Consider the following 56608-nt stretch of genomic DNA (forward strand, 5'->3'; position numbering starts at 1 on the left):
AAAGCCATCTGGGCTTACCCCTGTGAGTGCTTCGTGTAAACGGTCTGCAATCTTTTGTTGTTGTTCGCGCAAAATATCCGGTAAATGTTGCTCTACGACTTGAACATGTTCGCTCATTTGCTCTGCAAGCTGTTGCATGGCTTCGGCCAAGCGTTGTCCCTCGCGTGCTTTGGCGGCTTGAAAATCATGCAAAGCGCTCTCTAGACAACGCAAAATTATCGGTAGCCAGACTTCGTGATCGAGCCCTTGCTCTTGATGATGGAGTGCGATGACTTCACTAAGACGTGGGGCAGGGATATCAGGGATAATGTTACGCGCCGCTTGCAGCTGGGCGGCTAATTGCGCAAGTAGCTCTGGGTGCAATTGATTTTGCTCTGCATTAAAAGCACGCTGAAACTGAACTCGGATTTCTACTTTACCGCGTTGCAAGGTTTGGGTTAGCTGCTCTCTGATAGCGGCTTCGCTAAAACGAAGCTCTTCGGGTAGGCGCAGATGTAAATCTAAAAAACGATTGTTCACGCTACGAATATCAATACTTAGGGTGCCAAACTCAAACTCCGTGCGGGCATTAGCAAAAGCGGTCATGCTGCGAATCATAGTTATCCTCTCGTCAAAAACTAAAGATCTATTGTAGGCGAGAGCGTGGCTCATAGTACACTAGAGCCTTTAGAATAAGGAAAGACTATGTTGCGAAGCGATCACCGAGATACCAAAACATTACGTCCGGTTCAGATAGAAGCCGGTTTTAGTCAATATGCAGAGGGCTCTGTGTTGATTAAAATGGGTAATACCCATGTATTGTGTAATGCAAGCGTTCTAGAAAAAGTGCCTCCTTTTCTTAAAGATAGAGCTCAGGGTTGGGTTACCGCCGAATATGGTATGTTGCCACGCGCAACCCATACGCGCTCTGACCGCGAAGCCGCCCGTGGCAAACAGACTGGGCGCACCCAAGAAATCCAGCGTCTTATTGGGCGTAGTTTGCGTGCGGTATTTGATTTAGCTGCTTTAGGCGAGCGCACCATACATATTGATTGTGATGTACTGCAAGCCGATGGTGGTACGCGGTGCGCTAGTATTACAGGGGCGTGGATTGCGGCCGCTTTAGCAGTCAATCATTTATTAGAAAATGATGTGATTGATACTAATCCACTAAAAGACCATGTGGCTGCGGTTTCAGTAGGGATGAAAGATGGCAATGCGCTATTGGATCTAAACTACGAAGAAGACTCTAGCTGTGATGCCGATGTCAATATTGTGATGAATGGGGCGATGCAGTTTGTAGAGATTCAAGGCACTTCTGAGGGGCGGTGTTTTGATCGTAGCGAACTGAATGTGTTGTTAGATTATGCTCAGCACGGGATTACAGAGCTGATTGCTTTACAAAAACAAGCATTAGCGGATCAAGGTATCCACTACTAACGAGGAAAACATGCAAACAAAAAAAATCGTGTTGGCGTCAAACAACCCCGGCAAACTTAAGGAGTTTCAGGCGTTATTTGAGCCCTTGTCGCTTCACGTCATACCGCAAGGGCAGTTAGGTGTCAGCGAAGCCGATGAGCCCTATGGCACTTTTTTAGAAAATGCACTGACTAAAGCGCGTCACGCGAGTGCTGTTACCGGTATGCCAGCTGTCGCCGATGATTCAGGGTTGTGTGTGATCGCGCTGGACGGCGCCCCCGGCGTTTATTCAGCACGCTATGCGCAGCTACATGAGGCAGGTAAGGGGGATGCGGATAATAACCGTCTGTTATTAGCGCGTATGCAGAATCAAACCCAACGTAAAGCCTGTTTTGTTTCTGTCTTGGTGTATGTGAATCATCCTGAAGACCCGCGGCCCATTGTTGCCGAAGGAGTCTGGTGGGGTGAGATCGCAGATCAGCCCATAGGGGATAACGGTTTTGGCTATGATCCCGTTTTTTATGTGCCAGATTTAGATTGCACAGCAGCACAGTTATCAGCAGAGCAAAAAAATCATTTTAGTCATCGCGCTCAAGCCTTAAAAATTCTAGCACAACGTTTAGCTGAACTGCATAACTAATGGATACTCTACCTGTAGTACGAATACGGCCACAGGCGCAAGCCGAGAGCTCGTTATTAAATAGTTTGCCTCCCTTGGCATTGTATGTGCATGTGCCTTGGTGTGTGCGTAAATGTCCATATTGTGATTTTAACTCTCATCAGGCTCCAGATACGATTCCAGAAGCAGATTATCTGCGCGCGCTACAGGCGGATTTAGAACAGGCCCTGCCATTAGTGTGGGGTCGGTCCATCGTGTCTGTTTTTATTGGGGGGGGGACGCCTAGCTTATTAAGTGCTGCTGCAGTGGATGAGTTAATCAGTTTAATTCGTGCTTATTTGCCGCTGCAACCTTATGCCGAGATTACCCTCGAAGCCAATCCAGGCACAGCAGAGGCGGCTAAATTTGCTGCATATGGTCGTAGCGGTGTTAATCGCTTGTCTTTAGGAATTCAGAGCTTTAATGATCGGGCCTTGCTTGCTTTGGGCCGTGTTCATGATGCCCAACAAGCCAAAGCCGCGATAGGCTTTGCACTGGATGCGGTAGAGCGGGTAAATTTAGATGTGATGTATGCGCTGCCACAGCAGCGAGTAGAAGAAGCGTTACTGGATATAAATACAGCTCTTTCTTTTAATACCTCGCACTTATCGCTATATCACCTGACTTTAGAGCCGAATACGGTGTTTGCTAAATACCCCCCGCCATTGCCTTCCGATGATGAAAGCGCCGCAATGCAAGATGCGTTAATCGAATTAACTGCTGAGCAGGGTTATGAGCACTATGAGGTCTCTGCTTATGCCCAAGCTGGCCACCAAGCGGTACATAATACTAACTATTGGGAATTTGGTGATTATTTAGGTATCGGGCCAGGTGCGCACAGCAAGTTATCTTTTCATGATCGTATTGTGCGTCAGGCGCGGGTACGCAATCCGCAGCGATGGATGGATCAAGCCACTACCCGGGATGGTAGCCATTTGGCCGAGGATAGAACGGTGGACGCACAGGATTTACCCTTCGAGTTTATGTTAAACGCCTTACGTTTGCGCCATGGTGTGCCGGCTACGTATTTTGAAGAGCGCACGGGTCAGCCTTTAACCACCATTTTGCCTACGATTCGTCAAGCTATTGCCAAAGGCTTACTAGACCCTCATCCCACTCGTATCCAAGCCTCTGCATTAGGCTGGCGCTTTTTAAATGATTTACAAGAAATGTTCCTCGAGGTGGGCTAACAATTTTTGATGTTTTTAACGAAAAAATGCCCGAACTCACAACAGAATGCTTTAAGATACTAAATGGGCCATGTCGTAAAAGCCCTTTATTTGCTAATTGATTTGGAGCCTTCATGTCTACCGCCGATGATATCCTAACCCGGATTACTGAAAACGATATTGCCTTTGTGGACCTTCGTTTTACGGATACTTTAGGACGAGAACATCATTTAACTATTCCTGCAACGCGTTTTGACGAAGATCTGATCGAAAGTGGCGTGGCTTTTGATGGGTCGTCCATGCCGGGCTGGAAAGGGATTGAAGCATCCGATATGTTGTTGATGCCCGACTTAGATACTGTGCGCTTTGACCCTTTTCGTGAAGAGCCCACATTGGTTCTAAGCTGTGATGTGGTTGATCCGGCGGATTTAAATGGATATGACCGTGACCCTCGCTCCATTGCTAAACGCGCCGAAATTTACCTGCAAGCAACCGGTATTGGCGATACGGCCTTTTTTGGTCCAGAGCCTGAGTTTTTTATTTTTGATGGGGTACGTTGGGATGATCAGCCCTCGGGTTCCTTTGTAAAAATTGATTCCGATACCGCTCAGTGGGCATCTGGTATCGATCACCCCAATCGTAATAACTCCGGCTACAGAGCTCGTCATCAGGGGGGGTATTCTCCTGTACCGCCTGTGGATCATCATCATGATATTCGCTCAGAAATGTGCTTATTACTGGAACAACAAGGGGTTCCAGTGGAAATTCATCATTCCGAGGTCGGGGCGTCAGGGCAGGTTGAAATCGGTACACGATTCTCTACGCTCGTAAAACGAGCAGATTGGAACCAAATCTTGAAATACACTGTGCATAATGTGGCGCACGTGTATGGAAAAACGGCGACGTTTATGCCTAAACCTGTACTGGGTGACAGTGGTTCTGGCATGCATGTACACCAGTCGATCTGGAAAGACGGTGTTAATATTTTTGCAGGTGACGGGTATGGCGGGCTTTCAGAAACGGCGCTCTATTATATTGGTGGTATCATCCATCATGCTCGTGCTTTAAACGCCATTACTAACCCTACCACTAATTCCTATAAGCGCTTGGTTCCCCATTACGAGGCACCGGTTAAGCTAGCTTACTCTGCGCGTAATCGTTCTGCCTCGATTCGTATTCCTTACGTTAGCAATCCCAAAGCACGGCGCGTAGAAGCCCGCTTCCCCGACCCGATGGCTAACCCTTATCTTGCTTTCGCGGCACTGTTAATGGCGGGTTTGGATGGTATTCAAAATAAGATTCACCCTGGAGACGCCGCAGATAAAAACTTATACGATTTACCTCCCGAAGAGGACGCAAAAATCCCAGCCGTTTGCCATTCTTTAGAAGAAGCTCTGGAGCACTTAGATAAAGATCGCGAGTTTTTAACACGTGGTGGTGTGTTTAGCAATGAAATGATCGATGCTTATATCGACCTGAAAAGGCAAGAAGTCACCCGTATGCGTATGACTCCCCATCCTATTGAGTTCGATATGTACTACACGCTATAGATTGCTACTCTACATTTAAAGTTAAGCCCATGAATTTCATGGGCTTTTTAAATAGACAATTGGTATGGCTTTGTCATAATTACTCAAACATTTTTCTGTTTCTATAGCTACACTCAAGGACATCAATACGTTATAGGAGTCTGTTATGCGTATGGCAAAGGTAGCTTTGGCCTGTGCTTTACTTGGGTTGAGTTATACGGCCAGTGCGGATCATTGGCACAGCAAACATCACCGGCATCATAACCAGAAATATGAATACTGGGATGGGCACTGTAAAGTGAAAAGAGAATACAAGAAAAACGGCCGTTATAAAGAAAAGCGTGATTGTAAGCCCAGAGGCCATCCTCATGCATATCGTAGTAAGCCGCCGCGACATTCTGGTTATGGGGTGAGCATACCTGCAATTATTATTGAGCCGGTGATTCGTATTGGTGGCTAACCACCGGCCAATAAATTGATTTAAGCCGCTTCGCCCCGAGCAAAGGCTTGGGCGCGTTGGCTTAATAAGGCTTCGCGACGAATAAAGTCCGCTACAAAATCATTCACAGGGTGGTGGTGCAAGCCATACGCGGTATCCCACTGTACGATTTGACCGTCTTTCATTACCCCGATTCGATCAGCTATAGCAAAAGCTTCTGCTTGGTTATGTGTCACTAAAATCGCGGTTAACCCCGTTTTTTGTAGTATTTCCCGTACTTCAAATGCTAAACGCTCACGGGTGTCCACATCCAAATTAGAGAAAGGCTCATCCAATAACAGTAGCGAAGGCTCAGGGGCTAAAGCCCGTGCTAAAGCAACACGCTGCTGTTGCCCCCCGGATAGCTCGTGTGGATAACGCTTAGCCAAGTCCTCTAAACCCACCAGCTGTAACATGTCTTCGATACGCTCTTGTCGCTTATGTTTGTCCCATTTGCGTAGTCCAAATCCGATATTTTTTTCAATACTAAGATGTGGGAACAACGCGTAATCTTGGAACATCATACCCACCTGACGTTTTTCGGGGACGATGGTGTACTCTGGGGAAGACAGTAATTGCCCATTTAGATATATATGCCCTTGGCGTAAAGGCTCAAAGCCTGCAATAGCGCGTAAAACGGTCGTTTTACCGCAACCAGATGCACCTAATAAGCAACCAATGTGTCCTTTATCGACTTGTAGATCTAGTTGGTTGACAACAGTTTTTAAGCCTTCTGGCGTTTCATAAGCTAAAGACAATTGTTGTAAATCTAAATAGGCCGTGTTGGATGACGTCATGTCTTATCCTTTAAATGAAGCACGTGTGGTTTTTAGCTGGGAGCGCGCCAGTAATACCACTGGCAATAATCCAGCTACCACAATGGCTAAAGCAGCGACCGCACCTTCTTCATAGGTGCCTCGTGCCGCCTCGGCATATAGCCAAGTCGCCAACGTTTCAAAATTCATTGGACGCAACATTAATGTGGCAGGAAGCTCTTTCATGGCGTCCACAAAAATTAATAGTGCGGCTGCTCCCAAAGCGGGGCGCAATAAGGGTAAATGCACTCGTTTGAGGGTGCCTGCAGGGCTTTCTCCTAATAAGCGAGAAGCCTGCTCAATAGAAGGGGGAATGCGAGCTAAACCGGCTTCAATCCCCCCCGCCGCAATTGCTAAAAAGCGAATCACATAAGCCAATACTAAGGCAGCAGAAGACCCCATTAAAAAAAGCTGGGGTGGGGTGTCTTTAAACCAATTAATGACGGTTTGTAGGCTTTGATCAAAGAAAACCAATGGGCTTAATAAGCCAATGGCTAATACTGTTCCCGGAACAGCGTAACCTATGGAGGCAAACTTAGATAAAGCAATAATGAATCCTTGCTTTTGGCCATAACGAACAGTACGTGCCGTCCACGCCACAATCAGCCCAGCAATAATAGTGACTGCCGTAGCGATAAAAGCAATATGAATGGTGTTCCATGCACTGCTAAGCAGTTGATCTGACACCTCGCCAACTAAATGAAAGTGTTTATAGCTTTCGCTTAGCAGATAAAGCGCTGGAGCAACAAAACCAATGATAACGGGGGTCCAGCCAAGCAACATAGCAATCAGAGCGGGGAGCCCACGTAATGCGATAGGTTGTACAGGGTGAGAGCGTTGATTTTGACTATACCGCTGATGACGCCGCCCATAGCGCTCAACCATAATCAGGGTAGCCACAATGGCAAGCATGGATAGTGCAATTTGTGCCGCACCGGCCAAATCAGAGCGAGTAACCCAGGTCGTATAAATGGATACAGTTAATGTTTGAATCCCTAAAAATTCCGAGGCCCCAATATCATTTAATGTTTCAAGTAGCGCTAAGCTAACGCCTACGGCGACAGCGGGGCGGGCCATAGGCAGGGCGACTCGATAAAAGACACTACGCTGACTTTCGCCTAAGACCCGTGCTGCCTCAAGCAAACTGGCTGCTTGGGTAGCAAACATGGCGCGAGTGCTTAAATACACATAGGGATAGAGCACAAAGCCTAATAAAAAAATCGCACCGGGCAACGAGCGAATATCAGGCAATCGAAATTGACGGGGGCTGGTGTAACCCAGTAACTCTCGAATCCATGTTTGCACCGGGCCAATCGGGTGCAAAATATCTAAGTAGGCGAACGCCACAATGTAGGTGGGCACCGCTAACGGGAGCAACAGCGCCCAGGATAAAAGATGACGTGTTGGGAAAGCATAGGCCGTCATGAGCCAGGCGCTCCCCACACCAAGGGCGGTAACCAGAACCCCCACGCCTATTAATAACAGCACTGTATTACTAAAGGCCACGGGTAACACGTGATTAAGTAGCAACTGCCAGTGCTCTGTGGAGCCCTGAAAAGCATGCCAAACCAGTACGGTGACCGGTGCTAAAACTAAACAGGTAATGCCTAGAGTTAAAAAGAACCAGCTTTTACCTACGCTTTGCTGCGCGCGCATAGAAGACAACATAGTGAAAGGGTGATAAACGCACAGAGGCCGCTGAGCCTGTAACGTAGCTGCAGCGGCCGTAGTCGTAGAGTAGGAAGATTTAGTTATTGAATCCAACTTTATCTACGAGTTCGCTAGCCAGTTTACGGTGCTTGGCGATTTCTGTGAGAGGAAGATTATCGACATGTAGTTCGCCAAAACTAGCGACGGTAGGGTCGAGTTCTACTCCCGCTTTAACCGGGTATTCGTAGTTGGCTTTGGCATAGAGACTTTGTGCTTTATCCGAAACCAAATACTCTAGCAGTTTAACCGCATTCTCTTTGTTCGGGGAGTGTTTAGCTACAGCTGCCCCGGAAATGTTTACGTGTGTGCCACCGCTTTGTTTAAATGTAGGACGTACCACTTTAATGGCTTCGCCCCATTTGTAGGAGTCAGAGCCGGGCTCTGCATTTTTCATGCGACCAACATAATAGGCATTTGCAATGCCCACATCGCAAATACCGCCTAAAATATCACGTGCAACATCACGGTCGCCACCAGCGGCTTTACGCCCGAGATTCGCTTTAACACCTTTGAGCCATTGTTCGGTTGCTTCTGAACCATTATGTGCAATCATGGCCGCAATTAAAGCCGTATTATATGGGTGTTGACCAGAACGGATGCAGACTTTGCCTTTCCAGCGCGGGTCAGCAAAATCCTCATAAGTGAGTTCGGTTACATCGTCCATATCGGCGGCGACATAAGCCACGCGATCACGCATGGATAAGCTAAACCATTGGTTATCCTCGCCACGTAGATGCGCAGGAATGGCTTCGGTTAATGCCTTGGATTCAACCGGTTGTGTTACACCGGCTTCGACTAAATCCAGTAAATTTCCAATGTCCACCGTCATTAAAATATCGGCAGGAGATTGCTCCCCTTCGGTTTTGACGCGCTCAATTAAACCGTCTTTTACAAATACGGTGTTAACCTTAATGTTGGTGTCAGATGTGAACGATTCCAAAATGGGTAAAATCAAACGGGGTTCACGGGTGGTGTAGATATTGATTTCATCAGCAGCCATGGCGGGCGCTGCCGATAGCCCCATCGTAGCAACAGCTAAACTACCCATTAAGGTTCGCAAAGAGGTTTTGAGACGCATTCGTTTACTCCAACGATGACGAAATATGTTTTAAGTATTAACTTTAAATGATAATGATTATCATCATTGAGTGCAACAATAGCAGACTCTGACGCGAGTCTCAAGAGGTTAATACCCACTTATGGGAACTAACTGCTAGAACTTTGATCTGTATTAAAGACCCCTTTAGATCAAGTTTTGTATGGTGACCACTCAAATAATTAGGGTTATCCCCGCATAACGGGGTAAACTTAAGCCAAATTCTTCTCTTTTTCTATTTTTGACTTATGGCAGCATTTAATACAGAAACCGTACTTAGTGTGCATCACTGGAACGATACTTTATTTTCTTTTACAACAACGCGTGATACGGCGTTGCGCTTTACCAATGGTCACTTTGTGATGATTGGGCTAGAGGTCGATGGCAAACCGTTGATGCGCGCTTATAGTGTAGCCAGCCCCAACTATGCAGAACATCTTGAGTTTTTAAGCATTAAAGTACCTGATGGTCCCTTAACTTCGCGCTTACAGCACTTGCAGGTTGGCGATAAAATTCTTATGAGCCGCAAGCCTGTTGGTACGCTTGTTGTGGATGATTTGCGTGCTGGGCGCAATCTTTATCTTTTTGGCACAGGTACTGGGTTAGCCCCCTATATGAGTATTATTCAAGACCCAGAAACGTATGAGCGTTTTGAAAAAGTGGTACTGATTCATGGGGTACGCTACGTCAGCGAGCTGGCTTACAAAGATTTTATCGAAAACGAATTACCCAATAATGAATATTTTGGGGATTTGATCAAAGAAAAGCTCATTTATTATCCTACCGTCACCCGTGAGCCATTTCGTAACGAGGGTCGCATCACGACTTTGATCGAAAGCGGTAAGCTCTTTACGGATATTGGTCTACCTGAAATTGACCCCAAACAAGACCGTGCAATGATTTGCGGTAGCCCCGCCATGCTAGAGGATATTAGTGCATTATTAAATGCGCGCGGCATGGAAATTTCCCCTGGGGTAGGGCAACCTGGTGACTATGTCATTGAGCGTGCTTTTGTAGAAAAGTAAGCACGGGTTTTTGACTTGTTAATTTACGTGGTTGCTGCGTAAAATCAAGGTTGTTCTAACTTTTGCCTAAAGGCCATTTATGAGTAAACAAATTATTCAAACAGAGGCGGCACCGGCCGCAGTTGGTCCCTATTCACAAGCGGTTGCCGTCTCCGGTGGCAAAACAGTTTATGTGTCAGGGCAAATTGGTCTGGATCCTAAAACTGGTGAGCTGGTATCGGATAATTTTGAGGCACAAGTTCGTCAATGTTTTGAAAACATGGCTGCTGTGATTCAGGCGGCAGGCGGATCGTTAGAGCAGGTAGTAAAATTAAATTTATTTCTAACCGATCTTAGTAAGTTCGCCAGTGTCAACGCCATCATGGCAGAAGTCATGCCACAGCCTTATCCTGCACGCTCTACCTTAGGGGTAGCCAGCCTGCCTAAAAACGCTCAATTCGAAGTTGAGGCGATTGTTGTTATTTGATTGAGGTAGGGCATTGGCCGACACCACAAGCAAAAAAAACGCAAAAAAACCAAGCCTAGCAGAGCGCTTAGCCAAGCTGGGCTTGGTAAAACCGATGGATTTTGTGGTGCATTTACCTTTGCGTTACGAGGACCAAACCCAAATCCATCCTATTGCCTCGCTTGCCGTAGGCGAGTATGCCCAAATCGAGGGCACGGTAGTACAACAACATATTTTGCAACGCCCGCGTCGCCAATTACAGGCATTGGTACGAGACTCCAGTGGCGAACTCATGGTTCGCCTTTTGCATTATTATCCGAACCAGATCAAACAGTTCCAAGTTGGACAAACCTTGCGCCTGCGCGGAGAGGTACGTCGAGGCTTTCAAACAGCCATTGAAATGGTACACCCCAAGGTCTCACAGGCTGGAGCTCCCTTAGCGACGACGCTCACTCCCATTTATCCTACTACCGAAGGTTTATCACAGCCCGCTTTACGCAAGGCGATTCTTCAAGCTCTAGAGGACGTTGAGCTTGACGACACGCTCCCCCCTAGTGTGCGACAACAATATGATTTATGGGAGTTTGCGCACGCCGTGCGAGCATTGCATTATCCTGCTGCGGAGCAAAGCCAAGCGTTATTAAATCAAACACATCCCGCATGGAAGCGTATTAAATTCGATGAGTTATTAGCTCAGCAATTATCTTTAGCTGCAGCACGTGCTCGTCGTGCCAAACTCAAAGCCCCTGCAATTGCAGCCTCTCAAGATCTTGCTTCTCAGCTATTACATCAATTGCCATTTCACTTAACCGCTGCGCAACAGCGTGTCATTGCGGAAATCTCTGCGGATATGCAGCGAGCGCAACCCATGCATCGTTTGCTTCAGGGCGATGTAGGAAGCGGTAAAACAGTGGTAGCAGCTTTTGCGGCGGTACAAGCCATTGAACAGGGATATCAAGTGGCGTTAATGGCTCCTACAGAGCTTTTGGCTGAGCAGCATTATCAAAAGCTTCAGGGCTGGTTAGCTCCTTTAGGTATAACCGTAAGCTGGTTAAGTGGGAGTCTGACAATGGTGCAACGACGTCATGCTTACGAAGCCATCACACAGGGCCAAAGCCAACTTATCGTTGGAACCCAAGCTTTAATCCAAGACAAGGTCCATTTTGCACGTCTAGGTTTGGTGATTTTGGATGAGCAGCATCGCTTTGGTGTCACGCAGCGTTTGGATCTGAGCCGTAAAGCCACTGATAGCCTTCGTAATCTTGATGATCAAGGCCAAACCTTATTGCCACATCAGTTAAATATGAGTGCGACGCCTATTCCCCGGACGTTAGCCATGACTTTTTATTCTGATCTGGATGTTTCAATTATCGACGAACTTCCTCCTGGGCGCAGTCCTGTGCAAACAAAGCTTGTCGTCGCAGACCGGCGTGATGAGATGATGCAACGCATACAGGCTGCTGTACAAGCAGGGCAGCAAGTTTATTGGGTTTGCCCCTTAATCGAGGAAAGCGAAGCGCTACAGCTGCAAACGGCCGAGGATACCTATGAGCAAATGACCCAAGCTTTGCCTGGTTTACGCATTGGCTTATTACATGGGCGTATGAGTAGCGCAGAAAAAAATGTCGTCATGGAAACATTTAGACAAGCCCAATTAGATATATTGGTTGCGACAACAGTGATTGAGGTTGGCGTAGATGTGCCCAATGCCACCATTATGGTCATTGAGCATGCAGAGCGATTTGGGCTAGCTCAATTGCACCAACTGCGAGGCCGTGTTGGGCGTGGGGCCAAACAATCTTATTGCATTTTGCTGTATCAGCATCCTTTATCTGCTATAGCACGACAACGTTTACGTGCTATGTATGAAACCACAGATGGTTTTGAGATAGCAGAGCGTGATCTTGCTTTGCGTGGGCCTGGCGAGTTTCTTGGTATACGACAATCTGGGCAAATGTTATTACGATTTGCTAACCTAGAACAAGATGCTGATTTGATCGAGCAGGCTAAAGCCTGTGCGTCTTATCTTTATGAAAAACACCCTACTGTGGCAACGCGTCATGTGAAGCGATGGTTGGGGGCAAAAGAAGAGTTTTTACGTAGTTAAATGACATTAACGGAATTAAAATATATTGTTGCCGTAGCACGAGAGCGCCATTTTGGTCGTGCGGCAGAAGCCTGCTTTGTAAGTCAACCCACCTTGTCTGTAGCAATTCGTAAACTAGAAGAAGAGCTGGATGTGGTGATTTTTGAGCGGGGTGGCGCCGAGGTCGGTATTACACCCATTGGTTTGCGCATTATTGAACAAGCACAAAAAGTGCTAGAAGAGGGCGCGAATCTTAAAGAGATTGCTCGTCAGGGACAAAACCCGCTATCTGGTCCGCTGCGAGTGGGGATCATTTATACCGTCGCACCTTATTTGTTGCCTTTGTTAGTACCTCAACAGATTCAGCTCACGCCAGATATGCCGTTAGTACTCCAAGAAAACTACACGGTGCGTTTATTAGAGCTATTACGCCAGGGTGAAATTGATGCCGCCATTGTTGCGTTGCCTCTACCCGAGACAGGGTTTATGGTCAAACCCTTATACGATGAGCCTTTTGTAGTGGCTGTGCCGCATGACCATCCTTGGCAGGGGCGTTCACATATTGATGCCCAAGAATTAAAAAATGAGACCATGCTGCTTCTGGGATCGGGACATTGTTTTAGAGATCAAGTGCTTGATGTGTGCCCTGAATTGTCTCGTTTTTCAGCTAGCAGCGAAGGCATACAACGAACTTTTGAGGGATCATCATTAGAAACCATTCGGCATATGGTTGCAACAGGGATTGGGGTAACAGTATTGCCAGCTACCGCACTCACTACTCCAGCACAAGACAATGCCTTATTAGAGTACATTCCGTTTAGTGAGCCGGTGCCGGATCGCCGGATTGCATTGATATGGCGTAAAAGTTTTCCACGCACCGCAGCAGTAGAGGCTTTGGCCGATGCGGTGTTGCAGTGCGGCTTACAAAACGTGCATTACTTATAGTTTTTATTAATAGGGGCGATAGATAAATAATCGCCCCTAGTTATTTAAGCGTGGTAATCTTAATACATAGCCTTTTTACTATTAAAGGAGTTCAACATGGCGAAAAAAATGAAAACTAACGTAGCACATACCGATCAGGTACCCGTAAATATCGGCATTAGTGCAGATGACCGTGCTAAAGTCGCCACGGAGCTATCCAAGGTTTTAGCCGATTCTTATACCTTGTATTTGATGACGCACAACTTTCATTGGAACGTCACTGGCCCCATGTTCAACACCTTGCACACCATGTTCATGGACCAATACACTGAACTATGGCAGGCTTTAGATGATATTGCAGAGCGTATCCGCGCTTTGGGTCACTTTGCTCCTGGTACTTATGCCGAGTTCGCTAAACTGTCTTCTATTGCCGAGCCAACCTCTGTACCAAGCGCCGAAGAAATGATCAATCTGCTCTTACAGGCAAATGAAGCCGTCGCTCGCACTGCACGGAGCGCATTTGAGTGTGCGGATGCGGTTAATGATCAACCGACAGCGGATATTTTGACGCAACGTTTGGATGTACATGAAAAGACAGCGTGGATGCTACGCAGCTTGCTCGCCTAATAGCTCTTCCCCATGAGCCAAATCTAGTCGTAAACCCTAGATTTGGCTTAGAATTTGCAACAAAGATTAAAAAACGGTGTATGCTGGCAGCACTTATGGGAGGTTCTTTTATGAAAATTCGTATTACCCCTTTAGCGGCAGCATTAGGTTTAGCTGCTGGTATGCTTGCAAGCTCTGCGGCTTTTGCTGACACCATTAAATTTGCGGTTGCCGGTCCTTTTACCGGTGCGCTCACCCAATATGGTGAGATGGTCAAACAGGGTGTAGACACAGCGGTAGAGCAAATTAACGCCAAAGGCGGTGTGTTAGGTAAACAAATTGAAGTGGTCGTCATGGACGATGCGTGTGAGCCTAAACAGGGGCCTGTTGTGGCAAACCGTGTTGTCAACGAGGGCATTGGCTATGTCGTTGGCCATGTTTGCTCTGGCGCTACGATTGCCGCCACGGATATTTATAATGACGAGGGTGTCATCATGATTTCACCTTCGGCCACAGCACCAGCGGTTACCGAAGGTAAAAATTACGAAACCATTTTCCGCACTATCGGTCGTGATGATCAACAAGGTCCCGCCGCAGCTAAAGTCATCATTGAACAAATTAAACCCAAAAAAGTCGCTGTTTTGCACGATAAGCAGTCGTATGGCCAAGGGATTGCCACCGCCGTTAAAAACGATCTAGAAAAAGCCAACATTGATGTGGTGCTTTTCGAGGGGATTAATGCGGGCGATAGCGATTACTCTGCTGTTATCACCAAACTAAAAGGCTCTGGTGCCGAGTTTGTGTACTACGGTGGTTATCACCCAGAAATGGGTTTGTTGCTACGTCAGGGTGCAGAGCAGAATTTGGGTATTACTTTTATGGGCCCAGAGGGTGCGGGGAACCCGGATATTAATGCTATCGCTGGTGATGCAGTAGAAGGCATGCTCGTAACCTTGCCAGCAGATTTCACTAAAGACGAGGCCAACGAAGCACTAGTTAAAGCCTTTAAAGACAAAGGTCGTGATCCAGGTGGTGCTTTCCAGATGACAGCCTATTCTGCGGTGCAAGCATTGGTAGCGGGATTAGAGGGGGCTGGTAAAGACGACCCCATCGCCGTGGCAGAATATCTCCATGCAAACTCTGTTGATACCCCCATTGGTACCATTTCTTGGAATGAGCAGGGTGATTTAAAAGAGTTTAAATTTGATGTGTTTACTTGGCATAAAGACGGCTCTAAATCCGTTTTTGCTCAATAAGCGCTCTATATTTAAAGCAAAAACCCGCTGTTCTCAGCGGGTTTTTTCATTAACGGGGTAAATAAGCAGGGTGTAAAATCCCCCGAAGCTCAGGATAAGGAATGAGTAGCTCTGGCTGCCCAGATGAGTAGGGCGCGATTTCGTAAGAGTTGTATTTCACAACAACGCCGGCATCGGTCAGGGCGATATTATCACTTGGCTGAAATGGCCATAAGCGATTATATTCCGTAGGGTTTTCTTGTGCGGCTTCTTGCGTGGCAAGCCAACGCTGGTGTGCTTGTTGTAGTTTTTCAATAAAAGCGGGTACTTGATTCGGTTTGACGATATCTTTTAGAGTGAGCGCCTGCTTTTTTTGATTATCCCAATTAATAAAGCGTATCTCTCCCATACCATGAGCTGCACCGGTTAAATATTGCCAAGCCCCTAGCTCTAACACAGTGAGGTGCTGATTACGATATCGCACTTTTGAACTAAGAATGACCTCGTCTCTTGGACCTGCATGGACCCAATAATAATCAGTAAAATCAGAGACGCTAGCTTGTGCTGTATAAGTCCCATCAAACTGAGTCATATCGGCGAGCTGCTGATCCACATAGTCAGTTAAGGCTTTATTCCCAGGGAAAATCAAAGAATCGACTTTTAAACGAGGGCAGTCACCCTTACAACCAGGTTTTTGACGCTCATACTGCAGAGGTTGAGTAAATACACCATCCTTGCTCGTTACATCTGCTGTCTGTGTAGGGATAAGCGATATATCTTTTTGCGGAGCCGCACAAGCGCTTAAGACTAAAGCGCATAATGCGGTAAGCCCTGCGCGATAGGGTGACTGTAATATCATAAATATTCCTTATTTAATAATTGAAGCATCTTGGCCAAATAGATGCTTACGGGACTCTTCGTCAGAAACAGAAGGTTGCGTATTGATTGTTTCTGCTTTGGCGTAAGCACGTTGTGTTGCAGGCCGTGCCGCAATACGCTCAAACCACGCTTTTAAATGTGGAAAATCGTCTAAGTTCTGGCTTTGCGCTTGATGAGGCACAATCCAAGGATAACACGCCATATCGGCAATGCTGTATTCCCCAACAATATAATCACGATCAGCAAGCTGCTTGTTTAAGACCCCATAGAGACGATTGGTTTCTTTGATATAACGCTCTTGGGCATAAGCAATTTTTTCTGGAGCATATATGTTAAAGTGGTGGTTTTGACCAGCCATAGGCCCAAGCCCACCCATTTGCCAATTTAGCCATTCTAGAGTTTGGGTGCGTTGACGTAGATCTTTAGGTAAAAACAAGCCTGTTTTTTCTGCTAAGTATTGTAGAATCGCCCCGGATTCGAAAACAGAAATAGGGGACCCTCCATCCTGGGGGGTGTGATCTACAATGGCAGGGATACGGTTATTTGGCGCAATGGCTAAAAAATCCGGTTGAAACTGCTCCCCTTTACCGATATTAATAGGAATGATTTGATATTCCAGACCGGCTTCCTCTAAAAAAAGCGTGATTTTATGACCATTAGGCGTGGTCCAGTAGTATAAATCAATCATGTTTTTTCCTTTGTGTGTGTAGTTAGGATTTTATGTTAATCCTTTTTATTCGAGTAGAGAGTAAATGACAAAAATTTATCATAACCCACGTTGTAGCAAATCGCGTGCTGCATTAGCCTATCTACAAGAGCAGGGGCTAGAGCCAGAGGTAATTGAGTACCTCAAAACCCCGTTATCGGTTGAACAACTTAACGCGTTGGTAGCACAGTGCGACCTTTCTGTTAGAGAGCTAGTGCGTACGAATGAAGCGCCTTATACGGATTTACAATTAGATCAGGCCGATGAGCAACAGTTGATTGAAGCGATTGCCAAGCATCCGATCCTATTAAATCGCCCTTTGGTGCAAACAAAAAAAGGCGTGCGCTTAGGGCGCCCCTTAGAGGCGATTTACGATATTTTATAACCCTAACCCATATAAAAAAGACCTTCATAAAGAAGGTCTTTTTTATTTTTAGTTGGCAATCGCTTCGAGTGCGATATTGATGGTGACCTCATCGCTTACTGCGGGTGCAAATTTATCCGCGTTAAAGTCAGAGCGTTTGATCTTGACTTCTGCGTCAGCACCAATAGCAGGTTTTTTCAGCATTGGATGGGGTTTGGCCGCAAACGAAGTTACTGTTAAGGTTACGGGCTTGGTTACGCCTTTGATGGTTAAGTCACCCTCGACCGCAGTAGGGGTATCGCCTTCAAAGATGATTTTGCTGGATTTAAAGGTAGCAGTGGGGTATTTGGCTGTATCCAGAAAATCCTCGCCCTGAATATGCTCATTAAACGCTTCATGGCCAGTATCTACAGAGGTAGTATCGATTTCGATTTGCACATCCCCTGTTTTGGCTTCTAAGTCTAGGGCAACAGTACCGCTGGTTTTATTAAAGCGATTCAGCTGCTGGCTTAACCCCATATGATTATAAGAAAAACGGGCAAAGGTATGGGAGGAATCCACGTTGTATGTGACCGTTTCTGCCATAGCGGTGGGCAGGGTAAATAAGGCGGTTAAAGCACCTGTTAGTGCAAGACGGCGCCATGTGGTTTTCATAAAACTCTCCAAATAGATAAATTAAGGGGTGGCAATGATAGTGAAATCAATGCGTACATCGTTTGCAACAATGTCAAACTTGGACCACGCACCTTCGCCAATCGCGTAATCCCCACGCAATAGAGAAAAACTACCACTAAATGTGGCTTGTTCATCGGTGGTTTCTACCTTGGCAGGAAAACGAATGGTTTGCTCGTGACCTTTGATACTTAATAAGCCAGTCACTTCGTATTCATTATCTGCTTTAGGCGTAATGCTTTGTGCTTTGAATGTTGCGGTAGGGAAATCAGAGGCATTAAACCATTCTTTTTTCACAACCTCGCTATCGGCTTCTTCTGATCCAGTATCAACGCTTTGCATTTGGACTTCGAGTGTCACCTGTGCTTTTTCGGGAGCATCGGTATCGAAATGCAGTGAACCATCGATGCCTTTAAAAAAGCCATCCATATTTACGCCCATTTGCTCATAGTGAAATTGGATTTCACTTTTTTCAGGAACAAGGGTGGTAAACGTAGCCGCATTGACTACCAAAGGCAGACTAAGTAATGCGGCAGAAAGAGTGCGTAATAACATAATAAATCCTTACTTATTTCATGCGGGCAAGTAGGTTATCTTTATCCAAAAACTGGTGTTTTAATGCCGCTAGAACATGACCAATTACCGTAGCAATAAACGCCCAATTGAGATAGGCATGGACTTGGGCTAAAAGTTCCCCTAGGGCTTTGTCTTTGCTGAGCAAGTCAGGAAGCGGCACAACACCAAACCATACCGTTTGAAACCCCATAGCGGAACTCATGAGCCAACCAGAAAGCGGCACCGCAAACATAAAAAAATATAAAGCCCAGTGACCTAAATGCGCTAAGTATTGCGCTGATTGGCTCATACTCTGGGGTAATGCAGGAGGCCGATGTGTAATCCGCCATGTTAAACGCCATATGGCTAAGAAAAATAAGCTCACTCCAGCCCATTTATGCCAAGAGTAGACCTGAAGTTTTGTTGGAGAAAAGGGCATGCTTTGCATATAAAAGCCAAGCGTAAACAATCCAATAAAACCAACGGCCATTAGCCAGTGCAGGGCGATAGCGGTTTTTGTATAACGAGCGCTCATATTTCCTCGTGAAGAATGCAGGCAATAGGTATACTGTACCTGTTTTGATTGGTGCAAAAAAGAGTTATTTAGGCAATTAACTATTGTTTAGGGAGCAACAATGAATCAGTTTGAGGTCATGAAATTATTTGTGGAGGTTGCAGAGCTAGGTAGCTTTGCTGCGGCAGCCGCACAAAAAGGGGTTGCTCGTTCCGTGGTCACCCGTCAAATCGCTGCCCTAGAAAAACACTTAGGTGTCCAATTAATTGCTCGCAGTACTCGGCGCCAAGCTTTAACTTCGGCAGGGAAAAAGTATTTGGAACAGTGCAAAGCAATTCTGGATCTTGTTGAGCGGAGTGAGTCTGAGTTAATAGAAGAACAAGTACGCCCTAAAGGACAGATCCGTGTTAGTTTGCCATTAAGTTTTGGATTGCGCCACCTTACTGATATGTTGATGGAATTTGCTCAAAAGTACCCAGACATCCATTTAGAGCTCGATTATAACGATCGCATGGTAGATGTGGCAGCCGAAGGTTATGACATAGCGATTCGTATTGCTGGGGAATTAGCGCTGAGTGATATTGTGCGCAAAATAGGGGAGTGCGAGCTTTTATTTGTGGCGGCGCCTTCTTATATACAAGCCCATGGCGAGCCGCAGCAGCCGGAGGATTTATTAGAACACCAGTGCTTACAGTATTCGCATCATAGTCGTTGGTTATTTTCGGATGGAACGCGTAATTTCAGTATCAGCACCAATGGTCGTATTAAGGCAAATAATGGCGATGCGTTAGCCAAAGCAGCGGCCGCCGGGATGGGGATTAGCTTTATGCCTGATTTTATTGCTAAGGACTATCTAGCGGATGGGCGCCTGGTGGAGTTAAGTGGTTTGCGCTCTGAAAATAAAATCGGGATTTATGCGGTGCTACCCAGTAATAGCTATATTCCAGAAAGAGTGCGCTTACTCATGGATTTTTTACTGAATCATTTGGCTAGCTTTACCGCATTAACATGAGCATGATCTATTTTCTTAAACCGCTACAGATTTATGTAGCGGTTTTTTTTGCGCGCTGCAAAGCAAGGCGACTTGGTGTTGAGCGCGTGCGCTGTGTACGTTGTGCGAGTTGCTGTTGTAGCTGTTTAAGAAGCTCACGCAAATCGTGATTTTTTTCATCTAATTGTTGCTGTAATTGTTTTTGTTGTTGCATTTGCTCGCTTTGATAGTGGTAACGCTGCTGCAGTTCTAAATATGCTTTTTGTTGTGCTTGATGCTCCTCTTGTAAGGTTTGGTATTTTTGCAGATGTTGTTGAAAGCGTTGCTGTTCTTGCTGTTGGACTTTGGCTGCATCTTGTCGAACGCGATCGATTTCTAAACGGGCGTATTTTTCCATATCGGCGGCTCGTTGCTCGCTTAGCTGGGTTTTTTCTTGTTGTAGAAGTAGGGCGTGCTCGTGCTGAATATGCAGGGCTTTGATTTGCTCTTGCGTTTGTTCTAGCTGTTGCTGGCGTTGCGTAAGCTGTTGTTCACGCTCAACGAGGGCTTGATCTTGCTGTTCAAGTTGACGCTGAGCCTGCAATAAAGCTTGTTGTAGGGTGTGGGCTTCTGCCTGCGCTTTTTCTAGATTTTGCTGCAGTAGCCCGATTTGCACCAGAAGCGGCTGCTGGTGTTGGTTCGTCATTTTTAACGCCTCATCCAGGCTTTCTTGCCAAAGTTGGGCAATCAGCATGCCAGCTTGTTGTGTAATGGCCGTTGGGATATCTGCTTGCTCCATCCGTACTTGGCTTCGTTCCCGTAGCTCTTGCCAAAATAACCGTAAAGCTTCTGATGGTGCGCTCATGCTGCCTTTGCGCACGAGTTGATACATACGGTTGGTTGTGGGTGTGGTGTCGTATTGAAAAAACAGCAACGCAGCCACGGCCTTGTAAAGATCGACGGTGTTGGTGTGTTGGTTACGTAACTGCTCAACCGCTAGATGCAGTTGCGACTCTGTCAAAGTTGATTGGCTCATGTTTTCCCCAAATGGTAGCGCTACGAAGCCAGAGCATCGTAAAAACAAACAAATGAATTAATTCTATTTTATTACGTAATACGTAAAATAATCAACTTCATTATTGCTCAATTTGACATTACACACATAATGTCAACTTTTGTATTATGATAAGAAAGATTATTGATCCAGCTCTACACATCCAGCCACTTCGATTTATACTGTATGCAACCCCAGCTTTTTCTTAACCACAACTATGACAGAACATTTACCTACTGCGCTTGAATTCTATGCACCTTATTCTTTGGCGCTCGATGGTTCGCATGGCAGTAATCGCGCGACTAGCCCATCTACGTTATTGCAGGCAGATAATGATCTGGATGCAATTAAAGCGTGGTTGGCACAATACATAGATAGTCCAAATACGTTTTCTAGCTATCGTAAAGAATCAGAACGTTTACTGTTATGGGCAAACTTAGAGGCCAATAAACCGATTTCATCGTTAACGCACGAGGATATTCTGCGTTATCAGCACTTTTTACAAGACCCCCAGCCAGCTTCACGTTGGGTGCTTAAAAATGGGTCTAAAGTAGCGCGCTCTCATCCTGACTGGCGCCCTTTTGCTGGCCCTTTATCAGCAAGCAGCATTCGCCAAAGCATGACCGTTATAAATAGTCTATTCACCTGGCTTGTATCTGCTGGTTATTTGGTTGCAAACCCATTAGCCGTATTACGCGGTCGCCGTTATACACCAGCTAAACGCATGCAGCGTTATCTGGATATGGATCTATGGGAACAAGTAAAACGATGTATAGAGGAACTTCCTCGGGATAATGAGCGAGAGCTAGAGCATTATTACCGTTACCGTTGGCTTTTTTCGTTATTATATTTATGTGGTTTACGGGTCTCAGAATTAAGCCAAAACCGTATGGGGGCGTTGTTTTCTCGTCGAGACCGAGATGGGCATTTACGTTGGTGGATGGATATTACAGGAAAAGGACAAAAAACACGTACGGTTCCTGTCACCAGTGAGCTTATGGAAGAGCTCTCTAACTATAGACGTTTTAAGGGCTTATCCCCCTATCCCACCGCCAATGAGGAACTGCCTTTGATTTTACCGATTGGCACCATTAAGAATAAACCTTTGACCCGTGCCGCTATCCATAAAATCGTTAAACAGATATTTATTGATACAGCTAAACGTTTACGTGCCTTGGGGCCAGAATACGAAAGCGAGGCGTTGCATGTAGAACAAGCGTCTACTCACTGGCTACGCCATACCGCAGGCACACATATGTTAGAGCAAAATATGGATCTTTTGCATGTACGCGATACTCTCGGTCATGAGTCCATTAATACAACTAACCGTTATCTTCACACCGCCGACGATGCTCGCCACGATGCAACGGAAGATAAACATAAAATCAAATGGTAAACAAAAAAGCGCTCTATCTTAGATAAAGCGCTTTTATTGCCTAGCTATAATTAGTTAGGTGCACCGGCCATGAGCCAGTCCACAACTACGCTTAGGTCTTCATCGGTAATGTTTACGTTTGGTGGCATAGGTACTGCGCCCCATACGCCTTGACTACCCTCTTTAATGTGCTTAGCTAAAATTTCAGCGTTTGCTGGGTCATCTTTGTATTTTTCCGCCACCTCTTTGTAAGCAGGACCAACGACTTTGGTATCTACTTGGTGACAAGCCAAACAGGCGTTATTTTGCAAAATTTCGCTAACCTGCTCGTAAGTAGGCGCATCAGCTTTAGCAACGCCAGCAGCGAATACCAAAGGTAGACACGCAGCTAAATATTTGATTTTCATGAAAAACTCCTAAATAACAATGCTGCTATAGCAGCATGATGTATTATTATCGCACTTTATATGCTTTATGCCATATAGTAAAAAGCTAAAATGATAAAGGCTTTACTCTTTTTTGAATCTTATGGGGGTTGTTATGAAAAACATTCTGGTTCCAGTAGATGGCTCAGAGCCATCTTTGCGAGCACTTCGTGCGGCGTTAACACTCGCTAAAGACCAATCTAGCACTTGTACTGTACATGTGCTAAACGTACAAGCACCTATTATTTCTAATAATGTTGCGCGCTTTTTTACCGCAGATGTGCTCGACGCCTACTATCAAGACGAGGGCAAAGAAGCATTAAAAACGGCAAAAGCGCTGCTTGCCCAAGAGCAAATTCCTTACCAAATCCACATCACAGTGGGACAGATTGCAGAAAAAGTCCAAGCGTATATTGAAGAGCATGATTGTGACCATGTAGTAATGGGAACACGCGGTCTGGGTGCTGTGCCAGGGCTGCTTTTAGGTTCGGCCACAACAAAGGTATTAAGCCGTATTACCGTTCCCATCACCTTAATCAAATAAGTAGTCATCCCCCTACCCCGTCCTATAGGGCGGGGCAGAAAGGGATTACAGTCAGTTTATTCAGGTCGCGTCATTGCCAGCGGATCGATCCACTGATCATATTGTTCAGCGGTGACATAGCCCAGATCGAGTGCTGCCTCTTTTAAATTCAGCCCCTTTTGATGAGCCAGCTTAGCAATAGCAGCCGCTTTGTCATAGCCAATATGGCGATTAAGAGCAGTAACCAGCATGAGATTTTGCTGTAAGTAAGCTTCGATTTTTTCTCGATTTGGGGTGATGCCTACGGCACAATGCTCATTAAAAGCGGCGCATGCATCACCTAATAGCTGAATGCTTTCTAAGACGTTATGCACCATAACGGGTTTGTAGACGTTTAGCTGAAAATTCCCCTGACTTCCAGCAAAAGCTACCGCTGCATCATTACCAAATACTTGCACGCATACCATGGTTAAGGCTTCTGCTTGGGTGGGATTAACTTTGCCTGGCATGATGGATGAGCCTGGTTCATTTTCTGGTATAGAAATCTCTCCAATACCACAACGTGGTCCGCTCGCTAACCAACGTACATCATTAGCCATTTTGAACAAAGCACCGGCTAATGTACGCAAGGCGGCAGAAAAATTCACTAAAGCATCGTGTGCAGATAAAGCAAAAAACTTATTCGCGGCACTTTTAAATGGCATGCCGGTATGTTCAGCAATATAAGCAGCGGTTTTATCGCCAAATTGGGGGTGGGCATTAAGTCCTGTCCCAACAGCAGTACCGCCAATGGCTAAATCATAAATACCGGGTAGTTGCTGTTCAATATGATCTAAAGCAAAATCGATCTGCGCTACCCAGCTACCAATCTCCTGTCCTAAAGTAATGGGGGTCGCATCCTGTAAGTGAGTGCGGCCAGTTTTTACAATCGAGGCATATTTATCGGCAAGTTGCGCTAAAACATCACGCAAAGCACGCACATGAGGAAATAAATGACGATGGGTAGCCAGCGCAACAGCAATATGCATCGCTGTAGGAAAAGTATCGTTGGAAGATTGGCCACGGTTCACATGATCATTAGGATGAACTGGGTTTTTGGAACCCATTTCCCCTCCGGCTAACTCGATTGCTCGATTAGCAATGACCTCGTTGGCATTCATATTACTCTGGGTTCCAGATCCCGTCTGAAAAACCACTAATGGGAACTCTGCATTTAGTTGGCCTGTAATCACCTCGTCGGCAGCTTGAATAATTAGCTCTGCAATATCAGCGGGAATTTGCTCCAAATCACGATTGGCTTTTGCCGCGGCTTGCTTGAGTATCCCTAGGGATTCAATCAAAACGGGTGTAAGCGTAAAGCGTTTTACGCCAATAGGAAAGTTTTGAATGGAGCGTTGTGTTTGTGCTCCCCAATAATGTTGGGCAGGTACGTTGATGGTGCCCATTGAATCGGTTTCAATACGGGTGTTTTGCATGATCAAATCCTAAAAAATTAGCATGCAAGACGGTTACCGATGAGCTGTACTTAAGTGGACTGAGATTGAAAACGGCTAGCCCAAAGCTGACTGATATCAATCATACGATTGGCAAAGCCCCATTCATTATCAAACCAGACAAATAAGTTCACCAAACCGTCTTGGTTCGTACAGGTTTGGCTGCCATCAATAATGGCAGAGTGAGCGTCATGGTTAAAATCAATAGAAGCATGAGGTCTGTCCGAATAGGATAACGTATTCGGATGACGTTGCGCAGCTTGAATGAAAAGACTATTAATTTCCTCTTTGGTGGTAGAGCGGCGTAACTTCACCATCAGATCAATAGCGGATACATTTAAAATAGGCACACGAATCGCTTTGGCTTGGACTCGGCCTTGTAGTTGAGGCAATAGGCGCTCTACTCCACGTGCTAAACCTGTTGCCACAGGTACCATGGACTGCATGGCAGAACGGGTGCGGCGTAAATCACTATGATGGTAACCATCAATCATGGGTTGATCATTCATTACCGAATGCAAAGTAGTAAGAAAAGCATAATCCACCCCATACGCGGCATCGAGCTCAGCCAGTACAGGAATGATGGCATTCGTTGTACAGGAAGCATTCGACACAATGCTCTGCTGCCCATTTAGCTCGGTATCGTTGATACCTAATACTACGGTGTAATCGACTTCGTTAGCGCTATCTGTAGGTTGAGAGACTAAAACCCGTGGACAACCCGCTTGAATGAATTTTTCCAGCTCACTTCGTTGACTATAAGCGCCAGAACACTCTAATAAAATATCAATGTCTAAGGCTTGCCAATCAACCGCATCAGGCTGCGTGTGATGAAATACTTGAATGGCTTTACCATTAATTAATAAGCTATTTTCGCTACGCCCTACTTTGCCTGGAAATACACCATGAGTGGAGTCAAACTGCGTTAAATACGCCATGGTTTCTAGATCAGCGGGTTCATTAATAGCGACCACTTCTAGTTCTTGTTCAAGTTGTCGTTCATAGATAGCTCGTAATACACAACGCCCTATCCGCCCATAACCATTAATAGCAATACGCACTGCCTGCATAGAAAATTAGTACACGTTAAAAAGTAATAGAAAAGCCACCATCCACTACCATAACATGGCCATTTACATAGGAGGCGGCAGGAGAAGCTAAAAATACAGCAGCGCCAGTAATTTCATGGGGTTCGGCCCAGCGTTGCATTGGATTTCGTCCCAAAACACGTAAACCTTGAACAGGATCACGGGCAAGCTGTTGGTTGGATTCGGTAGCAAAAGTACCAGGAGCAATACCATTGCTCGTAATACTAAAAGCACCAAACTCTACAGCTAACATGCGTACCATGGCCTCTATACCTTGTTTGGCAATAGGATAAATACTGTCCTCTGGTCTGACTATACGTCCTGCAATAGATGAAAAGCTAATGATACGTCCAGCCAGTTGAGCCTCTTTCATTTTTAATGCTGCGAGACGTGAAATTAATAAAGTAGCGGTTAAATGCTGTTGAATATGTTCTTGAATCTCTAGTGGCTGACAATCTATTAACCCTTTTCTTAGTCGGGGACCCACAGTATTGACATGAATACTTGGAATTCCTATTTCTTTACATAATATATTATGATTATGCGCATAAGATGCGTAATCAGTAATATCTTGAGCAAAGACATCAACCTGATAGCCACGTGCTTGTAAATCATGCTGCAAGGCGGTTAAACCGATTGCGTTACGACCATTTATAATCACGTGGGCGCCTGAGGCTGCCATTGCATAAGCAATAGCCTTACCTAGTCCTTGTGTCGCACCTGTAATAAGGGCTAACTGCCCTGCTAAAGAAAAATTTGGTAAATCATTCATCATTGCACTAAGTGAATCGGCTGCCCTGCAACAAAAGCATTAATATTCGCTATGGTCTGATCTGCCACAAACTGCATGGCTTCAATCGAAGCCCAGCCAATATGAGGCGTTAAAATAAAATGATCCGTCCCCACTAGCTGCATATAGGGATGATCAGCTGGCGGTGGCTCTATTTCACACACATCAATCCCTGCAGCACGGATCTGCCCTACTTGCAAAGCATGGACCAAAGCATCAGGGTCAATCAAAGCCCCTCTGGCGGTATTAATTATCATAGGTTGACGCTGCATTTGCGCAAATGCTTGCGCATCTAGCAAATGATGTGTTTGAGGGGTAAGAGGACAGTGTAAAGAAATAATATCGCTTTGTTCTAGCATCTGTTCAAAACGAACGTAGCCCTCTCTGCACTGTTTCGCCCCCTTATGCTCTGCTTGTAGCACGTGCATACCTAAAGCGCTAGCAATGCGCGCTACCTCGGAGCCGAGCGCCCCGGCGCCGACCAAACCTAAATAGCTGCCTTTTAAATCGCGAATCGGGTAATCAAAATAACAAAACTGACCGCTTTGCTGCCAGCGCCCCGCGAGCAACGAACGCTGATAAGGCAACAACTGCCGTTGCAAAGCAAAAATCAAAGCAAACACGTGCTCCGGCACAGTGGTTTGAGCATAGTCGGGGACATGACACACCTGAACCCCCAAATTTTTACATGTTTCGATATCTATATGGTTGTAACCCGTTGCTGGCACAGCAATTAGCCTTAATTTAGGCAGCTGCTTAAGCGTATCTGCCTCTAAGGGGACCTTATTACTAATCACAATCTCTGCATGTTGAGCCCGCTGCACCACCTGCTCCGCTGTAGTCTGATCATACCCCTGCCACTGATGCATAAAATTGGGTTCAGGAAGACGCACAGTCGGTGCCATAGTAGCCTGATCAAGAAATACAATTTGCATAAGCCCACTCTAGAAAGAAAAAGTAAAGCACGGGGTTTTTAATTCGGTCTATGATAAGAGTATAGGTTTAATTTCTTTTTATCGAAACGTATTTAGGATGGTTGTATGAACTTTCATTTGGTGGAGCAGCAAGACACGATCGCCCCGCGGTATGAGTTACGCGATTTTTTCCAAAACCCACAACGCAGTGCTTACGCCCTCTCTGACGATGGCTCGATGATTGGTTTTTTACAACCCATCAATGTTGGTCATGCCACGCGCTTAAATGTGTTTGTGCAAACCCTAGATCAAGGTAAACCCGTTGGGGCCCCCAAGCAAGTCACCTATGAAACCGAACGCGATGTCGATGGTTTTTTTTGGAAAGGTCCTAATACCATTGTCTATGCCAAAGACTTTAACGGTGATGAAAATTATCATGTGCTCGCTGTGGATGCGCAAACCGGAGAAAGCAAAGACCTAACCCCCTTTGAAGGCGCACGTGCTGGTATCCAAGATGACCTAGAAGATGACCCTGATCATTTGCTCATTGCTCACAATGCGCGTAACCCTGAAGCTTTTGATGTGTATCGTGTCAATATCCACACCGGTGAACAACAAGCAGTAGCCCAAAACCCCGGTAACATCATTGGTTGGCAAACAGATCATCAAGGAACGGTGCGTTTGGCGATTGCTAGCGATGGCTTACATACCGCGGTGCTCCACCGTCGTCATGATGCAGACGAGTTTAGCGTTATTATCCAGACGGACTTTCGTACGGATGTTACCCCCCAGTTTTTTGATAAAGACAATCAAAAGTTTTATGCACTCAGTAACCGAGGTCGTGACACGGCCGCTTTAGTGCTCATCGACCCCAATCAGCCAGAACAAGAGCAACTGATTTTTGAAAATGCAAAATACGATTTGCTCGGTGCGGGCTATTCTCGCTTACGTCATGTCTTAACCGCTGCTTATTTTGAGGCCGACAAGCTCCACTATCACTTTTTTGATGAAATCAGCGCTATCCGTCACCAACGCTTAAAAGACCTGCTGCCGGGTTACGAAGTCAGCCTACAAAGCGCTACCCGTGATGAGAAAACCTTTGTGGTTGCTGCATATAGCGACCGCACGCCAGGGCATCGTTTTATTTACCATGATGAAACCCAACAGCTTCATCATCTTGGCGAAATCAATCCCAAGCTTAACCCTGCCCACATGGCGAGCATGCGCCCTATCCGCTTTACTGCACGCGATGGCTTAGAAATCCATGGCTACTTGACCCTACCTGTAGGAATGGAGCCCCGTGACCTTCCTGTAGTGGTCAATCCACATGGCGGTCCATGGGCGCGCGATAGTTGGGGCTTTAACCCTGAAGTCCAATTTTTGGCTAATCGTGGTTATGCCGTCTTACAGATTAATTTCCGCGGCTCAACTGGCTATGGCCGACGTTTTTGGGAAGCCAGTTTTGGACAATGGGGCTTAAGCATGCAAGATGACATCAGTGACGGTGTCGCATGGTTGCTCAAACAAGGCGTTGCTGACCCTAACAGATTAGCTATTTATGGCGGAAGTTACGGTGGCTACGCCACACTTATGGCTATCTGCAAAACCCCCGATGTCTACGCCGCCGCTATTGATTATGTGGGGGTTTCGAATTTACTCACATTTATGCAAACCATTCCACCATATTGGCGCCCTTTGCTAGAAAAAATGTACACCATGGTTGGGCACCCAGAAAAAGATCGCGAACGTCTGGAAGCCACCTCCCCTGCTTTGAACGCACAGCATATTAAAACCCCTCTGTTTATTGCCCAGGGCGCCCAAGACCCTCGCGTTAATAAAGCAGAAAGTGATCAAATGGTCAATGCGTTAAAAGCCCGTCATGTTGAAGTCGAATACATGGTAAAAGAGAATGAGGGACATGGTTTCCAGAACGAAGAGAATAAGTTTGAATTCTACGAGCGCATGGAACAATTCCTAGAGCAGCACTTACAACCTCAATCTCGAAGGAAGACACAAAAATGAAACTCTATTACCTACAAGGCGCATGCTCTTTGGCAGTACACATCGTCTTAGAGTGGATTGGTAAACCCTACGCATCGCAAGCCGTTAGCCGCGAAGAGCTCAAACAAGCTACGTTCCTTGCGCTGAACCCATTGGGATCTGCTCCAGCGTTTACCGATGGTGATCTATGCCTAACCCAAAGCAGCGCGATCTTACAGTATTTGGCCGATAAACACCCTAAAAGCCAACTCCTAAGCCAAGATCTTGTCGAGCGCGCACAAACCTTAATGTGGCTTGGCTTAATTAACTCAGATATCCATCGTCATTATGGCTTACTGTTTGGGGCGCCCATGTATGCCCAGCACGAATCATGCCAAAAAGAACTGCAAAGTAATGCCGTGCGCCGTCTAAAACAGTTTTATGCGATCATTAATCAGCAACTCGCAGACAAAGACTACTTGGTAGGGAAGCGTTCAATCGCGGATGCGTATTTGTACGTAACCCTACGTTGGGCACAACGCGCAGACATCGATCTTTCTGACTTTGAGCATTTACCACGATTTTTTGCTTTATTGCATCAGGACGATGGTGTCCAAGCTGCACTAGCAGCCGAGGGGCTAAAATAAAAAAGCGGTCTTTATGACCGCTTTTTTTCTAGATAACCACCGGCCTAGCCACCCAAATAGGCTTTGCGCACCTCGTCATTGGCCAAAAGATTTTGCCCTGTGTCCTCCATAATGACCTTACCAGTCTCTAACACATAAGCTCTATCGGCAATTTGTAGGGCTTTATTCGCATTTTGCTCCACCAAAAATACGGTAACCCCCTCGTCACGAATGGTCTGAATAATCTCAAAAATTTGCGCAATAATAAGTGGTGCTAAGCCTAAGGTTGGCTCATCTAATAACAATAAACGTGGCTGAGTCATCAAAGCACGCCCAATCGCCAGCATTTGTTGCTCGCCCCCTGACATAGTACCAGCACGCTGTTGAGCCCGCTCCTTGAGCCGTGGGAAAAGCTCATAAACATGGTCTTCTCCGGCTTCTATATCGGCTTTGGATAAGAAAAACCCGCCCATTTTTAAGTTCTCAGAGACGGTCAGATCAGGAAAAACACGCCGTCCCTCGGGAGAAAGCGCAATGCCATTACGCATAATTAAATGCGTAGGCTGCTGTGTAATATCCTTTCCCTCAAAAACCACCGAACCAGAACTGGCACGAGGTGAGCCACACACCGTCATCAACAAGGTGGTTTTGCCCGCACCATTGGCTCCGATCAGCGTCACGATCTCACCTTGGTTTACCTGCACATTTACCTGGTCTAGGGCTTGAATTGCACCATAATAAGTGCATACATTCGTGAGTGTTAACACTTACTCTTCTCCTAGATAGGCTTTAATCACACGCGGATCATTTTGAATAGCTGACGGTGTGCCCATAGCAATGGGCTTACCATACTCCATGACAAGAATCTCATCAGAAATACCCATGACTAAGCTCATATCATGTTCAATTAATAACACCGCCACCCCCATATCACGCCGTAGCGTATCGATGAGCACCTGCAGCTCTTTTTTTTCTTGTGGGTTTAACCCTGCTGCCGGCTCATCAAGTAACAATAAACGTGGCTGCGTAATCATACAGCGTGCGATCTCCAAACGGCGTTGATGCCCATAAGCCAAATTGCCTGCCTCTCGATTGGCATAAGCACGCAAATCCATAAAATCCAACCATTTAGCTGCTGCTTCTTGTGCTTGTGCCTCTGAGCGCCGATATGCCGGTGTTTTCAGTAAACCCCCCAACAAACTCGTATTAAGCTGCTGATGCTGAGCCACGAGTAGATTTTCTAAAACGGTCAGCTGCTTAAACAAGCGCACATTTTGAAACGTACGCACCACCCCTTTTTGAGCGACTTTGTGACTAGGCATCCCATGAATAGGTGCGTTTTCTAGCATAATCTGTCCAGCAGTGGGTTTATAAAAACCACTGATACAGTTAAAAACCGTGGTTTTACCCGCCCCGTTGGGCCCAATGATGGCAAACACCTGATGGGGTTGTACCTCAAAACTTACGGCATCTACCGCCAATAACCCGCCAAAGCGCATGGTCAGATCCTGAACCGATAAAATCGCACTCATGCTTTTAACTCCACATGGGGTCGCTTAACAGGTAATAAGCCCTGAGGGCGCCACACCATCATGACCACCATTACCAAACCAAAAATTAACATGCGATACTCAGCGAACTGACGCGCTATCTCTGGGACTACCGTCAACAGTATGGCTGCTAAAATCACCCCTAGCTGCGACCCCATCCCCCCTAGAACCACAATAGCCAAAATCAGCGCAGATTCGATAAATGTGAATGACTCAGGATTCACTAGCCCTTGTCGCGCCGCAAAAAAGGCGCCCCCAAATCCAGCAAACATTGCCCCAATAGTAAAAGCCGATAGTTTAATCCCCGTTGGATTTAACCCCAACGAACGGCAAGCAATCTCATCCTCGCGCAAGGCCTCCCAAGCACGACCGATTGGCATACGAATCAAGCGATTCGACACAAACAGCGTGATCAATGCCAAAATCAGCGCCAATAAATAAAGATAAATGATCACATCCACATTATTAAACTTCCAGCCCATGAGCTCATGGAAAGTCATCTGCCCCTCGGGAGCACGACGAGCTAACACATAACCAAACACTGTTGGTTTAGGTATCCCTGAAATCCCATCAGGACCGCCAGTGATAGGGTATAAGTTAATTAATAATAAGCGGATAATTTCCCCAAAGCCTAAAGTCACGATGGCTAAATAATCCCCACGCAGGCGCAAAACAGGAAAGCCCAGTAAATAGCCAAACAATGCTGCCATTGCCCCTGCTGCGGGCAATGAGGCCCAAAAACCCCATCCCGCCCAGTAATACAGGAGTGCATAGGTATATGCGCCCACAGCATAAAAACCAACAAAGCCTAAATCTAATAGCCCCGCAAAACCCACGACAATGTTAAGCCCTAGGCCAAGCATGACATAAATCAGTACGAGGGTAGCGATGTCAATTTCCGCTCGCCCTGAAAAAAATGGCCAGATTAAAGCGCCAATAATAATAAAGAACAGCGCTACTTGCCGCGTTTTATCATTAAGGCGTGGCAAACTAAAACTTTGTTGACGTTTAGCTAATAGGGACAAAAGGGAGGGTCGTATTAATTGGAATACAAACACCAAGCCCATACCCCAAAAAATCATTGGCCAATCGGGTTGCAAGGTGGTTTGCATGCCCACCCGTAAAATTTGAAAACCAAAAATCGGCGCAATGATTACCCCAGCCAACAACGCCGCAAAAAAAGCATGTTGAATTCGCTTGGCCATTACACCTTCTCCACTTCCGGTTTACCTAAAAGGCCCGTTGGTCTAAACAAGAGAATCAACACCAGCAACGCAAATGCCACGATATCTTTGTATTGGGAAGAGATATACGCCGCTGCAAAGGTTTCAGCAAGCCCTAGTAACACCCCCCCAAGCATCGCGCCAGGAATACTGCCGATGCCTCCTAGTACTGCTGCCGTAAACGCCTTGATGCCAGCAATAAATCCGATAAAAGGATTTAGCTTACCAATCGCTAATGCAATCAATACCCCACCCACTGCCGCTAACATCGCGCCAATAATAAAGGTAAAGGAAATAATACGACTTGTATCTATACCCAGTAAATTTGCCATTCCTAGATCTTGGGAACAGGCACGTGAGGCTCGACCTATACGTGAGTATTTGATAAATAAAGTCAAAGCCACCATCAACACCACAGTGGTCACAATAATCAAAATACGCGCATAGGGCGCATTAAATACAAAACTCTCGCCCAGTGAAAGCTGCAGTGAACCTGACACCAAGTTAGGCACAGCCATATCACGCGCCCCCTGACCCAAAGCCACCCAGTTTTGTAAGAAAATCGACATCCCAATGGCAGAGATTAACGGCACCAAACGAGGACTACCACGCAAAGGGGCATAAGCCACTTTTTCTACCGCAAAACCATAGGCTGCCGTCACTGCCGCCGCCACCAGCAACATGATCAGCACAATCAGTAAAACAGGTAAACCCGAGTTCATGCCAATCGCAGAAAGGGTCACCAAACCCGTATAGGCGCCAATCATATAAATTTCACCATGGGCAAAGTTAATCATGCCGATGATGCCATAAACCATGGTGTAACCAATGGCAATCAGCGCATAAATGGCGCCTAATGACAGCCCATTGAAGAGCTGTTGCACAAGCTGAGGAAGTAAATCCGACATATGAGCGGTCCCAAAAAGCGGATGATGGCAGCATTTAAGCAACGCCAGAACAACATAAATAAAGGGCTGTTGTCTCTTTGTTAAGAGGCAACAGCCAATAAGACATAGGGTATTTTGTGACAAATCACGCCAACTTGTCACTACGTAATAGCCCTAGCGCTCCCCCATATCTATTGATCTATATCAGTTATTGATTTTACTGGGGTTAGCTAAGTTCCACATTAATGCGCGGAATGGAGCCAACATAAAAGTGTTTAAACACAACTTAACCGCCAAGTCACCTAAGAGCAGTGTTTGCCATGGCATACTCGTACCAGCAAACGCCACACTAAAGAAGACAAAGGTATCCAACGTGGCGCCTGCCACCCCCCCCACAAATGGTGCTTGCCACCAAGTGCGGTGACGTAAGCGGTCAAACACATAAATATCACAAAGCTGAGCCACTAAAAAAGCGCTGCCCGATGCCAGAGCAATGCGTGGTGTAGCCACAAAAGCGGAAATCACTAAAGCAGCCACAAAACCAAAATAAGCCACGCGCCGCGCCGCCTGTGGCCCAAAACGACGATTTAGCACATCAGCGACGAGAAAAGCGATGGGATAACTCACTGCCCCCCATGTCAACCAGTTATTAATGGGGTACTGCACCATCACATTCGATGCCACGACAATGAGAATCATGAGCAATACTGCAATGGCTTGTTGACGGGGAGTCATGGGTTCAAAACGAAGGGTTGCCATGGAAATCCTTATGAGTAATGTTGCGCGAGTTCTGCGGCACGCTGTTTGGCTGCATCCATCGCTTGTTGCACAATAGTTGAAAAATTCTGATCTTTAAATACAGCTAAAGCCGCTGCTGTAGTCCCGCCCTCGGAGGTCACATTTTCTCGAAGTTGCGCTAGCGGCAAGGGCGATAAAGCCGCTAATTCGGTGGCGCCTTTTACCGTAGCAAAAGCCAGCTTTTTAGCTTGATCCAAAGATAAACCTTGGGCTTGCCCCGCTTGAATCAACGACTCCAAAAACAAAAACACATAAGCCGGACCGCTACCCGATAAAGCCGTGACCGCATCAATGGCTTCATCATTCTCTACCCATACATACTCGCCCACCGTTTTAAATAAATATTCCGCCACTGCTTTATCGTCCTCGTCAACGGCATCCAATGCCAGCAGCCCAGTCATACCGCAACCGATTAACGCTGGCGTATTAGGCATGCAACGAATAACACGCTGATGAGGCTGGTCCTCAAAACCCAAACGCTCTGCGATGGCCGTTGCCGTAATCCCAGCGGCCACGCTAATGATTAATGTGTCTGGCTGAATAAAGGGCTGACATTGTTGCAGGACTTTTTTCATGTGCTGCGGCTTGACGGCCAACACCCAAACCCGGTATTGCGCTAGTTGTGCTTGCGGCATCTCTGCTGTATGCGTGCCTTGCTGCTGCCAATTTTCTCGAACCTGCTCATTTGGGTCGATGACCAAAATATCTTCGGCAGCACAACGCTTACCGATCAGCCCTGCTGACAAAGCCGACGCCATGTTGCCGCCACCAATAAACGCCAACGTTATAGTATGTTTTTGATTTATCATAAAAAAATTTCAGTCCTACGCGGTAAACTCAACAATAATGCAAGTGTATTTGATTTAATAAGATTGACCAAACCACTATTTACTGGGTACAGTCACGCCAATGTAATAAACAAGTCATATGCTTAAATGCATTTCTGATATAACAAGCTGGCTTGTTCATTCCGTACACACAACAGGAGAACGCATATGCGTAAATCAACCTTTACCCTATCTGTAGCGGCCCTTATCGCCATGATGGGTACAGCCCATGCCGCAACAGACATTCAGTTTTGGCACTCCATGGAAGGCGCACTTGGGGACCGAGTCAACGAACTGGTTGAAGCCTTTAATAAAAGCCAATCCGACTACGAGGTCAAGCCCAGCTACAAAGGTAACTATGGCGAATCCATGAACGCTGGTATTGCCGCTTTCCGTGCAGGTAACGCCCCCGATATTCTACAGGTTTTCGAGGTAGGCACCGCCACCATGATGCACGCCAAAGGGGCGATTCAACCTGTACAAGAGATGTCAGAAAAGGTTGGTAACCCCATTGACCCCAACGATTTCTTAGGGGCAGTGGCTGGCTATTATTCCTCGAGCGACGGCAAGCTTGTTTCCATGCCGTTTAATAGCTCCACGGCCGTGCTATATTACAACAAAGACGCTTTCAAAAAAGCTGGCTTGGATCCAGAAAACCCACCTAAAACTTGGGAAGAGGTCGCTGAAGCCGGCAAAAAAATCCGTGAAGCCGGCTACGAATGTGGCTACACCACCTCTTGGCCTTCTTGGATTTTACTCGAGAACTTCGCTGCTTGGCATAATGTTCCTTTTGCCAGTGAAAATAATGGCTTTGGTGGCCTAAATGCTCGCTTAGAGATTGATCAGCCTTTATTTGTTAAACACCTAAGCTTTTTAGCCGACATGGCTAAAGAGGGCTCATTTACCTACGGCGGGCGTGGCGACACCTCCAACGCACTATTTACTGCTGGGAAATGTGGCATGTTTACTGGCTCCAGTGGTAACCGCGCTAACATTATCAAAACAGGAAAATTTGAGTTTGGTACCGCTTCATTGCCTTACTATGCTGACGTAAAAGATGCTCCACAAAACTCCGTCATTGGTGGCGCATCTCTATGGGTGTTTGCCAACAAGTCAGATGAGGTTTACAAAGGGGTAACCGAATTCTTTAAATTTATCTCTAGTCCTGAACAAGCCGCCGCTTGGCACCAAAACACGGGTTATGTGCCTGTAACCACTGCCGGCTACGAGCTCACCAAAGACTCTGGCTTTTATGAGAAAAACGTAGGTGCTGACGTGGCAGTTAAGCAGCTTGATGCTCAAACCACCGAACACTCACGCGGTATCCGTTTAGGCTATTTACCTCAAATTCGTGACATTGAAGACGGCGAAATGGAAAAAATCTTCGCCGGTCAAATCAGTCCCGAAGAGGGGTTAAAAAATATGGTTAAACGCGGTAATGAGTTATTAGAACGCTTTGAGAAAAGTGTAAAATAACAGCTTAATGCTGTCGTTTAGACTACAATTCATACCGGAATGGGGGTGATCCCCTCATTCCGGTATTTGCTTTTTTCTCTTTTACCACTCAAAGACTCTTTGTTGCGGTCTTTATTTTCTTGTCAATTTCCTATGGAAAAGCGTGTCGTTTTTAACCATAAAACGCTGCCCTACTTATTGCTTGCGCCTCAACTGGCGATTACAGTCATTTTTTTCTTTTTGCCTGCGGGTCAAGCATTGTGGCAGTCGTTTCATCTGGAAGACCCTTTTGGGCTGAGCTCCAGTTTCGTGGGTTTAGATAATTTCAGAGAGCTGTTTTCACAACAAGCCTATCTGAACTCATTTAAAATCACGGCCAAGTTCTCTCTATTAGTCGCTGTTGCTGGGCTGGCGATCTCCCTATTACTAGCGGTACTCGCTAACCGCGTGATTCGCGCCGCGGCTTTTTATAAAACCATGCTCATCTGGCCTTATGCAGTAGCAACGGCTGTTGCAGGGGTTTTATGGCTCTTTATGTTCTCACCATCGGTAGGGATTATTGCCGTATTTTTATTTGAGCTCGGTATTGCATGGAACCCTCGCCTAGATGCTGATGATGCCATGCTCTTGGTGGTGATGGCCTCTGTCTGGAAACAAATCTCTTATAATTTTTTGTTTTTCCTTGCTGGCTTACAGGCCATTCCTCGCTCACTGATTGAAGCGGCGGCCATTGACGGTGCCGGCCCAATGCGTCGTTTTTGGTCCATTGTTTTTCCCTTATTATCACCGACCACATTTTTCCTATTGGTGGTTAACGTCATTTACGCCTTCTTTGATACCTTCGCTATCATTGATGTCATGACACAAGGTGGTCCGGGCGAAAGCACATCAATTTTGGTATACCGCGTTTATAACGTTGGGTTCCGTGGGTTGGATTTAGGGGCTTCTGCTGCTCAATCCGTGATTTTGATGCTCATTGTGATAGCGCTAACTGTGATCCAGTTCCGCTACATTGACCGTCGTGTGAATTACTAGGTCCAGTTATGATTGAACGACGTCCTTTACTTGACTTCTTTAGTCATTTTATTTTGTTACTTGGGGTGGCAGTGATTGCGTTCCCCTTGTACATCACCTTTGTCGCTTCTACGCAATCTGCAGTAGAAGTCGCCCAAGCCCCTATGTCTTTGCTCCCAGGCGAGCACTTTTGGTCTAACTACAAAGAAGCGCTCTTTGGTGCGGCGGGCAGTAATGCTCCCCCTGTTGCCCGCATGTTGTTAGTCAGTAGTATCATGGCAATCACCATTGCCGTAGGCAAAATCATTATCTCCATGCTCTCCGCTTTTGCTGTGGTGTATTTTCGCTTTCCGCTGCGCATGGTATTTTTCTGGATGATTTTTGTCACGCTTATGCTACCTGTAGAGGTGCGTATCGCCCCCACTTTTAAAGTCGTTGCCGATTTGGGCCTCTTAAACAGCTACGCAGGTTTAACTTTGCCGTTAATCGCTTCGGCCACCGCCACCTTTTTATTTAGGCAGTTTTATCTCACCATTCCTGACGAGTTGGTCGAGGCCGCACGCATCGATGGCGCTGGTCCCATGCGCTTTTTTAAAGACATTCTTTTGCCTTTATCTAAAACCAGTATTGCGGCGCTATTTGTGATTCAGTTTATTTATGGCTGGAACCAATACCTCTGGCCCTTAATTATCACAACTGAAGAACATATGTACCCGATTGTGATCGGTATCAAGCGTTTAATTTCCGGTGGTGATAGTGTCACTCAATGGAATATCGTTATGGCAACCGCCATGCTAGCCATGATTCCACCCGCTTTGGTGGTCATGCTTATGCAAAAATGGTTTGTTAAAGGTCTGGTCGACTCAGAAAAATAAGACCGCTGCACAGGAATAACAGTAATTATGGCAACCTTAACTTTTAATCAAGTCACCAAAGTCTACCCGGGTAATATCGAAGTCATTCATGGCATTGATATGCAGGTTCAAGATGGCGAATTTGTGGTCATTGTGGGCCCGTCCGGCTGCGGTAAGTCCACCCTGATGCGCATGGTCGCCGGACTGGAGAGCATTACCAGCGGCACCATCGAGATTGATGGTAAAGTCGTTAATACCTTAGAGCCCGCTGAGCGGGATATCGCTATGGTATTCCAAAACTATGCGCTCTACCCTCATATGAGTGTGTATGACAACATGGCCTATGGGTTAAAAATCCGCAAATTCAGCAAAGAGGAAATCCGGGAGCGTGTCAATGTGGCTGCACAGATTCTCGAGCTTTCGCATCTACTTGATCGTCGCCCGCGTCAGCTTTCTGGTGGACAGCGTCAACGCGTCGCCATGGGGCGCGCTATTGTGCGTGAACCCAAGGTTTTCTTATTTGACGAGCCACTTTCAAACCTAGATGCTAAGTTGCGGGTACAAATGCGTTTGGAAATTCAACGCTTGCACCAACGCCTTAAAACCACCAGCCTCTACGTCACTCATGATCAAGTTGAAGCCATGACCTTGGCACACCGTATGATTGTGATGAACAAAGGGGTCGCAGAGCAAATTGGTACCCCCATGGAGGTTTTTGAAAAGCCCGCCTCTACCTTTGTCGCCAGTTTTATCGGTTCACCACCGATGAACTTAATCCCTGTACATATTGATCAACAGGGTACGGTCTACAATGATAGAAACATAGCTTTGCACTTTCCTTCTCATTTAATTGCACCCGCGCTCTATGGCAAATCAGTTATTTTAGGGATTCGTCCTGAGCATATTGCTTTACACCAAGCCGGGCTGCCTATGGAAATCGAAATGATCGAGATTTTAGGCTCAGAACAGCTGATTCACGGTCGTAATGGCGATCATACGCTTGTTATCCGTACCCCTACAGAGAGCACTCGTGATAACCCATTACAAGTTGGTGAATCCATTCAAATTGGTCTTAACGAGGATTATCAACTGCATTGGTTTGATGCCAACACTACGAAACGTATTGAAATATAAACAAATCGTGTAAATAACAAGCACAAAAAAGCCCCCAAAAAAACACATTTTGGGGGCTTTTTATGACGACTAATAAAACATCACTCTTCAAATCGCTTTAAATCAAAATACTGACTCGTTCCTGTAGAAGGACGGCTTTCCGCAGTTTCCAGATTATCTACCTCTTCTTGCCCTTGTCCCAACAAAATAGGTGCCACCTGCCCGTGATTCTGTGCTCGTTTTTGCTCGTATTCAGCAGCAATCTCACGTAAACGTGCCGCCAAACGAGTATTTTTATTCGACTGGGCCCAGTCCGCTGCAGACAGTTTTGTCACACTCAATGTGGTTGGATCCGCCCCCTGCTCTAAAAGCAGGTTCACTAGTTTTGCACTGCCTGAGCGCGCTGCCATCATTAAAGGTGTGGTTCCATCCGGTGCTGGAGCATTCACCAGAGCCCCATGCTGCAATAATAACTGCGTCATCGCGATTTGTTTTTTTGAGGCCGCGTAATGCAATGGCGTCCAGCCTAAACGGTTCACCTGTGCGCCTTGCTGAATAAGTGCTTGCGCCCGCTCGGTTTGCCCCATAATGGCTAAATACATTAGCGGAGTTTCATCGTTAGCATTGGTTATATTGGGCTCAAACTGGCGATGCTGGCGCAATAACTCATATACATCCCACGCTTCATTTTGTATCGCCCACATCACCACTGGTTGTTGCTCACGGCTTTTAATATTGGGGTCTACCCCCTGAGCTAAATAGCGCGTAACCGCCGCCGTTTTATTATTTTGCACCTCTAACCAAAAACTATCATCCACTGCATAACTTGTGCTACAACTAACAGCGAAAACAAGTCCAATACCAATTTTTTGTAATGGTTTGATCATGGCTGAGCCTTTGTAAAAAGTTGATAAAAATTATGCGTTGTCTGGTCCGCAATCTGTGCTGCCGGTACCCCACGCAATTGGGCAATACACTCCGCCACATGCACCACCAAAGCAGGATGATTCATTTTTCCACGATGCGGCACCGGCGCCAAATATGGAGAATCGGTTTCAATCAATAATCGATCCAAAGGCACTTTTTGTGCTACCTCGTGCACTTGTTTTGCACTTTTAAACGTCACAATACCTGATAATGAGATATATAACCCCAGATCCAGCGCTTTTTTAGCCGCCGTCCAATCTTCACTAAAACAGTGCATAACACCACCACTTTGCTCCACCTCGCCCTCGCGTAAAATGGCGAGCGTGTCAGCAATAGCTTGGCGTGTATGTACAATCACGGGTAGTCCAGTATCTTTACTGACTGCTAAGTGCAAAGCAAACCGCTCACGCTGCCAATCCAAAGGCTCTTGCAAACGATAATAATCCAAACCCGTTTCACCAATAGCGATGACTTTTTCATGTTGTGCGCGCTCAAAAAGTTCAGCATAAGTCGGCTCTGGCACCTGATCATAACCGGGATGCACGCCTACAGACGCATAAAACTCGGGGTAGGCCTCTACCACTTGCATTAAACGCGGCCAATCTTCTAAACAAACACTTACTACTAAGGCACGTGTGACCTGATTATGCTGCATCGCTTGGCGCAAAGACGCCATATCTTGAGCTAAATCAGGAAAATCCACATGACAATGCGAATCAATATACATAATCGGTATCAATGAATAAAACTGTGAATGACACGCTCTAATGCGGTGTGTACCCATAGTTTAGCGTTTAATGGGTGTTCACTATGCTGCTTTTGTGTGAGCAACCATTTCCACTGTTGCTGCAGGCGTAGCGCATGACTACGTTGGCTTAGTTGCTGAGTGCTCACTTGCAAATCAGGGTAGTAACGTACCGGCTGCCCATAACACGCCAAAAGCAAATCCACATACCAACGCTGTAATACAGTTAGCCATTGCGTCGCCGGCTCTTTTTCTATTTCCGACGCTAAGGCAATAATGGCTTGCTCTTGTCCTTTAAGCAGCGTATTTTGCAACTGTTCCAACCAGTCTGGGTAGGGTTTGGACATTTGCTGCGCTAAACGATACGCGGCCAAAGGGGCGCCCCCGGCAGCGGCTAACCAAGCCTCTGGCGTTTGTACCATCTGTGCTTGTAGCCAAGCTAAACTTGTCGTGTGGTCTGGGGTACTTAAAGGCAAGCGCCGACAACGCGAGATAATCGTTGGCAACAACTGCTGATAGCGATCCGCCACCAGTAAAAATACGGTATGAGTGGGCGGCTCCTCTAGAATTTTTAGCAGTGCATTAGACGATACTGGATTTAAGGCTTCGGCCGGATACAGTACAGCCACCCGATACCCACCGCGGTGCGTAGCAGTATTAAACCAATCCGTTAACGCCCGTAATTGCTCAACACGAAGCCATTTAGAGGGAGTTTTACTATCAATCGTTGAATCATCAGGGTTTTCTATGGCGGCGACGGCATCCGGACGCACCCAACGCAAATCCGGATGATTTCCTGACTGTACCCATTGGCAAGCATCACATTGACCACATGCTAAAAACGACTGTGGCTGCTCACAAAGCAAAGCCGCCGCTCCCGCTTTAGCAAACTGGGTTTTGCCTATTCCTGCTAAGCCATGAATGAGCCAAGCATGGGCAAAACGCTCTCGCTGCTGTAACCAGCGTTGCGCCGTCGCGCGTTGCCACGGATAGAACTCCAAAGGACTCATACGTTTTTCCAAGAAAGAATCAAAGCCTCCAGCTGATGCTGTAACTGCGTTTGAATCTGCTGCACACTTTGGCTACTATCAATACAAATAAAGCGCTCTGGCTGTGCTTGCGCACGCTGATGATAAAAGCGTTGCGTGCGGTAAAAAAATGCTTCTTGCTCTTTTTCAAAACGATCTAAAACTCGCCCACTTTGTAAACGTTGGGCAGCAACCGCTAAGGGCAAATCAAATAGCCAGGTACGATCGGGTTGTAAGTCTGGGTGTACCCAGTGTTCCAGTATCTCAATGGCGGTGGCTCCTAGCTGCCTGCCTCCCCCCTGATAAGCATAGCTGGCATCGCTGAACCGATCACAAAGCACCCACTTACCCGCATTGAGTGCTGGTTGAATCACTGTTTCTATATGCTCATTGCGAGCCGCAAACATCAACAAAGTCTCGGTTTTAAGATGCATCGGCTGATGCAATAATAACTCCCGTAAGCCCTCGCCAAGCTCTGTGCCACCAGGCTCGCGCGTTATGACTACCGGTATACCTGCTTGCTGTATATAGTCTGCCATAAAAGGAATATGGGTGCTTTTACCAGCCCCATCCACCCCTTCCAGGCTTAAAAACAATCCTTTTTTTTCCGTCATGCTTAGCCACTTCGATTCAAAATATATTTACGTACTGCCCGATTGTGATCGCGCAAGTTTTTGGAGAACTCACTGGTCCCATCACCGCGTGAAACAAAATACAGATAATCATGCTTTTCAGGGTGTAGGGTCGCTAACAAAGCGGCTTTACCAGGACTGGCAATGGGTGTAGGCGGTAATCCCGCTCGCGTGTAAGTGTTCCATGGCGTATCTGTCTGTAGGTCTTTTTTCCGTATACGCCCCTGATACTGATCCCCCATCCCATAAATCACTGTCGGATCCGTTTGCAGCAACATACCAATACGCAAACGGTTAATAAACACCCCTGCTACACGCGCCCTGTCTTCGCCATGACCGGTTTCTTTTTCAACGATAGAAGCTAAGATCAACGCTTCATAAGGGGTTTTTAATGGCAAATCCGGGTCACGACTTTCCCAAAGCTGCTGTAATAACTCTGTTTGCGCCTGGTAGGCACGACGCAAAATATCAAAATCCGTACTACCTGGTACAAACACATATGTATCTGGGTAAAACAGTCCTTCGGGGTGAGTCGCTTGAGCCCCTAAACGCTCCAGTAATTCACTATCACCCACTGTAGTAAGCGTCTGTTTAATATTTGGGTCTGCGGCCAGCTGTTGACGTATACGCTTATAATCCCACCCCTCTACCAAGGTAATACGTGTCTGCATCATATCGCCCTGGGCCATACGCTCTAGTAAAGTCCACAAACTATCGCCTTGCACGGCCTCATACGCACCCGCCTGTAGCTGTGTATCTTTTTCCGTTAGGCGTGCCAAAAGAGCAAAATGGTTTTCATCTACAGCGATGCCAGCTTGGCGCATAGTGCGAGCAATGGCTTTAGGTCCAGAGCCAGACTCAATAATATAGTCCACTCGTTCAGCTTGCATAGGCACAGCACGCCACATCACCCACCACCACACGCCATAGGCACTTACCAGCGCTAGCAAAAGCGCCAGCAAAAAACTCCCTATGAGAACGCGTTTTTTTTTCATAGCTGTTTTTTATTCCTTTCATCACTTAGTGGCATCATTTTAACCTTAAGCTAAGCAAGTTATTATATAGAATCCCTTTTATTTATCTGCGCTGTATTAACATCATGAATCACTCTTTACTCTCTGCTCAATCTGTCTGTCCTCTTTCGCATCTAGCTCTCTGGCATATTACTGGTGCGGACACCTTAGACTTTATGCAGTCTCAGCTAACGAGCTCTGTTAATGAGCTCACAGAAAATCAGGCCGTATTAGCAGGGTTTTGTCAGGCTAAAGGACGCTTACAAGCCACCATGCTCGTCTGGCGCGACCCTCAACAGCCCGCGCATTTATACGTGATGATTGATCGCTCCATCGAAGAACAAGTGCGCAAACGTTTATCTATGTTTGTATTACGTGCCAAGGTCAGCATCACACCTATACATACGAAGGTCTATGGTGCTCTGCTCCCAGACAGCCCTGGCTTTCAACTGCCTCAAGCGCATTATGCTGTACGTCACGAGCAAGCACTCACATGGATAGCCGCACCCAATGCAAGTGAACAAAGTGCTCGCGCCTGGGTCATTGATTGGGACAATCAAATTCAAGCCGCCGAGCTCTCACCAGCGCATTGGGCTGCTGCCGATATTTATGCCGGTCTGCCTTGGGTACAAGCCCCCATTTACGAAACGTTTTTACCCCAAGATATCAATCTGGATATTATTGGGGGCGTAAATTTCAAAAAAGGCTGCTTTCCTGGGCAAGAAGTGGTGGCTCGTTTGCATTACCGCACTACCGCAAAACGTCGTGCAGCCCTAGGTACATTGGCCGTGGATGCCCAAAGCGATATTCGTGCTGGTATGGATATCTTTGCTTGCGACGACCTCGAGCGCCCATGCGGACGTATTATTAATGCAGCATACGACCCACAAGCTCAGTGTTGGGCGCTACTCATGGAAGTCCACATTGAGCAAATTCAAACCCAATCCATTTGTTTGGCCAGCGCTCCGCAAACCGCTATTACCGTCCAAACTTTGCCTTACGGTTGGGAAATCGCTAAATATTGATTTAGCCCTCGCGATTGATCACCATACGCGCCGCCGCACTCAATGTGCGCCGGCGTGTGCTTTTGGTTTGTTGGTTAGCGCGGTGCGCCGCACGACGGCGCCGGGATTCCATCGGGTCAAAAACCAAAGGTCGATAAACCTCGATCCGGTCCCCGGCTTGCAGCCGTGTATCTTGATGGCAGCGCTCCCCAAAAATACCCACAGCTAAATGCTGCGCCTCGGGGTGATCATGAAATAATCGGCTTTGCTCCAAAGCTTCCTGTACGGTCGCACCTGCAGGCAACGTTAAGGTTTGCTGCCAAAGTGTATTTTTTGCCGCAAAAACGATTTCAATTGTTATCATAGTCATAGCTTAGATGTTTGCCTTGAACTAATCATATAAATCCAAGGCTCGGCGCGTAAAGGAGTCAATAAAACTATTTGCTACCCGATTAAAAATGGGGCCAACAACCATTTCAAGGGCGCGACTAGAAAAAGCATACTCCATGACAAACTCCACTTTACACCCCTCATCGCCTAACGCGGTAAAATACCAATCCCCTTTTAAATCAGAAAAAGGGCCATCTACCAGCTGCAAACGTATATGCCTGGGATAATCATGGGTATTTTGAGTGGTAAAGCTTTGTTTAATGCCAGCAATACTGATGGTGACAGAAGCACGCATGCCCTGATCATTTTCTTCATGTACGCAAGCGCCACCGCACCATGGCATGAACTCTGGATAACGCGCCACATCGGCGACCAGATCAAACATTTGAGCAGCAGAATAAGGAACTAAGACGGATCGTTTAACTGTATGCATCGAGTCGGATTAGTAGATAAAATAAATCGATTTTACCTAAGATAGGTGATGAATTCATGAGTATTGTTGAAAATCGTAAAGCGCGTCACGAGTATTTCATCGAAGAACGCTACGAAGCTGGGCTTGTTTTACAGGGTTGGGAGGTCAAAGCCATCCGCAGTGGTCATGTGCAGCTTGCTGAAAGCTACATTGTGATTCGAGATGGCGAAATTTGGGTCATCGGGATGCATATTAGCCCACTTCCAAATGCTTCTACCCATATTGTGCCAGACAGCACTCGCACTCGTAAGCTTTTACTTAAAGCCGAGGAAATCAGCAAGCTCATTGGTCGCGTTGAACAGCGCGGCTACACCCTGGTACCCCTCAACCTCCATTTTAGCCGTGGTCGCATCAAAATGGACATCGGATTGGGCAAAGGGAAAAAGCAACATGATAAACGCGATACTGCGCGCGATCGCGATTGGAAGCGCGAACAAGAACGCTGGCTCAAACACGATACGCGCCGTCAAGACTGATCAATGCAACTTAATGCGGGGGGCAGAGCGTTTCAGCAATAAGCGCCCTAGCGCTAGACTAAACGTACGCAGCACCCCCAACACGGCAGCATGATGCATCAGGTGTAGGCTCATATACATCATGCGTGCTACCAGGCCCTCTACAAACCAACTTTTCCCTGATAACACCCCCATCAAGCTTCCTACGCCTTTAGAGTGCCCTACGGCCACTAAAGAACCATAGTCTTTATAGGTAAAAGGTGCCGTATGGCTTTGCCCTTTTATTTTTGCGTCCAAAACACGCCGTAAATAATTAGCTTGTTGGTGCGCCACCTGAGCTCGGGCGGGAAGATAAGCATCCTCTCCCACCCATGGCGCTTGCGCACAATCGCCCATTGCATAAATCGATGGGTCCACTGTTTCTAAGCGCTCATTGACCACTAATTGATGAATCCGATTCGTCTCCAGGCCCAGTGTTGTTAAAAACACAGGTGCCTGTATGCCAGCAGCCCATACACACAAGTCCGCCGCATAGCATTCACCATTTTGATCAACCAACTGGTTCGCTTGCACCTCTGTTACGCGCACGCCTGTGCGTACCGTAATCCCACGATCATGCAATAACTGTGTGGCACGTGCAGACAACTCAGGGGGTAATGCCGCCAAAATACGGTCGGCCCCTTCGATAAGAGTGATGGATAAATGTCGTTCAGGCGTAAAAGTATTTGCGCCATAAAAATGTAAGCTTGCCACGGCTTCGGTTAGCTCTGCGGCTAATTCCACCCCTGTTGCTCCACCTCCAACAATTGCAATACGCACCGGCTCAGCCGTTGTATCCACAGCTGCGGTGCCTTGATGCTGTGTTAACGCATGAAGCAACTGCATGCGAAAATGCTCAGCCTGTGCTGTCGCATCCAAAGTAATAGCGTGTTCAGCCGCACCAGGAGTATTGAAAAAATTAGACTTACTCCCCACAGCTATCACCAATGTGCCATACGCGATGGTACGTGCGGGAAAAAGTGTTTGCCCGGCCTCATTTTGTGCTGCCGCAACATGAATAACTTTCTTTTCTCTGTCCAGTCCTTCTAAAGCACCTAAAATAAACGTAAAGTGACAATCACGGGCTAACATAAAATATGACAAGCCCTCGCGATGAATATCCAGTGTGCCCGCCGCCACCTCATGTAAAGAAGGCTTCCAGATATGATCGGTGTCCTTATCCACCAAATACACCTTATCAGGCCCATGCTTACGCCCTAACTTGGCGGCTAACTCTAACCCCCCCGCACCACCACCAATAATCACTATAGGTGTGACTGTATTCACTCGCAACTCCTTTTCTTTATATTTCATTGCTTTTTATTATGCGGCATTGAAAAGTTCTTGCCTAGCAGCAAAAGTAAATAGCCACCTCGCACGAGGTGGCTATTACCTACAGAATAAGCGCTTTAGCTTTTTATTTTGCTAAACGCTGCCAAGTATCTACAACCGTATCTGGGTTCAAGGAAATAGATATAATTCCCTCGTCACGTAACCACTCGGCTAGATCAGGGTGATCACTTGGGCCTTGACCACAAATCCCCACGTATTTACCCGCTTTACGACATGCTTGAATGGCACGGCTTAGCATGAATTTTACCGCCGCATCACGCTCGTCAAAATCATCGGCTAATAGCTCCATACCGGAATCTCGGTCTAAGCCCAAAGTCAACTGCGTCATATCGTTAGAACCGATGGAGAAACCATCAAAATACTGTAGGAACTCGTCGGCTAAGATAGCATTAGAGGGAACTTCGCACATCATGATTAGGCGCAATCCATTTTTACCGCGCTCTAAACCGTTTTCTGCTAATAAGTTCACCACTTTTTCTGCTTGCGTTAAGGTACGCACAAAAGGCACCATAATTTCTACGTTAGTGAGCCCCATCTCATCGCGTACTTTTTTCAACGCCTCACATTCCATACGGAAACACTCTTGGAAGTCCTCAGAAATGTAACGTGCGGCACCACGGAACCCTAGCATCGGGTTCTCTTCCTCGGGCTCGTAGCGTGATCCACCCACCAATTTGCGGTATTCATTCGACTTAAAGTCTGACATACGCACAATGACGGTTTTTGGATAGAATGCCGCTGCTAGTGTTGCCACCCCTTCGGCCAGTTTTTCCACAAAAAACGCACGCGGGCTCGCGTAGCCACGAGCGGCGGACTCTACGGCTTTTTTCAGATCAGCATCCACATTGGGGTAATCTAATACCGCTTTGGGGTGAATCGCAATGTTGTTGTTAATGATGAACTCTAAACGCGCTAAGCCAACACCATCATTTGGGATTTGTGCAAAATCAAACGCGAGTTGTGGGTTACCCACGTTCATCATGACCTTCATGCCAATCTCGGGCATTTCCCCCCAGCTAACCTCTTCGATTTCGGTTTCGAGTAGGCCATCATAAATACGACCTTCGTCCCCTTCGGCACATGACACAGTAACCTCTTGGCCCTCTTTGAGCACATCGGTTGCATCGCCACAGCCTACCACCGCAGGGATACCTAGTTCACGTGCAATAATTGCGGCGTGACATGTGCGCCCACCACGATTTGTCACAATCGCAGACGCCAGTTTCATCACGGGCTCCCAGTTTGGATCGGTCATATCCGTGACAAGTACATCACCGGCTTGAACATGATGCATTTCGCTAGCATCACCCACTAAGCGGACTTTACCTGAACCGATTTTTTGCCCAATCGCACGCCCTGTTACTAGGACTTCGCCGGTGGCTTTGAGCTTATAACGCTCTTGAACATCACTGTTGCCTAATTGGGATTTAACGGTTTCCGGACGCGCTTGCAGGATATAAATCTTGCCATCAATACCATCACGACCCCACTCGATATCCATAGGGCGCTCATAGTGTTTTTCAATAATCATGGCATAGCGCGCTAGCTCAATGACCTCATCATCAGTCAATGAGTAACGGTTACGCTCAGAGACTGGAACTTCGACAGTACGTACGGCTTCGCCGCTTTCACGCTTTTCGTCAAATTCCATGCGTAGGAGTTTGGAGCCAATACGACGGCTAATAATGGCATCATGCCCAGCAGCCAATGAAGGCTTAAAGACATAAAATTCGTCTGGGTTAACAGCGCCCTGTACAACCGTTTCGCCCAAACCATAAGCTGAGGTGATAAAGACTACGTCTTTAAAGCCAGACTCGGTATCAATGGTAAACATGACCCCAGAGCTGCCTTTATCCGAGCGCACCATGCGCTGAACCCCAGCAGAGATAGCCACGTCTTCGTGCGCAAAACCTTTGTGAACACGATAGGAAATCGCACGGTCGTTGTATAAAGAAGCAAACACAAGGTGGATTTTTTCTAAGACATCGTCAATACCCACCACGTTAAGGTAACTTTCCTGTTGCCCGGCAAAAGACGCATCGGGTAAGTCTTCAGCTGTTGCCGAAGAACGCACTGCAAAAGAACCTTTGCCATCCGCATCAAGCTTGGCAAATGCCTCACGGATTTGTTGCTCAAGCTCAGCAGGGAAAGGGGTTTCGATGATCCACTGGCGGATTTGTGAGCCGGCCTCGGCTAAAGCACGCACATCATCGGGGTCCAGTGTTGCTAAGCGGTCTTCAATACGCTTATCGAGATTGTCGGCACGTAAAAACTGACGGAATGCTTCTGCCGTGGTGGCAAAACCACCTGGTACCCGCACTCCAGCAGAAGAAAGCTGGCTAATCATCTCGCCCAAAGAGGCGTTTTTACCACCCACAATTTCGACGTCTGTCATGCGCAGCGTCTCGAAAGGCAATACATAAGACATAAAAGTCACCTTAAAAGAATAAAAAGCAAGTTTGTGTAATACATTAAGGCTTATGATTAAAATGTATTAGGCAAACCTGCCTTGATTAGCAACGCGATGGTTGGTACTCTTTGCGATTGTACCGTTTATCGCCTTTGTGTGTACTTTAATATGACTAATTCCCCTATAGAGCGTACTGTTTTTGTGGTTTCTGATAGTACAGGCATTACTGCCGAAACCTTCAGCCACTCGGTTTTATCACAGTTTCAGCAATTTGAGTTCCAAGCCGTACGGGTTCCTTTTATTGATACCATCGAAAAAGCCCAAGACGTCACCGCCCGCATCAACCGTTGTTTTGAAGAAACAGGGGTTAAACCACTGGTATTTAGCACACTGGTTGACCCAAAAATGGCACGTGTTGTAGGTTCGGCAAATTGTATTTTCATGGATTTGTTTGGTAGCTTTGTGCGCCACATCGAGCGAGCTTTAGGTGTAAAAGCGGATCGCTCCGTTGGACGCTCACACAGCAATGTCATGTCTAAACAATACAGCAACCGTATCGAGGCCATTAATTTCAGTTTGGCTCATGATGATGGCCAGCTCGTCAATGGCCTCGAACAAGCTGATGTGATTTTAGTAGGGGTTTCGCGCTGTGGCAAGACACCTACTAGCCTCTATTTAGCCATGCAATACGGGGTCAAAGCGGCAAACTACCCGCTGATCCCAGATGACTTTGAACGCGGCGCTTTACCGGCCTCTCTAGTGCCCTATAGAAAAAAACTTTTTGGTTTATCTATTCACCCTGAGCGTTTAGCCGAAGTACGACACGAGCGCCGCCCAAACAGTACCTATGCTTCATTAAAACAATGTATTAACGAGGTTGCCGAAGCGGAACGCTTAATGCGCTTAGAAAATATCCCATGGCTCTCTACCACTACACGCTCTATTGAAGAAATCTCCACCAAAATCTTAGATGAGGTCGGACTCAACAAACGTATTTATTAATTAACCCCGTGCTGACGGCGGTGCTCAAATAAACACACCGCTGCAGCCACGGCCACATTCAATGACTCCACAGCAGTACTTTGGGGAATATACACCGCTTGAGAGGCCGCCTGCAGCAACGCCGGTGCTACCCCCTGCCCTTCATTACCAAAGGCCCATGCCACGCTTGGTGGTAATTTCATGGTGTATAAAGATTGTGCTTGTTCTAGGGCCGTGACATAAAGAGGAACACACAAGCGTTCCAAAAAATCATCAATGCTCACATTCTCATAGAGCTGTAACGCAAAATGCGCTCCTTGAGCGCTACGTAACACTTTTTGTGACCAGACCGCCGCGCACCCCGGCGATAAGTACACGGCATCAATCCCAGCTGCAGCAACCGTACGTAATAATGTGCCTACATTGCCTGGATCTTGAACCCGATCTAGATAGACACAGCTATGATGTATCGTCTGCCCTAAAACGTGTTCAGGCATGGCCGCCACAGCTCCAACCCCTTGCCCATGCTCTACTTGAGATAATTGACGCATTAAAGCCGAAGGGAGCTGTATTATCTGCTGTGCTGGCACTCGTTTAATCAACTGCTGTAGCTCTTGATCCAGCTCCAAGCGCTCTGCATCCACCCACAACTGTGCAACCTCATAGCCTCTATCAAGCCACGCCTGACAAAGATGAATGCCTTCTAGCCATACCCAAGTCTCTCGTCCTACTTTACGACCTTGGGCAATACGCAACGCTTTTTTATATAAGGGATTATCTTTAGATTGGATCTGTTTCATGAGGCTTGCCAATTTTTAATGGGCGCAAAACTACGACGATGTTCTGGGCATGGTCCATATTGAGCTAAGCGCTCAAGATGCAGCTTCGTGCCATAGCCTTTGTGCTGATCAAATCCATATTGTGGGTACTGCTCATGCATCACCATACAAGCCTGATCACGAGCAGTTTTCGCCAAAATAGAAGCCGCAGAAATAGCAGGCACCAGCGCATCTCCTTTGATTACGGCACGCGCTGGCGCTGGTAGCTCTTCTGGCACTCGATTACCATCAATCAACACCCAATCAGGGCGCATAGGCAACTGTTGACAAGCCCTCTGCATAGCTAAAAGCGTTGCTTGCAATATATTTAACTGATCAATTTCCTCAGTGTTAGCACTGGCTATACACCATGCTAAGGCTTGTGCTTTAATTTGCTCCGCCAGTGTTTCACGACGCTTAGCACTCAGTTTTTTTGAATCAGTCAGTGCAATAATAGGCTGCGCGGGATCAAGAATCACCGCTGCTGCAAAAACGGGCCCTGCTAATGGACCGCGCCCTGCTTCATCTACCCCCGCTATCGCTGTATATTGGGTTAATAAACGTTGTAAATCATCTTCCATGGGCTAACTCTACAATTTTTTCTGCAGCAAGACGCGGTGTATCTAAACATAAGCTCTGGTGTATCTGCACAAAGCGCTCAGCCACCTGATCCGCCCATGCTTGATCAAAAAGCGCTTTTTCTGTTGCTTTCATCAATTTTTCTGGCGTGGCCTCGTCTTGTAATAATTCAGGTACCACAAAATCCTGCGCCAAAATATTAGGCAAGCCCACCCATGGAGTAAGAGGTCGACTTAATCCAGATTGCCATGCCATCAATCGTCGCATCCAGGGTGATAACACATAAGAAATCACCATAGGACGCTTAAATAGCATTGCCTCCAGTGTTGCGGTCCCACTAGCCACTAACAAAGCATCAGCCGCCTCCATTGCCTCCCACGCTACAGGCTGTGTACGCACCTGATGTGTAGCCGTAGACAATAGGTGTAAGTGAGATACTGGATATTGCGACAACAAGGCGCGAAACTCTTTTTCGCGTTGCGCATTCACCATAGGTACAACTATCTGCAAATCAGGATGAGCCTGTTGTAGGCGTTGCACAGTTTGCAAGAAGCGTGGTGCAAGCAATGCAATTTCACTACGACGACTTCCTGGTAATAACGCCAGTACCTTGGCATTTTCTGCCAAACCCAAACGCTGTCGTGCCGCAGCTTTATTCGGCACCAATGGAATATTTTGCGCTAATGGATGCCCCACACAGGTAACAGGAATACCCTCTTTTTCGTAAATAGGCACTTCGAAGGGAAATAATACCAACATGTGGGAAACTGCTTGGCGGATTTTATGGATTCGCTCATAACGCCATGCCCAAATAGAAGGCCCGACAAACTGTACTGTAGGGATGCCGCGCTTATGCAATTTGGCTTCTAAACGTAAGTTAAAATCTGGTGCATCAATACCTACAAATACATCAGGCGGTTGCGCCTGCCAACGCCCAGCACTTCCATAGTAAGTGCGTAAAATTTTCGGTAGTGCACGAAACACATCGGTATAGCCAAATACGCTTAATGTATCCATGCTATACCAGGTTTCCAAGCCTTCTGCCTGCATGTAAGGGCCGCCTATGCCAGAAAAATGCGCTTGAGGTTCAAGCGCATGGATTCCCTGCATAATACGACCCGCTAACAAGTCTCCCGACGGCTCACCAGCAACCATGCCGATTTGTATCATGGGCGTACAATACCCCGATTAGACTGTGCTAAGAATGTTGTAAAGAGCTGCACCGCTGCTCGTTGCTCCTGATCTTGTCCCAGTTGATGTATCTGCTCAAGGGCTTGCTCTACTGTTAACTGCCGTCGATACAATAAGCGATAAGCATCTTTAATGCATTTAATACTGGCTGGCGTAAAGCCACGTCGTTTTAAACCCTCGGCATTAATCCCACTTGGTCGAAATGGGTCCCCCGTGCCAATCACATAAGGTGGGATATCTTGGCGCACAGAGCTGGTACCACCTACCATCGCATGTGCTCCGATACGCACAAACTGATGTACCGCAGACAAGCCCCCTAAAATCGCCCAATCCCCAATATGAATATGCCCAGCGAGCTGTACACTGTTAGCGATGATCGTATGATTGCCAACCTGACAATCATGTGCAATATGCACATACGCCATGATCCAGTTATCATCACCCACACGAGTAACCCCTACGTCCTGCACAGTACCGGTATTAATCGTTACATACTCACGAATGGTATTGCCATCACCAATTTCTAGGCGCGTAGGCTCTCCTGCATACTTTTTATCTTGTGGTATGCCGCCAATAGAACAAAAGCGATAAAAATGGTTATTTTCGCCTATAGTTGTATGACCATCGATGACACAATGTGGACCTATTATCGTACCTGCACCAATGGTGACATGCTCACCAATAATACTGTACGCGCCGATTTCCACATCATCCGCAATCACAGCGCCTTTAGCCACAATGGCGGTAGGATGAATGCGACCCATCTTATTTATCCAATACACGAATAGCGCACATCAACTTAGCCTCGGCCACTACTTGATCATCCACCAAGGCTTTAGCTGTATATTTGCACATAACACGACTAATGCGATCTGCTACTACCTCGAGACGCAACTGATCACCCGGTACGACAGGTTTACGGAAGCGCGCCCCGTCGACACCTACTAAGTAATACGCCACCTTTTGGCTTGCCGGATCAATATCGGCATCATCCTCAAAAGAAAACAAGGCGGCGGCTTGTGCCATGGCTTCGATAATCAGTACCCCTGGCATTACAGGGTGGTGGGGAAAATGCCCCGTAAAAAAAGGCTCATTGATTGAGACATTTTTGATGGCAACAATACTTTTGCCGGGAACCATTTCAACGACCCGATCCACTAACAGCATCGGATAACGATGCGGTAAGCGTTCCATGATCTGTTGTATATCAAGTTCCATCATATCTTGTTCCTACTTGTTATTGTGATGTGCTGTTTCGCTCCAATGAGCGCACACGTTTACGTAATTGAGAAAGCTGAGAAATCACAGCGGCATTATGCTGCCAATCTTTGTGCGAAGCATAGGGGTATACGCCACTGTAGCGCCCAGCGGTTTTTATCGAAGAGGTAATCGCTGTTCCACCCGAGATCTGCACATGATCCGTAATAGTTAAGTGCCCAGAAATCATCGCTGCACCGCCAATAATACAATGCGCACCGATATGGGTAGAGCCCGCAATCCCTACACAAGCCGCAATGGCTGTATGCTCTCCAATATGGACATTATGCCCAACCATAATTTGGTTATCGAGTTTAACGCCATCTGCAATCACCGTATTATCCAACGCACCCCGATCAACGGTCGTGTTCGCGCCGATTTCGACATCATTGCCAATTTCTACGGTTCCAACTTGAGCAATTTTCGCCCAGCCGCCTTGTGGATGGGGAGCAAACCCAAAGCCATCAGCTCCTATCACACACCCACTATGCAATAGGCATCGCTCGCCAATTTGCACTTGATGATACAACGTAACCCGTGGCTGTAAGCGTGTGTTTTTACCGATCTGCGTCCCGGCCCCAACCACACAACCTGCACCGATACGGACGTTTTCAGCGAGCACCACATCAGCCTCGATCACGGCATGTGGGCCGATGTGCACATTCGCAGCAATCTGTGCACTCGGGTGAATGACGGCAGTGGCATGAATACCGTGCTCTAAAGCCTGCAATCGATGTTGGTCAAACCACTGTGCCAACAAAGCATACATTAAATAGGGCTGCTCAAATAACACCACCGCAAAAGCTGGTGGTGTACTTAACTGCGCATACACTTGCTCTGACAGAATTACCGCGGCCGCTTGACAATGTGTCAATTGATCAAAAAGCTGAGGATTCGATAAAAAGCTGATTTCTACCGAAGACGCGTGCTGCAGCGAACCAATACCCTGTATTTTAAGTGCCGCACTCGCTGGGTCAGCGAGTGTGGCAGCTAAGCCTTGTTGCGCCACAAACTCCACCAGTTGTCCCAAGGTGGGCGCTTGATCGGCTGTTAATAGCACCGGCATGTTTAACCACCCAAGGCTTTAAGTACCTCATCAGTGATATCTACGCGTGGGCTAACGGTGACAGCATCTTGAATAATAATGTCATAGCCCTGCGTTTCTGCGATTTTTTGGATGGCCGCGTCTGCTTTTTCTACAATTGCAGAAAACTCTTCGTTACGGCGACGGTTAAAGTCCTCTTGGAACTCTCGTCGTTTACGCTGCAAATCAGAATCTAAGTCCGCCAATTGGCGTTGACGTTTGATGCGCTCTGCTTCAGAAAGAGCTGGCGCATCTTTATCAAATTTTTGTGCGTCATTACGAAGCTTATTAGCCATATTTTGGAGTTCATCATCACGACGCTTAAACTCGGATTCGATTTTGGCTTGAGCAGCTTTAGCAGGCTGAGAGTCACGCAAAATGCGTTCTGTGCTAACAAAGCCAATTTT

Annotated in this window: 61 protein-coding genes (1 of these 61 cut by a window edge); 24 read left to right on the forward strand and 37 right to left on the reverse strand. The window is 46.7% G+C overall.

Going from position 1 to position 56608, the window contains the following annotated elements; all coding sequences use genetic code 11:
- On the reverse strand, positions 1-597 hold a 597-nt coding region (locus Q1V74_RS01825), incomplete at its 3' end, for a YicC/YloC family endoribonuclease (protein ID WP_300646799.1).
- 87 nt (positions 598-684) lie between these two features.
- Between Q1V74_RS01825 and rph the strand changes: the two genes are divergently transcribed.
- The 5 genes from rph (at position 685) to Q1V74_RS01850 (ending at position 5214) form a co-directional block, all read left to right on the forward strand.
- The gene (rph, locus tag Q1V74_RS01830) at positions 685-1419 is read left to right on the forward strand and encodes a ribonuclease PH (protein WP_300646800.1); all 735 of its coding nucleotides are present in this window, start codon (positions 685-687) and stop codon (positions 1417-1419) included.
- A 10-nt stretch (positions 1420-1429) separates the two neighbouring features.
- Positions 1430-2038: an RdgB/HAM1 family non-canonical purine NTP pyrophosphatase gene (gene rdgB, locus Q1V74_RS01835; protein ID WP_300646801.1), complete on the forward strand. Its 609-nt coding sequence runs from the start codon at positions 1430-1432 to the stop codon at positions 2036-2038.
- Positions 2038-3246, forward strand: a complete 1209-nt coding sequence (hemW, locus tag Q1V74_RS01840) for a radical SAM family heme chaperone HemW (RefSeq protein ID WP_300646802.1) — start codon at positions 2038-2040, stop codon at positions 3244-3246. Before rdgB ends, hemW begins: the two co-directional genes overlap by 1 nt.
- 113 nt (positions 3247-3359) lie before the next feature.
- Positions 3360-4775: a type I glutamate--ammonia ligase gene (glnA, locus tag Q1V74_RS01845; RefSeq protein WP_300646803.1), complete on the forward strand. Its 1416-nt coding sequence runs from the start codon at positions 3360-3362 to the stop codon at positions 4773-4775.
- A gap of 145 nt (positions 4776-4920) precedes the next feature.
- Complete coding sequence (locus Q1V74_RS01850) at positions 4921-5214, forward strand: hypothetical protein (RefSeq protein ID WP_300646804.1); 294 nt, start codon at positions 4921-4923, stop codon at positions 5212-5214.
- Positions 5215-5234: 20 nt separating this feature from the next.
- Here the strand turns inward: Q1V74_RS01850 and Q1V74_RS01855 are convergent, their stop codons facing one another.
- From Q1V74_RS01855 to Q1V74_RS01865, 3 genes are all read right to left on the reverse strand, one after another.
- Positions 5235-6029: an ABC transporter ATP-binding protein gene (locus Q1V74_RS01855; RefSeq protein WP_300646805.1), complete on the reverse strand. Its 795-nt coding sequence runs from the start codon at positions 6027-6029 to the stop codon at positions 5235-5237.
- Positions 6030-6032: 3 nt separating this feature from the next.
- Positions 6033-7715, reverse strand: coding sequence for an iron ABC transporter permease (locus tag Q1V74_RS01860; RefSeq protein ID WP_260648754.1), 1683 nt, complete (start codon positions 7713-7715; stop codon positions 6033-6035).
- A 79-nt stretch (positions 7716-7794) separates the two neighbouring features.
- Positions 7795-8805 (reverse strand): Fe(3+) ABC transporter substrate-binding protein, encoded by a 1011-nt coding sequence (locus Q1V74_RS01865; RefSeq protein WP_260648961.1) that lies wholly within the window; start codon positions 8803-8805, stop codon positions 7795-7797.
- Between the two features lie 296 nt (positions 8806-9101).
- On the opposite strand from Q1V74_RS01865, the gene Q1V74_RS01870 reads away from it, so the two are divergent.
- The 6 genes from Q1V74_RS01870 to Q1V74_RS01895 all read left to right on the forward strand — a co-directional run bounded on the left by Q1V74_RS01870 (position 9102) and on the right by Q1V74_RS01895 (position 15195).
- The gene (locus Q1V74_RS01870) at positions 9102-9878 is read left to right on the forward strand and encodes a ferredoxin--NADP reductase (protein WP_300646806.1); all 777 of its coding nucleotides are present in this window, start codon (positions 9102-9104) and stop codon (positions 9876-9878) included.
- 79 nt (positions 9879-9957) lie between these two features.
- Entirely contained in the window at positions 9958-10344 is a 387-nt protein-coding gene (locus Q1V74_RS01875) for a Rid family detoxifying hydrolase (protein ID WP_260648752.1), read from the forward strand.
- Between the two features lie 82 nt (positions 10345-10426).
- Positions 10427-12430, forward strand: coding sequence for an ATP-dependent DNA helicase RecG (recG, locus tag Q1V74_RS01880; protein WP_300646859.1), 2004 nt, complete (start codon positions 10427-10429; stop codon positions 12428-12430).
- Positions 12431-13354 carry a LysR substrate-binding domain-containing protein gene (locus Q1V74_RS01885; RefSeq protein WP_300646807.1) on the forward strand — a complete coding sequence of 308 codons (924 nt, stop codon included), beginning with the start codon at positions 12431-12433 and terminating at the stop codon, positions 13352-13354.
- A 96-nt stretch (positions 13355-13450) separates the two neighbouring features.
- On the forward strand, positions 13451-13960 hold the full coding sequence (locus Q1V74_RS01890; RefSeq protein ID WP_300646808.1) for a Dps family protein: 510 nt from the start codon (positions 13451-13453) through the stop codon (positions 13958-13960).
- A 95-nt stretch (positions 13961-14055) separates the two neighbouring features.
- Entirely contained in the window at positions 14056-15195 is a 1140-nt protein-coding gene (locus Q1V74_RS01895) for a branched-chain amino acid ABC transporter substrate-binding protein (protein WP_300646809.1), read from the forward strand.
- Between the two features lie 49 nt (positions 15196-15244).
- Here the strand turns inward: Q1V74_RS01895 and Q1V74_RS01900 are convergent, their stop codons facing one another.
- Together Q1V74_RS01900 and Q1V74_RS01905 are read right to left on the reverse strand one after the other, a co-directional pair.
- On the reverse strand, positions 15245-16033 hold the full coding sequence (locus tag Q1V74_RS01900; RefSeq protein WP_300646810.1) for an RsiV family protein: 789 nt from the start codon (positions 16031-16033) through the stop codon (positions 15245-15247).
- A 9-nt stretch (positions 16034-16042) separates the two neighbouring features.
- Positions 16043-16741 carry a glutathione binding-like protein gene (locus Q1V74_RS01905; RefSeq protein WP_300646811.1) on the reverse strand — a complete coding sequence of 233 codons (699 nt, stop codon included), beginning with the start codon at positions 16739-16741 and terminating at the stop codon, positions 16043-16045.
- Positions 16742-16805: 64 nt separating this feature from the next.
- On the opposite strand from Q1V74_RS01905, the gene arsC reads away from it, so the two are divergent.
- A complete protein-coding gene (gene arsC / locus Q1V74_RS01910) occupies positions 16806-17144 on the forward strand; it encodes an arsenate reductase (glutaredoxin) (RefSeq protein WP_300646812.1) in 339 nt (112 codons plus the stop codon).
- Positions 17145-17192: 48 nt separating this feature from the next.
- On the opposite strand, the gene Q1V74_RS01915 is transcribed toward arsC, so the two are convergent.
- The 3 genes from Q1V74_RS01915 to Q1V74_RS01925 are packed head-to-tail and all read right to left on the reverse strand — an operon-like array spanning position 17193 to position 18885.
- On the reverse strand, positions 17193-17777 hold the full coding sequence (locus Q1V74_RS01915; RefSeq protein WP_300646813.1) for a YceI family protein: 585 nt from the start codon (positions 17775-17777) through the stop codon (positions 17193-17195).
- Between the two features lie 21 nt (positions 17778-17798).
- Positions 17799-18350, reverse strand: coding sequence for a YceI family protein (locus Q1V74_RS01920; protein WP_300646815.1), 552 nt, complete (start codon positions 18348-18350; stop codon positions 17799-17801).
- A 13-nt stretch (positions 18351-18363) separates the two neighbouring features.
- The gene (locus Q1V74_RS01925; RefSeq protein WP_300646816.1) at positions 18364-18885 is read right to left on the reverse strand and encodes a cytochrome b; all 522 of its coding nucleotides are present in this window, start codon (positions 18883-18885) and stop codon (positions 18364-18366) included.
- Positions 18886-18985: 100 nt separating this feature from the next.
- Between Q1V74_RS01925 and Q1V74_RS01930 the strand changes: the two genes are divergently transcribed.
- Positions 18986-19876, forward strand: a complete 891-nt coding sequence (locus Q1V74_RS01930; protein WP_300646817.1) for a LysR family transcriptional regulator — start codon at positions 18986-18988, stop codon at positions 19874-19876.
- A 31-nt stretch (positions 19877-19907) separates the two neighbouring features.
- Here Q1V74_RS01930 and Q1V74_RS01935 read toward each other — a convergent pair whose 3' ends face one another.
- The gene (locus Q1V74_RS01935; protein ID WP_300646818.1) at positions 19908-20870 is read right to left on the reverse strand and encodes a DNA-binding protein; all 963 of its coding nucleotides are present in this window, start codon (positions 20868-20870) and stop codon (positions 19908-19910) included.
- A 235-nt stretch (positions 20871-21105) separates the two neighbouring features.
- Here Q1V74_RS01935 and Q1V74_RS01940 point away from each other — a divergent pair, with 235 nt between their 5' ends.
- Positions 21106-22284: a tyrosine-type recombinase/integrase gene (locus Q1V74_RS01940; protein ID WP_300646819.1), complete on the forward strand. Its 1179-nt coding sequence runs from the start codon at positions 21106-21108 to the stop codon at positions 22282-22284.
- Positions 22285-22334: 50 nt separating this feature from the next.
- On the opposite strand, the gene Q1V74_RS01945 is transcribed toward Q1V74_RS01940, so the two are convergent.
- Positions 22335-22670 carry a c-type cytochrome gene (locus tag Q1V74_RS01945; RefSeq protein WP_300646820.1) on the reverse strand — a complete coding sequence of 112 codons (336 nt, stop codon included), beginning with the start codon at positions 22668-22670 and terminating at the stop codon, positions 22335-22337.
- Between the two features lie 133 nt (positions 22671-22803).
- Between Q1V74_RS01945 and Q1V74_RS01950 the strand changes: the two genes are divergently transcribed.
- Complete coding sequence (locus tag Q1V74_RS01950) at positions 22804-23232, forward strand: universal stress protein (RefSeq protein WP_300646821.1); 429 nt, start codon at positions 22804-22806, stop codon at positions 23230-23232.
- A 56-nt stretch (positions 23233-23288) separates the two neighbouring features.
- Here the strand turns inward: Q1V74_RS01950 and fumC are convergent, their stop codons facing one another.
- The 4 genes from fumC to Q1V74_RS01970 are packed head-to-tail and all read right to left on the reverse strand — an operon-like array spanning position 23289 to position 27517.
- On the reverse strand, positions 23289-24686 hold the full coding sequence (gene fumC, locus Q1V74_RS01955; protein ID WP_300646823.1) for a class II fumarate hydratase: 1398 nt from the start codon (positions 24684-24686) through the stop codon (positions 23289-23291).
- Between the two features lie 50 nt (positions 24687-24736).
- Positions 24737-25774: a glyceraldehyde 3-phosphate dehydrogenase NAD-binding domain-containing protein gene (locus Q1V74_RS01960; RefSeq protein ID WP_300646824.1), complete on the reverse strand. Its 1038-nt coding sequence runs from the start codon at positions 25772-25774 to the stop codon at positions 24737-24739.
- Positions 25775-25790: 16 nt separating this feature from the next.
- Positions 25791-26564 carry an SDR family oxidoreductase gene (locus Q1V74_RS01965; RefSeq protein ID WP_300646861.1) on the reverse strand — a complete coding sequence of 258 codons (774 nt, stop codon included), beginning with the start codon at positions 26562-26564 and terminating at the stop codon, positions 25791-25793.
- Positions 26564-27517 carry a D-2-hydroxyacid dehydrogenase gene (locus Q1V74_RS01970; protein WP_300646825.1) on the reverse strand — a complete coding sequence of 318 codons (954 nt, stop codon included), beginning with the start codon at positions 27515-27517 and terminating at the stop codon, positions 26564-26566. The genes Q1V74_RS01965 and Q1V74_RS01970 overlap by 1 nt, the downstream gene beginning before the upstream one ends.
- A gap of 105 nt (positions 27518-27622) precedes the next feature.
- On the opposite strand from Q1V74_RS01970, the gene Q1V74_RS01975 reads away from it, so the two are divergent.
- Positions 27623-29518, forward strand: a complete 1896-nt coding sequence (locus tag Q1V74_RS01975) for a S9 family peptidase (protein ID WP_300646826.1) — start codon at positions 27623-27625, stop codon at positions 29516-29518.
- Positions 29515-30123 (forward strand): glutathione binding-like protein, encoded by a 609-nt coding sequence (locus Q1V74_RS01980; protein WP_300646827.1) that lies wholly within the window; start codon positions 29515-29517, stop codon positions 30121-30123. Before Q1V74_RS01975 ends, Q1V74_RS01980 begins: the two co-directional genes overlap by 4 nt.
- Positions 30124-30167: 44 nt before the next feature.
- Here the strand turns inward: Q1V74_RS01980 and Q1V74_RS01985 are convergent, their stop codons facing one another.
- The 6 genes from Q1V74_RS01985 to proC form a co-directional block, all read right to left on the reverse strand.
- A complete protein-coding gene (locus Q1V74_RS01985; RefSeq protein WP_300646828.1) occupies positions 30168-30869 on the reverse strand; it encodes an ABC transporter ATP-binding protein in 702 nt (233 codons plus the stop codon).
- Positions 30870-31634, reverse strand: coding sequence for a high-affinity branched-chain amino acid ABC transporter ATP-binding protein LivG (gene livG, locus Q1V74_RS01990; protein ID WP_300646829.1), 765 nt, complete (start codon positions 31632-31634; stop codon positions 30870-30872). It abuts the gene before it with no gap.
- Positions 31631-32857, reverse strand: coding sequence for a high-affinity branched-chain amino acid ABC transporter permease LivM (gene livM / locus Q1V74_RS01995; RefSeq protein ID WP_300646830.1), 1227 nt, complete (start codon positions 32855-32857; stop codon positions 31631-31633). The genes livG and livM overlap by 4 nt, the downstream gene beginning before the upstream one ends.
- On the reverse strand, positions 32857-33783 hold the full coding sequence (livH, locus tag Q1V74_RS02000; protein WP_300646831.1) for a high-affinity branched-chain amino acid ABC transporter permease LivH: 927 nt from the start codon (positions 33781-33783) through the stop codon (positions 32857-32859). Before livH ends, livM begins: the two co-directional genes overlap by 1 nt.
- Positions 33784-33966: 183 nt before the next feature.
- Complete coding sequence (locus Q1V74_RS02005) at positions 33967-34527, reverse strand: VUT family protein (protein WP_300646862.1); 561 nt, start codon at positions 34525-34527, stop codon at positions 33967-33969.
- A gap of 2 nt (positions 34528-34529) precedes the next feature.
- Positions 34530-35369, reverse strand: a complete 840-nt coding sequence (gene proC / locus Q1V74_RS02010) for a pyrroline-5-carboxylate reductase (protein WP_300646832.1) — start codon at positions 35367-35369, stop codon at positions 34530-34532.
- Between the two features lie 186 nt (positions 35370-35555).
- Between proC and ugpB the strand changes: the two genes are divergently transcribed.
- The 4 genes from ugpB (at position 35556) to Q1V74_RS02030 (ending at position 39844) form a co-directional block, all read left to right on the forward strand.
- Complete coding sequence (ugpB, locus tag Q1V74_RS02015) at positions 35556-36863, forward strand: sn-glycerol-3-phosphate ABC transporter substrate-binding protein UgpB (protein WP_300646833.1); 1308 nt, start codon at positions 35556-35558, stop codon at positions 36861-36863.
- A 132-nt stretch (positions 36864-36995) separates the two neighbouring features.
- On the forward strand, positions 36996-37877 hold the full coding sequence (gene ugpA / locus Q1V74_RS02020; protein ID WP_300646835.1) for a sn-glycerol-3-phosphate ABC transporter permease UgpA: 882 nt from the start codon (positions 36996-36998) through the stop codon (positions 37875-37877).
- Between the two features lie 8 nt (positions 37878-37885).
- Positions 37886-38731, forward strand: coding sequence for a sn-glycerol-3-phosphate ABC transporter permease UgpE (ugpE, locus tag Q1V74_RS02025; RefSeq protein ID WP_260648726.1), 846 nt, complete (start codon positions 37886-37888; stop codon positions 38729-38731).
- Positions 38732-38758: 27 nt separating this feature from the next.
- The gene (locus tag Q1V74_RS02030) at positions 38759-39844 is read left to right on the forward strand and encodes a sn-glycerol-3-phosphate import ATP-binding protein UgpC (RefSeq protein ID WP_300646836.1); all 1086 of its coding nucleotides are present in this window, start codon (positions 38759-38761) and stop codon (positions 39842-39844) included.
- An 80-nt stretch (positions 39845-39924) separates the two neighbouring features.
- On the opposite strand, the gene Q1V74_RS02035 is transcribed toward Q1V74_RS02030, so the two are convergent.
- The 5 genes from Q1V74_RS02035 to mltG are packed head-to-tail and all read right to left on the reverse strand — an operon-like array spanning position 39925 to position 44150.
- On the reverse strand, positions 39925-40710 hold the full coding sequence (locus Q1V74_RS02035) for an ankyrin repeat domain-containing protein (RefSeq protein WP_300646837.1): 786 nt from the start codon (positions 40708-40710) through the stop codon (positions 39925-39927).
- Positions 40707-41477, reverse strand: coding sequence for a TatD family hydrolase (locus Q1V74_RS02040; protein ID WP_260648723.1), 771 nt, complete (start codon positions 41475-41477; stop codon positions 40707-40709). Before Q1V74_RS02040 ends, Q1V74_RS02035 begins: the two co-directional genes overlap by 4 nt.
- An 8-nt stretch (positions 41478-41485) precedes the next feature.
- On the reverse strand, positions 41486-42505 hold the full coding sequence (gene holB, locus Q1V74_RS02045) for a DNA polymerase III subunit delta' (protein WP_300646839.1): 1020 nt from the start codon (positions 42503-42505) through the stop codon (positions 41486-41488).
- Positions 42502-43137 (reverse strand): dTMP kinase, encoded by a 636-nt coding sequence (gene tmk, locus Q1V74_RS02050; protein WP_300646840.1) that lies wholly within the window; start codon positions 43135-43137, stop codon positions 42502-42504. The genes holB and tmk overlap by 4 nt, the downstream gene beginning before the upstream one ends.
- A 2-nt stretch (positions 43138-43139) precedes the next feature.
- Positions 43140-44150, reverse strand: coding sequence for an endolytic transglycosylase MltG (gene mltG / locus Q1V74_RS02055; RefSeq protein ID WP_300646841.1), 1011 nt, complete (start codon positions 44148-44150; stop codon positions 43140-43142).
- Positions 44151-44254: 104 nt separating this feature from the next.
- Between mltG and Q1V74_RS02060 the strand changes: the two genes are divergently transcribed.
- Positions 44255-45193, forward strand: a complete 939-nt coding sequence (locus tag Q1V74_RS02060) for a folate-binding protein (protein ID WP_300646842.1) — start codon at positions 44255-44257, stop codon at positions 45191-45193.
- Between the two features lies 1 nt (position 45194).
- Here the strand turns inward: Q1V74_RS02060 and Q1V74_RS02065 are convergent, their stop codons facing one another.
- Both Q1V74_RS02065 and Q1V74_RS02070 read right to left on the reverse strand, forming a co-directional pair.
- Positions 45195-45536: an RnfH family protein gene (locus Q1V74_RS02065; protein ID WP_300646843.1), complete on the reverse strand. Its 342-nt coding sequence runs from the start codon at positions 45534-45536 to the stop codon at positions 45195-45197.
- A 27-nt stretch (positions 45537-45563) separates the two neighbouring features.
- On the reverse strand, positions 45564-45995 hold the full coding sequence (locus Q1V74_RS02070; RefSeq protein ID WP_260648717.1) for a type II toxin-antitoxin system RatA family toxin: 432 nt from the start codon (positions 45993-45995) through the stop codon (positions 45564-45566).
- 56 nt (positions 45996-46051) lie between these two features.
- Here Q1V74_RS02070 and smpB point away from each other — a divergent pair, with 56 nt between their 5' ends.
- On the forward strand, positions 46052-46510 hold the full coding sequence (gene smpB, locus Q1V74_RS02075) for an SsrA-binding protein SmpB (RefSeq protein WP_300646844.1): 459 nt from the start codon (positions 46052-46054) through the stop codon (positions 46508-46510).
- Here the strand turns inward: smpB and Q1V74_RS02080 are convergent, their stop codons facing one another.
- Positions 46511-47842, reverse strand: a complete 1332-nt coding sequence (locus tag Q1V74_RS02080; RefSeq protein WP_300646846.1) for an NAD(P)/FAD-dependent oxidoreductase — start codon at positions 47840-47842, stop codon at positions 46511-46513.
- 103 nt (positions 47843-47945) lie between these two features.
- Positions 47946-50309, reverse strand: coding sequence for a phosphoenolpyruvate synthase (ppsA, locus tag Q1V74_RS02085; protein WP_300646847.1), 2364 nt, complete (start codon positions 50307-50309; stop codon positions 47946-47948).
- 150 nt (positions 50310-50459) lie between these two features.
- Between ppsA and Q1V74_RS02090 the strand changes: the two genes are divergently transcribed.
- Complete coding sequence (locus tag Q1V74_RS02090) at positions 50460-51293, forward strand: pyruvate, water dikinase regulatory protein (protein ID WP_260648713.1); 834 nt, start codon at positions 50460-50462, stop codon at positions 51291-51293.
- Here Q1V74_RS02090 and Q1V74_RS02095 read toward each other — a convergent pair.
- The 7 genes in view from Q1V74_RS02095 to Q1V74_RS02125 are tightly spaced (at most 19 nt apart) and all read right to left on the reverse strand, a layout consistent with a single transcriptional unit that may run on beyond the window.
- The gene (locus Q1V74_RS02095; RefSeq protein ID WP_300646848.1) at positions 51290-52072 is read right to left on the reverse strand and encodes an RNA methyltransferase; all 783 of its coding nucleotides are present in this window, start codon (positions 52070-52072) and stop codon (positions 51290-51292) included. The two genes, Q1V74_RS02090 and Q1V74_RS02095, sit on opposite strands and share 4 nt — an antisense overlap.
- Positions 52069-52671, reverse strand: coding sequence for a ribonuclease HII (gene rnhB, locus Q1V74_RS02100; protein ID WP_300646849.1), 603 nt, complete (start codon positions 52669-52671; stop codon positions 52069-52071). The genes Q1V74_RS02095 and rnhB overlap by 4 nt, the downstream gene beginning before the upstream one ends.
- Entirely contained in the window at positions 52661-53839 is a 1179-nt protein-coding gene (lpxB, locus tag Q1V74_RS02105; protein WP_300646850.1) for a lipid-A-disaccharide synthase, read from the reverse strand. The genes rnhB and lpxB overlap by 11 nt, the downstream gene beginning before the upstream one ends.
- The gene (gene lpxA, locus Q1V74_RS02110) at positions 53836-54624 is read right to left on the reverse strand and encodes an acyl-ACP--UDP-N-acetylglucosamine O-acyltransferase (RefSeq protein ID WP_300646851.1); all 789 of its coding nucleotides are present in this window, start codon (positions 54622-54624) and stop codon (positions 53836-53838) included. The genes lpxB and lpxA overlap by 4 nt, the downstream gene beginning before the upstream one ends.
- 1 nt (position 54625) lies before the next feature.
- Positions 54626-55078: a 3-hydroxyacyl-ACP dehydratase FabZ gene (fabZ, locus tag Q1V74_RS02115; protein ID WP_300646863.1), complete on the reverse strand. Its 453-nt coding sequence runs from the start codon at positions 55076-55078 to the stop codon at positions 54626-54628.
- Positions 55079-55097: 19 nt separating this feature from the next.
- A complete protein-coding gene (gene lpxD, locus Q1V74_RS02120) occupies positions 55098-56183 on the reverse strand; it encodes a UDP-3-O-(3-hydroxymyristoyl)glucosamine N-acyltransferase (protein WP_300646852.1) in 1086 nt (361 codons plus the stop codon).
- Between the two features lie 2 nt (positions 56184-56185).
- Positions 56186-56608, reverse strand: the 3' portion of a protein-coding gene (locus Q1V74_RS02125; RefSeq protein ID WP_260648707.1) for an OmpH family outer membrane protein. 129 nt of this gene lie beyond the right edge of the window; 423 of the gene's 552 nt are visible here — the last part of the coding sequence; its start codon lies off the right edge, out of view; its stop codon occupies positions 56186-56188.

Source organism: Paenalcaligenes sp., from assembly GCF_030152715.1.
In the GTDB taxonomy this organism is placed as follows: domain Bacteria; phylum Pseudomonadota; class Gammaproteobacteria; order Burkholderiales; family Burkholderiaceae_B; genus Paenalcaligenes; species Paenalcaligenes hermetiae.

Excerpts from the sequence above, each read along its gene's own strand:
- rph (WP_300646800.1), top strand. The coding sequence starts at position 685 with ATGTTGCGAAGCGATCACCGAGATACCAAAACATTACGTCCGGTTCAG.
- rdgB (WP_300646801.1), top strand. The coding sequence starts at position 1,430 with ATGCAAACAAAAAAAATCGTGTTGGCGTCAAACAACCCCGGCAAACTT.
- hemW (WP_300646802.1), top strand. The coding sequence starts at position 2,038 with ATGGATACTCTACCTGTAGTACGAATACGGCCACAGGCGCAAGCCGAG.
- glnA (WP_300646803.1), top strand. The coding sequence starts at position 3,360 with ATGTCTACCGCCGATGATATCCTAACCCGGATTACTGAAAACGATATT.
- Q1V74_RS01850 (WP_300646804.1), top strand. The coding sequence starts at position 4,921 with ATGCGTATGGCAAAGGTAGCTTTGGCCTGTGCTTTACTTGGGTTGAGT.
- Q1V74_RS01855 (WP_300646805.1), bottom strand. The coding sequence starts at position 6,029 with ATGACGTCATCCAACACGGCCTATTTAGATTTACAACAATTGTCTTTA.
- Q1V74_RS01860 (WP_260648754.1), bottom strand. The coding sequence starts at position 7,715 with ATGTTGTCTTCTATGCGCGCGCAGCAAAGCGTAGGTAAAAGCTGGTTC.
- Q1V74_RS01865 (WP_260648961.1), bottom strand. The coding sequence starts at position 8,805 with ATGGGTAGTTTAGCTGTTGCTACGATGGGGCTATCGGCAGCGCCCGCC.
- Q1V74_RS01870 (WP_300646806.1), top strand. The coding sequence starts at position 9,102 with ATGGCAGCATTTAATACAGAAACCGTACTTAGTGTGCATCACTGGAAC.
- Q1V74_RS01875 (WP_260648752.1), top strand. The coding sequence starts at position 9,958 with ATGAGTAAACAAATTATTCAAACAGAGGCGGCACCGGCCGCAGTTGGT.
- Q1V74_RS01885 (WP_300646807.1), top strand. The coding sequence starts at position 12,431 with ATGACATTAACGGAATTAAAATATATTGTTGCCGTAGCACGAGAGCGC.
- Q1V74_RS01890 (WP_300646808.1), top strand. The coding sequence starts at position 13,451 with ATGGCGAAAAAAATGAAAACTAACGTAGCACATACCGATCAGGTACCC.
- Q1V74_RS01895 (WP_300646809.1), top strand. The coding sequence starts at position 14,056 with ATGGGAGGTTCTTTTATGAAAATTCGTATTACCCCTTTAGCGGCAGCA.
- Q1V74_RS01900 (WP_300646810.1), bottom strand. The coding sequence starts at position 16,033 with ATGATATTACAGTCACCCTATCGCGCAGGGCTTACCGCATTATGCGCT.
- Q1V74_RS01905 (WP_300646811.1), bottom strand. The coding sequence starts at position 16,741 with ATGATTGATTTATACTACTGGACCACGCCTAATGGTCATAAAATCACG.
- arsC (WP_300646812.1), top strand. The coding sequence starts at position 16,806 with ATGACAAAAATTTATCATAACCCACGTTGTAGCAAATCGCGTGCTGCA.
- Q1V74_RS01915 (WP_300646813.1), bottom strand. The coding sequence starts at position 17,777 with ATGAAAACCACATGGCGCCGTCTTGCACTAACAGGTGCTTTAACCGCC.
- Q1V74_RS01920 (WP_300646815.1), bottom strand. The coding sequence starts at position 18,350 with ATGTTATTACGCACTCTTTCTGCCGCATTACTTAGTCTGCCTTTGGTA.
- Q1V74_RS01925 (WP_300646816.1), bottom strand. The coding sequence starts at position 18,885 with ATGAGCGCTCGTTATACAAAAACCGCTATCGCCCTGCACTGGCTAATG.
- Q1V74_RS01930 (WP_300646817.1), top strand. The coding sequence starts at position 18,986 with ATGAATCAGTTTGAGGTCATGAAATTATTTGTGGAGGTTGCAGAGCTA.
- Q1V74_RS01935 (WP_300646818.1), bottom strand. The coding sequence starts at position 20,870 with ATGAGCCAATCAACTTTGACAGAGTCGCAACTGCATCTAGCGGTTGAG.
- Q1V74_RS01940 (WP_300646819.1), top strand. The coding sequence starts at position 21,106 with ATGACAGAACATTTACCTACTGCGCTTGAATTCTATGCACCTTATTCT.
- Q1V74_RS01945 (WP_300646820.1), bottom strand. The coding sequence starts at position 22,670 with ATGAAAATCAAATATTTAGCTGCGTGTCTACCTTTGGTATTCGCTGCT.
- Q1V74_RS01950 (WP_300646821.1), top strand. The coding sequence starts at position 22,804 with ATGAAAAACATTCTGGTTCCAGTAGATGGCTCAGAGCCATCTTTGCGA.
- fumC (WP_300646823.1), bottom strand. The coding sequence starts at position 24,686 with ATGCAAAACACCCGTATTGAAACCGATTCAATGGGCACCATCAACGTA.
- Q1V74_RS01960 (WP_300646824.1), bottom strand. The coding sequence starts at position 25,774 with ATGCAGGCAGTGCGTATTGCTATTAATGGTTATGGGCGGATAGGGCGT.
- Q1V74_RS01965 (WP_300646861.1), bottom strand. The coding sequence starts at position 26,564 with ATGAATGATTTACCAAATTTTTCTTTAGCAGGGCAGTTAGCCCTTATT.
- Q1V74_RS01970 (WP_300646825.1), bottom strand. The coding sequence starts at position 27,517 with ATGCAAATTGTATTTCTTGATCAGGCTACTATGGCACCGACTGTGCGT.
- Q1V74_RS01975 (WP_300646826.1), top strand. The coding sequence starts at position 27,623 with ATGAACTTTCATTTGGTGGAGCAGCAAGACACGATCGCCCCGCGGTAT.
- Q1V74_RS01980 (WP_300646827.1), top strand. The coding sequence starts at position 29,515 with ATGAAACTCTATTACCTACAAGGCGCATGCTCTTTGGCAGTACACATC.
- livG (WP_300646829.1), bottom strand. The coding sequence starts at position 31,634 with ATGAGTGCGATTTTATCGGTTCAGGATCTGACCATGCGCTTTGGCGGG.
- livM (WP_300646830.1), bottom strand. The coding sequence starts at position 32,857 with ATGGCCAAGCGAATTCAACATGCTTTTTTTGCGGCGTTGTTGGCTGGG.
- livH (WP_300646831.1), bottom strand. The coding sequence starts at position 33,783 with ATGTCGGATTTACTTCCTCAGCTTGTGCAACAGCTCTTCAATGGGCTG.
- proC (WP_300646832.1), bottom strand. The coding sequence starts at position 35,369 with ATGATAAATCAAAAACATACTATAACGTTGGCGTTTATTGGTGGCGGC.
- ugpB (WP_300646833.1), top strand. The coding sequence starts at position 35,556 with ATGCGTAAATCAACCTTTACCCTATCTGTAGCGGCCCTTATCGCCATG.
- ugpA (WP_300646835.1), top strand. The coding sequence starts at position 36,996 with ATGGAAAAGCGTGTCGTTTTTAACCATAAAACGCTGCCCTACTTATTG.
- ugpE (WP_260648726.1), top strand. The coding sequence starts at position 37,886 with ATGATTGAACGACGTCCTTTACTTGACTTCTTTAGTCATTTTATTTTG.
- Q1V74_RS02030 (WP_300646836.1), top strand. The coding sequence starts at position 38,759 with ATGGCAACCTTAACTTTTAATCAAGTCACCAAAGTCTACCCGGGTAAT.
- Q1V74_RS02035 (WP_300646837.1), bottom strand. The coding sequence starts at position 40,710 with ATGATCAAACCATTACAAAAAATTGGTATTGGACTTGTTTTCGCTGTT.
- Q1V74_RS02040 (WP_260648723.1), bottom strand. The coding sequence starts at position 41,477 with ATGTATATTGATTCGCATTGTCATGTGGATTTTCCTGATTTAGCTCAA.
- holB (WP_300646839.1), bottom strand. The coding sequence starts at position 42,505 with ATGAGTCCTTTGGAGTTCTATCCGTGGCAACGCGCGACGGCGCAACGC.
- tmk (WP_300646840.1), bottom strand. The coding sequence starts at position 43,137 with ATGACGGAAAAAAAAGGATTGTTTTTAAGCCTGGAAGGGGTGGATGGG.
- mltG (WP_300646841.1), bottom strand. The coding sequence starts at position 44,150 with ATGAAAAAAAAACGCGTTCTCATAGGGAGTTTTTTGCTGGCGCTTTTG.
- Q1V74_RS02060 (WP_300646842.1), top strand. The coding sequence starts at position 44,255 with ATGAATCACTCTTTACTCTCTGCTCAATCTGTCTGTCCTCTTTCGCAT.
- Q1V74_RS02065 (WP_300646843.1), bottom strand. The coding sequence starts at position 45,536 with ATGATAACAATTGAAATCGTTTTTGCGGCAAAAAATACACTTTGGCAG.
- Q1V74_RS02070 (WP_260648717.1), bottom strand. The coding sequence starts at position 45,995 with ATGCATACAGTTAAACGATCCGTCTTAGTTCCTTATTCTGCTGCTCAA.
- smpB (WP_300646844.1), top strand. The coding sequence starts at position 46,052 with ATGAGTATTGTTGAAAATCGTAAAGCGCGTCACGAGTATTTCATCGAA.
- Q1V74_RS02080 (WP_300646846.1), bottom strand. The coding sequence starts at position 47,842 with ATGAAATATAAAGAAAAGGAGTTGCGAGTGAATACAGTCACACCTATA.
- ppsA (WP_300646847.1), bottom strand. The coding sequence starts at position 50,309 with ATGTCTTATGTATTGCCTTTCGAGACGCTGCGCATGACAGACGTCGAA.
- Q1V74_RS02090 (WP_260648713.1), top strand. The coding sequence starts at position 50,460 with ATGACTAATTCCCCTATAGAGCGTACTGTTTTTGTGGTTTCTGATAGT.
- Q1V74_RS02095 (WP_300646848.1), bottom strand. The coding sequence starts at position 52,072 with ATGAAACAGATCCAATCTAAAGATAATCCCTTATATAAAAAAGCGTTG.
- rnhB (WP_300646849.1), bottom strand. The coding sequence starts at position 52,671 with ATGGAAGATGATTTACAACGTTTATTAACCCAATATACAGCGATAGCG.
- lpxB (WP_300646850.1), bottom strand. The coding sequence starts at position 53,839 with ATGATACAAATCGGCATGGTTGCTGGTGAGCCGTCGGGAGACTTGTTA.
- lpxA (WP_300646851.1), bottom strand. The coding sequence starts at position 54,624 with ATGGGTCGCATTCATCCTACCGCCATTGTGGCTAAAGGCGCTGTGATT.
- fabZ (WP_300646863.1), bottom strand. The coding sequence starts at position 55,078 with ATGGAACTTGATATACAACAGATCATGGAACGCTTACCGCATCGTTAT.
- lpxD (WP_300646852.1), bottom strand. The coding sequence starts at position 56,183 with ATGCCGGTGCTATTAACAGCCGATCAAGCGCCCACCTTGGGACAACTG.